The organism is Nocardioides sp. R-C-SC26, assembly GCF_021246465.1.
Taxonomy (GTDB): Bacteria; Actinomycetota; Actinomycetes; order Propionibacteriales; family Nocardioidaceae; genus Nocardioides.
The window spans coordinates 57,360-114,176 of sequence record NZ_JAHRHK010000001.1 but is presented as its reverse complement, the minus strand read 5'-3'; the positions used below and the strand labels follow the sequence as shown (position 1 = coordinate 114,176).

Below are 56,817 nucleotides of genomic sequence, written 5' to 3'. Positions count from 1 at the left end.
GGCCGGAGGATCTGCCCGACCTCGACGAGGTCGACCCCGACCAGATCCGACTCCTGCGCGAGCGGGCGACCGACCGGCTCTTCGACGCGAGCGCGGGTGCCCTCGGCGCCGTCGGTGCGGCGGCGCGCCTGGTGCCCAGCGGCATTTCGGCCACGATCGCGGAGCGCGCGTTCGGACCACTGCTGTGCGCGCGCGCCGCGGCCGCGGTCGATCCCGCGAAGGCGGTCGACATCGCGCGCCGACTCGAACCCGAGTTCCTCGCCGACACCGCGATCGAGCTCGACCCGCGGCGGGTCGCGGCGATCCTCGGCGCGGTTCCTGACTCTCTGGCCGTCCCCGTCGCACGCGTGCTCGGCAGACGCGGCGAACACGTCACGATGGGGCGCTTCCTAGCCTACGTCTCGGATGCGGCGATCGTCGGCGCCATGGGGGTGCTCGACGACGAGAGCATGCTCCGGACCGCGTTCGTCCTGGAGCACAAGGACCGTCTCGACCACGCCGTCGCCCTGCTGCCCGCCGACCGGGTGCCCGGCGTTCTGCGCACCGCCTCCGACCTCGGGCTGTGGGCGGAGGCCCTCGATCTGCTCGACCACCTCTCCGAGGACCGACGCGGGCCGATCGCCGACACCCTCGCCTCCCTGGACCACGAGGTGATCGGGCAGCTCGTCGACACCGTGTGCGTCCACGAGCTGTGGGAGAGCCTGTTGCCCATCGTGCGACTCATGGCACCGCCCGCCCGTGCGCGGCTGGCCGCAGCCCCGGCGTTCCACCGGCCTCCGGTGCTGAGCGCGATCGTGGCGGCCGCCGCGGCCAGTGACCTCTGGCGGGATCTGGTGCCCCTGCTCGCGGCTCTGCCGGACGACCTCGTCGCCCACGTGCGTGAGGACGCCGACCGGCGCGGGCTCATCGGTGAGCTCGACGCTGCGCTGGCAGCCACTCCATCCTGACGTCGGGGCACTTCTCTTCGTTGTCACGACCGTCGGTCACCTCGGTCTCGACCAGGCCGTGACGGGCGTAGAACGCACGAGCGGGTTCGTTCTGCTCGAAGACCCACAGCCCGAATCCCGCAGGCAGATGCGCCTTCGCCACCTCGAGCAGTGCGCATCCGACGCCCTGCCGCGCCCGGCCGGGCAGCACGTACAGGTCGTCGAGCCAGGTGTCGGTGAAGCGCACGTAGCCGACGACCAGGCCGGCGACCTCTGCCACCCAGACATGGTCTGCCTCGATCCGTGCTGCGAGCCAGCTCCGCACGTCGGCCGCAGGGTGGATGCTCGGTGGCATCGGCGCTGCGGCTCGCGACGTCAGATGCACCTCGGCGACCGCGTCCACGTCCTCGCGCATCGCGGGTCGGAGAGCGAGGGAGGCGGAGTCAGTCCCCGTCACGAATGACCTCGAGCGCGGCTGCGAGATCGTCGGGGTAGGGCGACTCGAACTGCACGTAGGCGCCGGTGTCGGGGTGCTCGAAGCCGAGCCGCACAGCGTGCAGCCACTGGCGGGTCACGCCGACGCGGCGGGCGAGCGTGGGGTCCGCGCCATAGGTCAGATCGCCGACGCACGGGTGCTTGAGGGCCGACATGTGCACGCGGATCTGGTGGGTGCGGCCGGTCTCCAGGTGCACCTCCAACAGGCTGGCGAAGCGGTGGGCCTCGAGCGTCTCGTAGTGCGTGATGCTCGGGCGCCCGCCCTCACGGACCGCGAACCGGTGGTCTGCGCCGGGGTGTCGGGCGATCGGCGCGTCGATCGTCCCGGTGAGCGGGTCGGGGTGCCCCTGCACCAGAGCGTGGTAGGTCTTGTCGACCGTGCGGTGCCGGAAGGCGTTCTTGAGCACGGAGTAGGCGTACTCGGACTTGCAGATCACCATCACGCCGGACGTGCCGACGTCCAGGCGCTGCACGATGCCCTGACGTTCGGACGCACCACTCGTGGCGATCCGGAAGCCCGCACCGGCCAGGTGCGCGACGACGGTCGGCCCGCTCCAGCCAGGTGAGGGATGCACGGCGACACCGACCGGCTTGTCGATCACGACGATGGACTCGTCGTCGTAGATGATCCCGATGCCCTCGACGATCTCGGGCACGACGGCCAACGGGTCGGCCTCGGCGGGGATGGTCACCTCGAGACGGGCACCGGGCATCACACGCTCGCTCTTCGTGGTGACGTCGACGCCGTCGAGCTGGACGAGCCCCTCGGCGATCAGCTCGGCGCCGCGCGTGCGCGAGAGCCCGAACATCTGGGCGATCGCCGCATCGACGCGCTCGCCACCCAGACTGTCGGGGACCGGGAGGACCCGGTACTCCGAGGACGCGCTGCTCATCGAGCACCGTCCTCGGGGCCGACCACATCGTCAGCGCCCTCCGCACCACGCAGGTCCACCGCGGATCGGAGCTCGGGGCCGTCAGCGGCGGCGTCGCGCTCGTCGTCCTTCTCCCGTGATCCGTCGAGCCTGATGCCGCGGAAGGACTGGATGATGATGAGGCCCGCTGCGATGTTGATGCAGATGTCGGCGATGTTGAAGATCGGCCAGTTCGGCAGCATCAGGAAGTCGATGACGTGACCGTGGAAAGGCTCGGGGTCGCGCAGCAGCCGGTCGGTGAGATTGCCGGTGATCCCGGCCAGGAGGAATCCGAAGCCGAAGCCCCATCCCGTGCTGCCGAGACGGCGCGCGTACCAGAGCACAGCGAGGGTGGCGGCGATCGCGAACGCCGTGATGTAGGGCGTCAGTCCGGTGCCCGCGCTGAAGGCCGCCCCGGGGTTCCGGGTGAGGTGGAGCTGCAGGACCTCGCCGATCACCTGGACGTCGGGACGACCGTCGAGGTGCTCCAGCGCGAGCGCCTTGGTGACCTGATCGGTCGCGTAGGCAACGACGGCGACGATGACGAAGATCAACTTCGGCGCCAGACCCGCAGACCTCCGGCTCTCGGGGGAACCAGGACTCTCGGGGTCTACCGACGTTCCTCGCGCTGCTTGCATGTCATGCACAGTGTGGCACGCGGGAATGCCATCAACCGCATCTTGCCGATCGGGTTGCCGCACGACTCGCAGACGCCGTAGGTGCCGTCGGAGATCCGCTCCAATGCGTGGTCGATCTGGGCGAGCTTGTCCCGCTCGTTCGCCACGACGGTCAGCTCGTAGTCACGCTCGAAGCTGGAGGCGCCGAGGTCGGCCTGGTCCTGGCCGGCCCCGTCTCCGGAGTCACGCAGGAGGTCGGCGAGCTCGACCTCCTTCTGCTCCACGATCGTCGCACTGTGGGCGCGCTGCTCGTTGAGCTCGGCCAACACCTCCGCGAGCTCGGAGGACGTCCAGGCCCCCTCGCCTTCCAGGACGACGAGAACAGGCGGAGTAGCCGTCGACGACGCCTTCTTCGCCGGGGCCGCCTTCTTCACCGGGGCCGCCTTCTTCACCGGAGCGGCCGCCTTGGCCGGAGCGGCCTTCTTCGCCGGGGCCGCCTTCTTCACCGGGGCCGCCTTCTTCACCGGAGCGGCCGCCTTCGCTGGAGCGGCCTTCTTCGCCGGAGCGGCCGCCTTCGCTGGAGCGGCCTTCTTCGCCGGAGCGGCCTTCTTCGACGCAGCGGCCTTCTTCGGCGCAGCGGCCGCCTTGGCCGGAGTGGCCTTCTTGGCCGGGGCCGCCTTCTTCGGCGGGGCCGCCTTCTTCACCGGGGCCGCCTTCTTCACCGGAGCGGCCGCCTTCGCTGGAGCGGCCTTCTTCGCCGGAGCCACCTTCTTCGCCGGAGCGGCCGCCTTGGCCGGGGCCGCCTTCTTCGGCGGGGCCGCCTTCTTCACCGGAGCGGCCGCCTTGGCCGCGGAAGCCTTCTTCACCGGAGCGGCCTTCTTCGCGGAGGCAGGTTCGGCGGCGGGCTTGCGGCGCGTCAGCGCGCTCCGTGCGGCCTGGGCGAGCTTGCGGGTGCTGCGAACCATCGAACGGCCTTCCGTCGGCCACGGCCACCTCGGGACCGCGAGCGGCACGAACGCTAGTGGGTGCACTCATCGGGCTCAACGAGGCGCGCCCGAGAACACCATCGGCCCCCGGAAGGTGTCCCCGGGGGCCGATGTGACGAACAGAAGGGTCTCAGCCCTCGTCCTCGCCCAGGATCGAACGCAGACGCTTGGGCGCCGGGGCCTCCTGCGACGGCGCGGGCGTCTCGGACGCGGAGCCGAGCGCCTCGAGCTGCTGGGTGAAGTAGCTGCGCAGGCGCGAGCGGTACTCGCGCTCGAACGAGCGCAGGTTCTCCACCTCGACGGTGAGCTTGTCGCGCTCCTTCTCCAGGTCGCCGAAGATCTGCGTGCGACGCTCGGCAGTCTCGGCGTCGAGCATCGTCGCGCGGGTGCGGGCGTCGTTCTCGACCTGATCGGCCTTGCTCTTGGACTCCGCGGCCAGGCGCTCGGACTTGGTGCGGGCCTCGCCGATGATCTTGTCGGCCTCGTTCTTGGCGTCCTCGACCAACTCGTCCGCGTTGCGGGTGGCGATCTCGAGCAGACGCGCGGCGGCGTTGGAGGCATCCGGGACGGTCTCGACCCTGATGGTCTCGATCTCCTGGCGGGCCGGGGCAGCCGGAGCAGCGACCACCGGCTCGGGTGTCGGAGCGACGACCGGAGCGGCCTCGACCGGGGCGGCCACCGGACTCGCCTGGGCGGCTCCGGACTGGGCAGCCTCGAGCTTGACGCGGAGGTCGTCGTTCTCCTTGTTGAGCCGGGCCAACTCCGCCTCGACCTCATCGAGGAACTGGTCGACCTCCCCCATGTCGTAGCCCTCGCGCAGACGCACCGGCGTAAAGCGCTTGTTGCTCACGTCCTCTGGGGTCAACGGCATGACTTCACCCAATTCCTTGAACTCGATGTCGGTGCGACGCGCTCGAGGCGACAGATCGCTGTCGGTTCGCGCCGCGACGTCCACCCACGTCGTGGAGACGCGGGTTCCCAGCACTGTAGCGCGTGGGGTGGTGCTGGTGTGACTCAGCGCATCGCCTGTGACGCGAGAATCGACGGCAGGTGACCGAGCCCACGTGCCGGAAAGCGGTTCACAGGCGTGGGACGTAGGTCAGCCCATCAGGTAGACCTGCGTGAGCCGCAGCAGCACGTAGGCCCCGATGAACACGATCAGGAAACTGAGATCGAGGGCGAAGTTGCCCAGACGCAGCGGCGGGATGACGCGACGGAGCGCCTTGATCGGCGGATCCGTGGTCGAGTACACACCCTCGAGCGCTACGAGCAGGGGGCCGCGGGGGCTCCACGCACGCGCGAAGACCTGCACCCAGTCCACGATGAAGCGGACCCACATGAAGGCGATGAACACCGTCAGCGCGACGTAGACGATGAGACCGACTGTATTCACCTAGAAGACCTCGAAAACCCTCAGGACTGGTTGAAGAAACCGCCCTCGGCGATCAACTGCTTGTCCTCGGCGGCGACCGAGATGTTGGGCGGCGAGAGCAGGAACACCTTGTTGGTGACGCGGTCGAGAGTGCCACGGGTAGCAAAGACCAGACCGGCGGCGAAGTCGACGAGTCGCTTCGCGTCGGCATCGTCGAGGTCGCTCAGGTTCATGATGACCGGCGTGCCCTCGCGGTAGTTCTCGCCCACGACCCGCGCCTCGTTGTAGGTCCGGGGCTCAAGGGTGACGATCCGCGACAGCTCCGCCTGGACCGGCGCGACCTGGACCGGGACGTGAGCGCGACGTCGCTCCGAGAGGTCGGCGACCGGTGCCGGTTCACCTTCGACACGACGGGGCCGCGCAGCCTGGACCGGGGCAGTCTCGGTCGTCTCGCCGTAGCCGTCGTACTCGTCGTACCGGCCGGTGTCCTCGAGCAGGCCGAGGTACTCACCGATCCTGCGCATCGCACCGCTCATGAGATGTCTGCCTCCGCTGCTCGCGCGCCCGGGCCCGGGCGCTTGCTGATCTCTTGGGACATTACTGGAGACCGGGCCTGGATCCGAGGACCGCGGACCCAATGCGTACGTGTGTCGCGCCGCGAGTGATCGCGTCCTCCAGGTCCGCGCTCATGCCCGCCGAGAGCCACCGCGCGTCGGGATGCTCGGCAAGGAACCCCTCGCGCACCCCGGCGAGCCGGTCGAAGGCGTCCGCCGGCCTTTCGTCCAAGGGCGCGACGGCCATCAGACCCCGCAGTCGCAGCCCGTCCACCGACGCGACCGCAGCGGCCAGGTCCGACAACTCCTCGGGCCGGACACCGGCGCGGTGGTCGCGATCGGGCGGGTCGAGGCTGACCTGGAGCGCGACGTCGAGAGCGCGGCCACGCTCCTGCGCGCCGCGTGCCAACGGCGCCACCAGCTTGAGCCGGTCGACCGACTGCACGACGTCCGCGTAGCGGGTCACCGCCGTCGCCTTGTTGCTCTGCAGTCCCCCCACGAAGTGCCATCTCAGATCGAGGTCCGCGCACGCTTCGGACTTCTCGACGGCCTCCTGGTGGCGATTCTCCGCGACATCGGTCACGCCGAGCGCTGCGAGCAGACGCACGTCGCTGGCCGGGAAGTACTTGGTGACCACCACCAGGGTGATCTCGTCGGTGTCGCGCCCGGCTGCCGAGGCCGCCCGGGCGATCCGCTGCCGGACGATCGCCAGGCTCGCTGCGACCTCGACCTCGCGCTCTGCGGTCATCACACCCTCCGGATCAGGCCGGCGAACCGCCCGGAGCGGGCGCCGTCGCGGCGATAGGAGTAGAGGTCGGGCGACTCGATCGTGCACGCCGAGCGGTCGTGGACGACGACCTCGCGCGCCTCGAGTTGGGCGCGCACGCCCCTGCCGAGGTCGAGCGAGGGGGTGCCCCACGACGTCGTCGCGGCGACACCGGGAACGACGGCGTCGACGTCGTCACGGAGGGCCGCCGGCACCTCGTAACAGGCCCCGCACACGTGCGGTCCGATCCAGGCCTCGATCCGGCCCGCACCGCGGGCTCGCATGGCGTCGATCGTCGCCGGGACGACGCCGAGCTCGACTCCCCGGCGTCCTGCATGGGCCGCTCCGATGATCCCGGCCCCGGCGTCGGCGAGGAGGACGGGGACGCAGTCGGCCACCCGCACCATCAGCACGACGTCGCCACTGGAGCTCACCACGCCGTCAGCACGGGGCGGCCCCGACGGTGTGGCGTCCGACGAGGCGATCTCCTCGGCCGCCACGACCCGGTCGCCGTGGACCTGGTCGAGATCCACGAGCCGCGCGCCGGGCGCGAAGTCCATCAGGAGCAGGTCGTGGTTGGAGCGCCGGTCATCCGGCGCGTCGTCGCCGACGAGCGCCAGGTTCAGCGAGTCGAACGGCGCGCGACTGACCCCGCCGAACCGGTCGGTGAAGGCCAGGTCGACGGGGCCGTGTCGCGTACGGAAGTGATACAGCGCGTCCTCGCTTCATCGCCTCGAGTCGCCGCGCGCCGGCGCGGTCACTTCAGGAAGTCAGGCACGTCCAGGTCGTCGTCGAAGTCCATCGAGGGCGCCGGTCGCGGCGAGACCGGCTGAGTCGAGGCCGGGGACGCCGGCGCGGCAGGAGTCGCGGCGGCGGAAGCCGGCGCACCGACCGCCGCCGGCTCCTCGCGGCGCACCGGCTCGGTGCGCTGCGTGGTGGCCGGGCGAGCCGCAGAGCCGCGCAGGGTGGCGCCCTCCTCGCGCTTCTTGGGCTGGCCGCCGTCGAATCCGGCCGCGATGACCGTGACCCGGACCTCGTCGCCCAGCGCGTCGTCGATGGTCGCACCGAAGATGATGTTGGCGTCCTGGTGCGCCGCGTCGGCGACGAGCGCCGCCGCCTCGTTGATCTCGAAGAGACCCAGGTCGGAACCGCCGGCGATCGAGAGCAGCACGCCGTAGGCGCCGTCGATCGACGCCTCGAGCAGCGGACTGGAGACCGCCATCTCGGCCGCGACCACCGCGCGGTCGTCGCCGCGGGCCGAGCCGATGCCCATGAGCGCCGAGCCGGCGTTGGCCATCACCGACTTGACGTCGGCGAAGTCGAGGTTGATCAGACCCGGCGTCGTGATCAGGTCGGTGATGCCGGAGACACCCTGCAGCAGGACCTGGTCGGCCTGCTTGAAGGCGTCGAGCACCGAGACGTTGCGGTCGCTGATCGAGAGCAGGCGATCGTTGGGGATGACGATGAGGGTGTCGACCTCCTCGCGCAGCGCCGCGATGCCCTCCTCGGCGGAGTTCGCGCGACGGCGACCCTCGAACGCGAACGGGCGGGTGACCACGCCGATGGTCAGGGCACCGAGCGAGCGGGCGATACGCGCGACGACGGGAGCACCTCCGGTGCCGGTGCCACCTCCCTCGCCGGCCGTCACGAAGACCATGTCGGCGCCCTTGAGCACCTCCTCGATCTCGTCGGCGTGGTCCTCGGCAGCCTGGCCGCCGACCATCGGGTTCGCGCCCGCGCCGAGGCCACGGGTGAGCTCGCGCCCGATGTCGAGCTTGACGTCGGCGTCACTCATCAGCAACGCCTGGGCGTCGGTGTTGATGGCGATGAACTCGACGCCCTTGAGGCCGACCTCGATCATCCGGTTGACGGCGTTCACGCCGCCGCCGCCGATGCCGACGACCTTGATGATGGCCAGGTAGTTCTGTGCAGCAGCCACGGCGGCTATCCCTTCTCCGAGGAGCCCGGTCGGGCCGGGAGGTTGGTGAGGTGAGGAAGTTCGGGACGTCCGGCTGTCTCAACTGTGACCCTCAACCTGAGGGTTATAGTTATGTCAACCTCGTCGTGATCACGACAGTAGGGACTGCGACGTGCCGTGCAGCGGCGACACGCCGCCGCGACGCCCGTCGACTCGGATACGTCGTCGCGAGACGCGAACTCTCAACCGGACGTCGTGGGCTGCGCCGGCACGCTGACGTCGAAGGTGCGGGCGTCGCCGACCTCGCTGGCGAGCAACGCCAGGAGGACGCGGCCCTTCTCCTCCGACTGCTCCGCGCTCCCCCACCGCACCAGTCGGCCGTCGCGCAGCTCGAGATCGATCTCGTCGACGCTGTGCACCTCGAGATGGTCCACGCCCGCCGCGACGTCGCTGGGCAGCGATGCCACCACGGCGGCGCCTTCGCGCAGCGCCTCCACCCCGGCATCGGGATCGGCCTCGATCCGGGGAAGGTCGCGGGGCGCGCGGCGGTAGCTGGAGAAGACGACCCCGGACGCATCGACGGCGCGGAAGGTCCCAGCACGCTCGACGACCGCCACCGGCACCCGCTCGGTGATGACGATCAGCACCGAGTGCGGCCACTTGCGCGACACCTCGACCCTCGCGACCGGCGCCAACGCGGCCACGCGGCGTTCCACCCCACGCAGGTCGACCGTCGCGAGCGGGCCACCGATCGGCACCCCTGCCGCCTCCAGCACGGCATCCTCGTCGAGGACCGAGATGCCGGTGACCTCGGCGCCCTCGACCGCCAGGGCCTCGGAGAAGTAGACGACGTAGACACCACCCGCGACCGCCGCTGTCACCATCACCATGGCCAGGACGTAGCGCAGCGTCAGCCATCGCCGGACCCACTGACGGCGGGCGAACCGGCGCCGGCTGCGAGCCTCGGCGTCGGGCGAACGTCGGGTGCGGAGACGGATCACGGCCGCGCGGCGCCCTCGGTCGGAGCGGCGGAGGCGACCCGAGGACTCCGGGCGGCCAGGAGGTCGAGCACCTGCGGGCCGACCTGGGTGACGGTGCCCGCGCCGAGCGTGAGCACGAGATCGCCCGGTCGGGCGCGCCCGACCAGCACCGCGGCGGCGTCCTCGAGCGAGGCGGTGCCGACCCGCTCCGGGGCGAGCCTGACGGCGTCGGTGATCAAGCGCGGGGTCACGGCAGGATCGGCCTCCTCGCGCGCGAGGTAGATGTCGAGCACCACCACCTCGTCGGCGGCGCTGAGGGCAGCGCCCATCTGCTCGCCGAAGATCCGGGTGCGGGAGACGAGGTGGGGTTGGAAGGCCACCACGACGCGACCCTCCCCCGCGAGCGCCCGCGCGGTCTGAAGGTCGCCGAGGATCTCGGTCGGGTGGTGGGCGTAGCTGTCGTAGACACGGACTCCGGCCGCCTCACCCTTGGGCTCCATCCGACGCCGCGTGCCGGTGTAGCCGGCCAGGCCGGCGCGCAGGGCGTCGCCGGGCAGTCCGACGGCCAGACCTGCGGCGTACGCGGCCAGGGCATCGGCGAGGTAGTGGTCACCGGGGGCCCACAAGGTCACGCCGGCGAGCGCCTCCGGAGTGACGTCGGCGCCCGATCCCGCATCGGTGGAGACGGTGATGACCCGTCGTCCGGCGGCGCGGCTCCTCTCCGCCAACGCCGCCCCGCCGGCGTCGTCGATGCAACAGACCAGGAACCCGGCGGGATCGATGCGGTCGGCGAAGGCGTCGAAGGCGGCCCGGTAGGCCTCCTCGGTGCCCCACTGGTCGAGATGGTCGGCGTCGACGTTGGTGACGATGGCCCCGAAGGGCTCATAGACCAGGAAGGCACCGTCGCTCTCGTCGGCCTCGACGACGAACAGCTCACCGCTGCCGGCCGCGGCGTTGACGCCCGTCGCGGTGAGATCGCCGCCGATCGCGTAGGTGGGATCGGCGCCGGCACTCTGCAACGCGACGGTCAGCAGGGACGTCGTCGTGGTCTTGCCGTGCGTGCCGGCCACGGCCAGCACGCGATACCCGCGCATCAGCGAGGCGAGTGCGGCCGAGCGCGGCAGCACGCGACGTCCCAGCTCCGCGGCGCGCAGGTAGTCGGGGTTGTCCTCGCGCGCGGCGGTACTGAACACCACCGTGTCGGCGGACTCGGCGTGCTCGCCGTCGTGACCGGTCCACACCTGTCGAACGCCGGCGTCGATCAGCGCGGCGTCCCGCTCGGACTGAGGTGAGCTGTCGCAGCCGTCGACGTCCACGCCTCGGGCCGCCATGATGCGGGCGATGCCGGACATGCCGGCGCCGCCGATACCGACGATGTGGACGCGGCCGAGTTCGGCGAGCTCGGGGATCCGCTCGGGGACGGGGACCTTCATCGGGAGCCACCGCCGGCGACGTCGACGACGATCGCGGCCAGCTTGTCGTCGGCATCGCGCGGGATCAGGCCCGACGCCGCCGCACCCATCGCCGCCAGACGCGCGCCATCGGTCGCCAGCGGGACGACGTGCTCGGCGACCCAGGACGGCGTGAGGTCGCCGTCGGCCACCATCAGGGCACCGCCGGCGTCGACGACGGGCCGGGCGTTGCGCGGCTGCTCTCCGTTGCCGATCGGCAACGGCACGAAGATCGCCGGCACGCCGGTGGCCGCGGCCTCGGTGACACTGCTGGCTCCGGCACGGCAGACCATCAGGTCGGCGGCCGCCAGGGCGAGATCCATCCGGTCGACGAAGTGCTCGACGACGTAGGGCATCGCGGTCGGACCCGGCTCGGCGTCGCCGTTCGGACCGACCACGTGCAGCACCTGGACGCCCGCGTCCGACAACGCGCGTGCGGCGCCGGAGACCGCCTGGTTGAGACGGCGCGCTCCCTGGGAGCCGCCCGTCACGACGAGCGTGGGCGCGTCGGGCGACAGGCCGAAGAACTCCCTGGCCTCGGCGCGCAGCGCCGAGCGGGCGGGCCCCGCGATCATCGTGCGGATCGGAAGGCCGATGTACTCGGCGCGCCGCAACGGGGTGTCGGGGAAGCTCACGGCGACCCGCGCGGCACGGCGGGCGCCGAGCTTGTTCGCCATCCCGGGGCGCGCGTTCTGCTCGTGGACCACGACCGGCACACCTCGTCGGCGCGCGACGAGGTAGGCGGGCACCGAGACGTACCCGCCGTAGCCGACCACCACGTCGGGTCGCACGCGGTCGAAGACCGCCTGGGTCGCCCGGATCGTGGCGCGCAGGCGCGCGGGGAACCGCAGCAGGTCGGCATCGGGTCGCCGCGGGAACGGGACGGGCGGGACGAGCTCGAGGGGATACCCGGCCGCGGGGACGACCCGGTTCTCCAGGCCGCGGGGGGTGCCCAAGCAGGTGATCTCGACGCTCGGGTCACGACGGCGCAGCGCGTCGGCGGTCGCCAACAGGGGGGACGTGTGTCCGGCGGTGCCACCACCGGCGAGCAGAACCTTCATCGATGACGACGGTAGAGGTTGCGTCACGTCAGCGACCGGACAGCCCGGCCGACCGGCCGCGACGTCGCTGTGCCAGCGCTCTGGCCGCCTCGGGCTCCCGGCGCGCGAAACCGACGAGCAGTCCCAGCGCCGCCAGGGTCGGCACCAGGCTGGATCCGCCGTAGGAGACCAGCGGCAACGGGATACCGATGACCGGCAGCAACGCGAGCACCATGCCGACATTGATGATCATCTGACCGAGCAGCCAGACCACGACACCGAAGCTGGCGTAGCGCACGAACGAGTCGGTGGTCTGACGCGCGATCCGGAGGGCGGCGTAGGCCAGGGTCAGGAACAGGCCGATGACGAGCAGGGTGCCGACGAGGCCGAGCTCCTCCCCGAGCACGGCGAAGATGAAGTCGGTGTGCGCCTCGGGCAAGGTGCCCCACTTCTGCTGGCTCGCACCGATCCCCTGGCCGAAGATCTCCCCGCTGGCCATCGCGTAGAGGCCGTGGGCCGACTGCCAACCCGCGCCCTCGAAGTCCTTGAACGGGTCGGAGAAGTGCGTGATGCGCTCGAGCCGCTCGGGGTCGGTGGCGGCCAACGCCAGGGCGAGCACGGCCAGCACCATGCTGACGAGGGCGAAGAGTCGGGCCGGGGCGCCTGCCACCCAGAGCATCCCGACCAGGATCGCGAACAGCACCAGCGCGGTTCCGAGGTCACGACCGACCACGACCAGGCCGATCGCGAGCGCCATGCCCGGTACGACGGGGACCAGCATCTCGCGCACGTCGCCGAGACGGCGCTCCTTGCGTGCGTAGATGTGAGCGGCCCAGATCACCAGCGAGAGCTTGGCGATCTCCGAGGGCTGCACCTGGAACGGCCCGACCGCCAGCCAGTTGGTATTGCCGTTGCGCTCGACCCCGAAGAGGACCGTGAGTCCGAGCAGCAGCAGCGAGAAGCCGAAGGCCGGGTAGGCGAGACGTCGCACCCACTGGTTGCTGACCCGGCTCGCGATGAACGCACAGGGCACGCCGAGGAGCACCCAGGTGAGTTGCCGTTGGACCACGGCGTAGGAGTCTCCGTAGAGACGGAAGCTGTAGACGCTGGACGCGCTCAGCACCATGATCAGGCCGATCGTCAGCAGCAGCCCTGCGGCGACGAGCAGCATGTAGTAGGTCGTCAGCGGGCGATCCAGCGCCTCGCGCAGCGACGTCGTCCAGCCGCGCGCTCGTGGTGGAGCGGGCCTGGTGCGCTCGGGACTCGCGGTCGTCACCGGACCTCCTGGTGCTGCGGGGTGCTACTGCCGGGGAAGAGGCCCCGCCGCCCCTGCGTCAGGGATCAGCCGAACCTGGCGCGGACCGCGGCGGCGAAGGCGTCGCCACGGGCCGCGTAGCCGCTGAACTGGTCCATGGATGCGCACCCCGGAGCGAGGAGCACGGTGTCGCCGGGCGCCGCCAGTCGTGCAGCGGCGTCGACGACGCCTCGCATCAGGGCCAGGCCGTCGACTACGCCACCATCCTCGCCGTGGTCGACGAGGATGACGGGCACATCCGGCGCGTGTCGCGCCACCGCGTCCGCGATCAGCTGACGGTCGCGGCCCACGAGCACGACGCCCGCCAGCCTGGAGGCGATCGAGCCGACCAACTCGTCGAAAGTGGCGCCCTTCGCGAGCCCGCCGGCCACCCAGACGACGCGATCGAAGGCCTGCAGGGAGGATTGCGCCGCGTGGGGGTTGGTCGCCTTGGAGTCATCGACCCAGGTGATGCCGCCGAACGTCCCGACCGAGGCGATCCGGTGACCGTCGAGGCGGAAGGCCCGCAGGCCGTCGCGCACCGCCTCCTGACTGACGCCGTGCGCTCGGGCCAGCGCGGCGGCGGCCAGGGCGTTGGCCACCACATGCGGCGCGGGTGCGCCTCCGTCCGGTGCGAGATCGGCGAGGCTGCACAACTCGGCGGCGCTGGTGGCGCGCTCCTCGATGAAGGCACGATCGACGAGGAGGTCCTCGACGAGACCGACCATGCCCACCCCCGGCATCCCGAGGGTGAAGCCGACCGCGCGAGCACCGTCGACGACCTCCGCCTCGCGCACCAGGTGCTCGGTGGCCGGGTCGGCGACGTTGTAGACGCAGGCGCGCTGGACGCGCTGGAAGATCCGCCCCTTGTCGTCGCCGTAGGCACGCATCCCGGCACGCTCGCCCCAGCTCGCGCCCTCGTACCAGTCGAGGTGGTCCGCCGCGAGGTTGAGCACAGCCGCCGACTCCGCGCTCATCGAGTCGGTGTAGTGCAGCTGGAAGCTCGAGAGCTCGACGGCGAGGACGTCGTAGGGCGCGGGATCCATGACCGCCTCGACGATCGGTAGACCGACGTTGCCGGCCGCGACGCTGCGCAGCCCGGCCGCCTGGAGGATCGAGTCGAGCATCTGGACCGTGGTGGTCTTGCCGTTCGTGCCCGTGACGCAGAGCCAGGGAGCCGGGACGCCGTCGGGTCCGGCGGCGCGCAGCCGCCAGGCCAGTTCGACCTCCCCCCAGATCGGGATGCCACGCGACCTGGCCGCCTGCAGGACCGGGGCGTCAGGACGGAAGCCCGGCGAGGTCACCACGACGTCGACGTCGTCGGGCAACGTCTGGGTGGCGCCGGCGTGGATGTCGACACGAGCGCCGAGGATCTCCAGCAGCTCAGCCTTCTCCAGCTGTGCGGGGGTGGCGGTCTCCGCGAGGGCCGTGACCTGTGCGCCGAGATGGGTCAGGTTGTCGGCCGCGGCGAAGCCGGACACCCCGAACCCCGCGACGACGGCGCGAACACCGCTCCAGTCGTCCTCGCGACGCAACTGCAAGGGATCGGGACGCGTCACAGCCGCGCGACCCACTCGGCGTAGAAGATGCCGAGGCCGGCGGCGACGAAGAGTCCGGTGATGATCCAGAAGCGGATCACGACGGTGACCTGCTCCCAGCCCAGCATCTCGAAGTGGTGGTGCAGAGGCGCGATGCGGAAGACCCGATGTCCGGCCTGGACTCGGAAGACCCTGCGGAACAGCGCGCTGGAACGGCTGGCCTTGAAGGTGCCGACCTGGATCATCACCGAGAGCGTGATGACGACGAAGAGGCCCCCGAGGATCAGCAGGAGCAGCTCGGTGCGGGTCAGGATGGCGAAGCCGGCGAGCGCACCGCCGAGCGCGAGCGAGCCGGTGTCGCCCATGAAGATCGCGGCCGGCGAGGCGTTCCACCAGAGGAAGCCGAAGCAGGCGCCGGTCAGCGCCGCGGCGATGATCGCCAGATCGAGCGGGTCGCGGACGTCGTAGCACTGCGGGCCCGGGCTGTTCTCGCACGACTGGCTGCTCTGCCAGATGTTCACCAGCGTGTAGGCGCCGAACACCATCATGCAGCAGCCGGTGGCGAGGCCGTCGAGTCCGTCGGTGAGGTTGACGGCATTGCTGGTGCCGGTCGTGATCAACCAGATCAGCAGGATCGCGAGGATCGTCGGCAGCACCAGCCAGTCGATCTCCCGCAGGAACGAGATCTTGTCGCTGGCGGGAGTACGGCCGTTGTCGTCCTCGAGCCAGGGCGAGAGCGCGAGCGCACCGAAGGAGACGCCGACGAAGGTCTGGCCGATCATCTTCGCTCGGCTGCGCAGACCCAGGTTGCGCTGGCGGGAGATCTTGATGAAGTCGTCGAGGAAGCCGACCAGCCCCATGCCGACGAACAGGTAGAGGAGCAGGAGGCCGGAGGCCGACGGCGGGCTGAGCGTGATCAGCTTCGCCGCGAAGTACCCCACGACGGTCGCGGTGATGATGGCGACACCGCCCATGGTGGGGGTGCCGCGCTTGGTGTGGTGGGTGGTCGGCCCGTCCTCGCGGATCTCCTGGCCGTAGCCCCAGCGGGTGAAGTAGCTGATCGCCACCCGGGTGCCGAGCAGGGAGATGAGGAGGGAGAGACCGCCTCCGAGCAGGATCGCTCTCATCGGCTGCGGGTGCCCCCTTCCGCGGGATCGGTCAGTACCTGCTCCGCGATCCATTCGAGTGCGGCCCCGCGGGAGGCCTTCACCAGAACGGTGTCGTCGGCACCGGCATTGTTCCGCACCCAGGCGAGTGCGTCGTCGCGCCCCGCCGTCACGACGGCGTGGGTCGCGCCACGTCCGGACTCCGCGACGCCGTCGGCGATCGGTCGCGCCGACTCGCCGACGACCACGACCACGTCGATGCCGCGTGCGGCCGCCGTCCGGCCGACCTCGCGGTGGCCCGCGTCGTGCGCATCCCCGAGCTCGCGCATCTCCCCCAGGACGGCGATCGTGCGACCGCTGCGGGACCGACCGAGCGCGGCGAGCGCCTCCACGGCCGCCGTCATCGACGCCGGATTCGCGTTGTAGGCGTCGTTGAGCACCAGCAACCCGTCCTCCCGCGAGTCCAGCTCCATCCGCCACCGCGACGTCGATCTCGCGGCGGTGAGCGCCGACGCGATGTCGTCGAGGCGGAGTCCGGACGCGAGGGCGAGTGCGGCGGCGGCGGCGGCGTTCGCGACCTGGTGCGCTCCGACGCCGCGCAGGCGCACCGCCGCCCAGGCGCCGTCGTGCCCGAGCTCGAAGGCCGGCCGGCCGAGCTCGTCGAGTGTGAGGTCGCGCCACGTCACCTCGGCCGTGCTCCCGAAGGTCAGGACCCGTGCGTCGGTGCGGCTCGCCATGGCGGCGACCCGGGCGTCGTCGGCGTTGAGCACCGCGACGCCGTCGGGAGGCAGGGCCTCGACGATCTCTCCCTTGGCGCGGGCGATCGCCTCGACACCGCCGAACTCCCCCACGTGGGCGGAGCCGACGTTGAGTACGGCGGCCACCCGGGGCGGTGCGATCCCGCACAGGTAGGCGATGTGCCCCACCCCACGGGCGCCCATCTCCAGCACCAGGTGCGTCGTCGACGGCGTCGCACGCAGCGCCGTCAGCGGAACGCCGAGCTCGTTGTTGAGGTTGGCGCTCGTCGCGACGGTCTCGGCGTCGGCGGCGAGCACCGCGGCGAGCAGGTCCTTGGTGCCGGTCTTGCCCTGGGAACCGGTGAGGGCGGTGACGGGCACGTCGAGGGCGTCGATCACGTGGCGGGCCAGCCGGCCGAGCGCGGCCACCGAGTCGGGAACGACGACCGTCGGCGCCGCGGTGGCACGGGTGCCCAGCACCGCGTGGGCGCCCGCTGCGAACTCGTGGCCGTCGACCCTGTCGCCCGCGACCGCCACGAACAGCCCGCCCGCCTCCGGAGAGCGGCTGTCCAGGTAGGCGGGGCCGTTGACGACGACCGCGGGATCGCCGTGCACCTGACCGCCCACCACGCCCGCGAGCTGGTCGAGGGTCATCTCGATCATCGCGCTCCCCCGGCGGAGGATCCGAGCGCGGTGAGCGCCTCGTGAGCGACGACACGGTCGTCGAAGGGATGCACCACGCCGTCGATCTCCTGGCCCGTCTCGTGTCCCTTGCCCGCAATGAGCACGACGTCGCCCGCACGGGCGATCCCGATCGCCGTGGCGATCGCCTCACGACGGTCGGACACCTCGAGCAGCTCGGCGATCCCGCCCGGGTCGGCTCCGCCAGCCGCTTCGCGCGCGCCCCCCAGGACGGCGGCCCGGATGGCGGCCGGCTCCTCGCTGCGAGGGTTGTCGTCGGTCACGATCACCACATCGGCGAGGCGAGCGGCGATCGCCCCCATGATCGGACGCTTCCCGCTGTCGCGGTCGCCGCCGGCGCCGATGACCACGATGACGCGACCGGGCGCGCCGCTCGGCGCCGCAGCGAGCGGGCGCAGCGCGGCGGTGGGCGCCTGCGCGGCGTCCGGCTTGTGTGCGTAGTCGACGACGGTGAGGAAGTCCCCGCCGGCGTCGACACGCTCCAGCCTCCCCGGCACGCCCGCCGAGGTCCCAAGCGCCGCGGCGACCGCGGCGACATCCAGGCCCGCCTCGCCGGCAGCGGCGATCGCCGCCAGCGCATTGGTCACGTTGAAGCGGCCGGGCAGGGGCACCGCGCAGGAGATCGGTGCCGCAAGCCGACCCGGCGGTGCGTGGAGTGTGAAGGTCGATCGCTCCCGACCGAGCTCGATGTCGTCCGCGCGCCAGTCGGCTGCCGGGTCGTCGAGCGCGAAGGTGACGACGGGGATGCGCACGCCGCCTGCCAGACGCCGCCCGTGCTCGTCGTCGGTGCAGACGAGCGCTCGGTCCGCGCGCTCGGCTGTGAAGAGCGCGGCCTTCGCGGCGAAGTACTCCTCCTCGTCGGCGTGGAAGTCGAGATGGTCGCGGCCGAGGTTCAAGAAGACGGCGACATCGAAACGGACGCCGTCGACGCGGCCCATGACGAGCGCGTGGCTGGAGACCTCCATCGCACACACCTCCACCCCCTCCTCGACCATCACGGCGAGGAGTCCGTGCAGGTCCGGGGCCTCGGGCGTGGTCAGCGACGAGACGACGTCGCGTCCGGCGATGCGGGTGCCGACCGTGCCGATCACGGCAGCAGAGAGCCCGGCCCCGGCCATGGCCCCCTCGAGAAGTCGGGTGGTGGTCGTCTTGCCCTGGGTGCCGGTGACACCGATGGTGCGGAGTCGACGCGCGGGGTTTCCGTAGATCGCGGCACTGACGGCGCCGAGCACGGTGCGTGGTCGCTCGACCACCACGACGGGCACCGACGTCGGGCACTCGGCGCTCGCCGCACCCTCCTCGTCGGTGAGGACCGCGACCGCCCCCGCAGCGACCGCGGCACCGGCGAAACGGATGCCGTGCGTGCGAGCTCCCGGAAGCGCCGCGTAGAGGTCGCCCGGCCGCACCCGCTGGGAACTCAGGCTCACGCCCGTGAGCGTGGCCTCGTGGGACGCAGCGGTGTCGCCGCCGACACGACGGGACGTCTCGCCGAGCCCGGCCAGCACGTCGGTCAGCGCGGCGAGCGGTGTCGGAGTGGGGCTGCTCGGCCGGGACGTCATCGCACCATCATCTCCGGCGTGCGTCCTCACCACTCGACAGGCAGTTGGGAGGGTCGGGCCCCGGTGGGCGGGATGCCGTAGCGACGCAGCGTGTAGCCCATCAGCGTGGAGAACGCGGGGCCCGCCACCGAGCCGCCGCCCTGACCGTTGCGCGGGTTCTGCACCACGATGTAGATCGTGAACTCGGGGTCGTCCGCCGGAGCGAAGCCGGCGAAGGAGACGGTGAAGGTGCCGTCGTAGCACCCGCAGCCCTCCCCCACACGCTGTGCGGTGCCGGTCTTGCCGGCGACGCGGTAGCCGGGCACGGCCGCGCGCGGTGCCACGCCGGCCTCGGGGTCGATGACGCGCTCCATCATGAGCGCGGTCTGGCGGGCCGCGTCCTCGCTGACGACGCGACGCTCGGTCGCGGTGTCCGTGCCGACCACACGCCCGTCGTCGGCGGTCGCCTCGCCTCGGATGATGCTCGGAGAGACTCGGACCCCGCCGTTCGCGATCGTGTTCACCGCGGCCGCCATCTGCAGCGCGTTGACCGAGAGCGACTGCCCGAACGCGATGCGGTCGGCGGTCTGGCTGGTCCACATGGCCCCCGACGGCAGGAGGCCGCGGGTCTCGCCGCCGAGGCCGACGTTGGTGCGCTCACCCAGGCCGAATCCGGTCAGGTAGCGGCGCAGCTGCCCGCGGTCGAACTTGTCGGCCGCCATCACGGTGCCGATGTTGGAGGACTTGGCCAGGATGCCGGCCAGCGTCAGCCGGATCGTGCCGTGCTCGAAGTAGTCGTGGATGGTGCGGTCCTGACGATGCAGCGCTCCTGGAACCTCGAACTTCGTGCGGCTGGTGACCTTGCCCGCGTCGATCAGGCCCGAGAGCGTGAGCACCTTCTCGACCGAGCCCGGCTCGTAGACGTCGGTCAGCGCGCGTGAGTTGTGGTTGGCGTCGGCCTCGCCCGCAGGCACCGAGGGGTCGTACGGCGAGGAGGCGTCGTAGGTCGGGTAGTCCGCCAGCGCCAGCACGTCTCCGGTGCTGCGCTCGAGCACCACCGCGTAGCCGGAGTCGGCACGCGCCCCGAGCACCGTCTGGCGCAGCACCTGCTGGGCCTTCCACTGCAGATCCTGGTCGATGGTGGTGATCAGGTCGTTGCCATCGCGGGCGGGGGTGATCGTGGTGTCCCCCAGCGGCAGCCGGCTGCCCTTGCTCACCTGGTAGGTGGCCTCGCCGTCGACTCCGGAGAGGTAGCGGTTGAATGCGGCCTCCAGGCCCGCCAGCGGCCGGGCCGACCCGTCCTCGTACGGCGTCCCGAGGAATCCCACCAGGTTCGCCGCGACGTCCTTGCCCGGGTAGAAGCGCACCGGGTCCTCGCGGGTGTCCAGCCCCTTCCAGCCGCGCGCCTCGGCCTCCTCGAGCACGTTGGTGGCTCGTGTCGCGGGCACCTTGCGCGCGATGTACTGGAACTGGTGACCCTCGGCACCCTCCGGGATCCGGAGTCGGCGCAGCGTCTCGAAGTAGTCGACGTCGAGGCGCTTGGAGAGCAGGGTCGCCAGGCCGGGGGCGTTGGGGCCGGTCACGCTCGGGTTGGCCACGACCATCAGACCGTCGACCGAGTCGGCGAGCGGAAGGCCGTTGCGGTCCAGGATGCGGCCGCGCTCGGCCGGGAGGACCGCCGTCACCGAGCCCTCGTCGGCGGCCATCTGGGCGTACTCACGCGGGTCGATGCCCTGCAGCTGGACGAGTCTGGCCGCGAAGACCGAGAGGACCATCGCGATCAGCAGGAAACCCACACGCAGTCGCAGCATCGAGGAGCCGCGGCCCGAACCACGCGGACGCCGTCCGCCGGGCGTGCTCCCGCCAGGTGTTCGGGGACCGGGCGATCGTCGAAGACGATCACGCGAGGCCCCGGGCTCACGAGCTCCGGCTGCGGGCACCGGCTCCTCCTCAGTGTGGTCGTGACGGTCGATCGGTCGGTTGCTGGTCGAGCCGGGGCCGACCAGGGGAGGCAGCGAGCCGTCGCATGGCGTGCGTCGGCGGCGTGGCGTGGCGTGGTCGCACCACTATCGACGTCCGCCCCCGCCACCGTCGGACGGCGCGCCGGAGCGGTTCCGGCGAGGATCGGTGCCGCGATCTCCTAGGCGCTCGCCCTGGTCCCGGCCCGTCGACGCGGCACCTCCCGACCGGCTCGGCGGCGGGATCGTCTCCACCCGCGGCGCCGGCGGCTGGGGCGCCGGAGCCGCGACGCCGCACGGCCCCGCGACGGCGGCGACGGGCTCCCCGCGCACCTGTCCGGTATCGAGGTCGAGGAACGCCGCGCTGGACGCCCCCACCATGCCGAGTCCGCATGCCTTGAGCGCCAGGTTCTGCGCGGAACTCATCTGGTCCAGCTCCATCGACAGGCCCTGCTGGCGTGCCGAGAGGGTCTGGGCCTGCTCCTCCAACCTCGATGCGGTGATGGCTGCTTGCTGCATCGAGGTGTTGAAGAGGAGGAGACCGATCACACCGCCGAGGAGGATCACGCTCACCAAGGTCACGAACGGGACGCGATGCGCCCGCGGACGCGTCCGCGGCACGACGCTGAGGCGGGCGCGCGCCATCGCCTCGTCTGCCAGGGGAACCACCCGCGAGAACGCGGTCCGGCGCTGCGGCGCACTGCTCATCAGGCGACTCCTCGACGTGGGACGGACCGGTGGACGCGTTCGACGGCGCGCAGACGCACCGAGGCGGCTCGGGGGTTGGCAGCGATCTCGACCTCGTCGGCCTGCTCCGCGCCGCGGGTGATCAGGCGAAGCGGGGGCTCGCTCCCCTCCGGCACGAACGGCAGGTCGTCGGGGACCCGGCTGCGGGTGACCTCGGTGAACGCGCGCTTGACGATGCGGTCCTCCAGGGAGTGGTAGGACTCCACGACCACGCGGCCGCCGACCGAGATCGCATCGATGGCCGCCGGCATCGCGCGGCGCAGCACGGCCATCTCGTCGTTGACCTCGATCCGCAGGGCCTGGAAGGTCCGCTTGGCCGGATGTCCGCCTGTGCGCCGCGCGGGTGCTGGGATCACCGCGTAGAGCAGCTCGACGAGATCGGCCGAGGTGCGGAAGGGCGTTTCGGCACGACGCCGGACGATGGCCGCGGCGATCTTCCCGGCGAACTTCTCCTCGCCGTACTCGCGCAGGACGCGCGCGAGCGCGGCGACGTCGTAGTCGTTGAGGACGTCGGCCGCCGTCGGTCCCGTGGACCCGTCCATCCGCATGTCCAGCGGCGCGTCGACGGCGTAGGCGAAGCCGCGCTCGGCGACGTCGAGCTGCATGGAGGAGACCCCGAGGTCGAAGAGGACCCCGTCGACCTCGGCGAGACCGAGATCGTCGAGCACCTCGGCGATCTCGTCGTAGACGGCGTGCACGCCGGTGAAGCGCTCCCCGAACGAAGCCAGCCGCTCACCGGCGAGCGCGAGGGCCGCAGGGTCGCGGTCGATGCCGATCACGCGCGCGGACGGGCATCGCCTCAGCACGGCCTCGGTGTGACCACCGAGGCCGAGCGTGCAGTCCACGAGCACCCGGTCGGTGCCGTCCTCACGCTCCAACGCGGGCCTCAACAGCGCCACGACACGGTCGAGGAGCACCGGGTCGTGGAGGGGGCGGTTGCTCACAGGTACCGGCCCCGCCGCTCAGCGTCCGCCGAGGTGGGCGAGCGCGACCAGGCCGATCGCCACCGCGCTGGACACCCCGAGCGAGAAGGCCATCAGGGCCGCCGCGTCGCGAGCCTGATGACGCACGCGCAGCTGCGCGCGCGGCGGGGCGGACGCGGTGGGCGGAGTGGCAGCGTGCGTCGCGACCGGTGTGGTGCTCATGTCGACCCCTGGGGAAGGAAGCGGACGACGTGCCGGCCCCGCAAGGGGGCTGGTCACTGCCGGGGAAGTTCTGGTGCTGGTCTGCTGAATCCGGACTCTCCGTAGAACCAGGTCCCTTGCCCGCTCCCGGGTACAGGTAGGGAAGTGCCGGGTCTGGAACCGGGGAAGGTGCCCCAGAACGCGGCGGGTAGGAGCGGGCCAGAGACCTCGTCCTACGGAGTGCCCATATGGATTTGTGATGCGGTGGTGCGGATCGATCAGGCCGGCGCCCGAGCGGGCTCGTCCTCGTCGAGGTCGGCGTAGTTCTCCAGTTCCGCCTCCTGGTAGGCCTCCCACGACTGGGGGTTCCAGATCTCCAGGCGGTTGCGGACGCCGATCACGACGACGTCCTTCTCCAGACGGGCGTACTCACGCAGGGACGCCGAGATCGAGATGCGGCCCTGCTTGTCGGGGATGACCTCGTCGCCGCCGGAGAAGAACATGCGCTGGTAGGCGCGGGCGGCCTTGCTGGACATCGACCGCTGCGCGGCCTTGTCGGCTTCGGCGTCGAAGACCGCGGGCGGCCAGACGAAGAGGCAGTTGTCGAGTCCTTGGGTCACGACCACTCCTTCCGCCAGGTGCTCTCGGAACTTCGCGGGCAGGAAGAGGCGGCCCTTCTCGTCGAGTCGAGGTCGGAACGTGCCGAGCAACCGCATCGGGCACCTCCCGCCTCACCCACGAAGCCCCACCTCTCCGGCCTCTTGCTCCACTTTCCACCACTCTACGCCACTTTCCCCCACCGTCAACCACCTCCGCTCCCTTTCCCCCACCAGCGCTCCACCCGGGTCGCCAGCGCGGCACGGCGCCGTGGTGCGCGATGGGCGGACCGCTGACCGACACCCACCACGTCTCGACCTCCCGGTTCCTCCACCAGCGCTCCACCGGCAACCGATCCGCTCCACGCGGCGTCCCATCCCCGACGCCGGCCTCGCCGTGCGTCCTCCACGTGGGTCACCCCGTAGGTTGGGAAGGGGTAGGAACCAATGGCGACAGGGCACGGCGGCAGCGGGAGTGGACACGTGGACGGAAACGGCTCGATCGGCGGATTCGACGCGACGGCGGCGCCGAGCGCCGATCTGGAGACGCTGACGCGCGTCGTCGGACGCATCCGCACCAACGTCGAGCGCGTCATCGAGGGCAAACCGGACGTCGTCACGGCAGCGTTGGTCGTCCTGCTCGCCGAGGGCCACCTCCTCATCGAGGACGTCCCGGGCGTGGGCAAGACCATGCTCAGCAAGTCGCTCGCGCGCAGCATCGACTGCTCGGTACGCCGCATCCAGTTCACGCCGGACCTGTTGCCCTCCGACGTCACCGGCGTGTCGGTGTTCAACCAGGTCACCCGCGAGTTCGAGTTCCGGCCGGGCGGCATCTTCGCCAACGTCGTCGTCGGCGACGAGATCAACCGCGCATCGCCCAAGACACAGTCGGCACTGCTCGAGTGCATGGAGGAGCGTCAGGTCACCGTCGACGCGACCACCTACCACCTGGACGCGCCGTTCATGGTGATCGCGACCCAGAATCCGGTGGAGATGGAGGGCACCTACTCCCTCCCCGAGGCGCAGCGCGATCGATTCATGGCCAGGGTCTCGATCGGCTACCCCGTGGAGGCAGCAGAGATCGCGATGCTCGCCTCACACACCGACGCCGAGCCGCTCGACGAACTCGAGGCGGTGACGGACGCGGCCGAGATCCGCAAGTTGATCGACATCGTCTCGACCGTGCACGTCTCCCCCGCCGTCCAGCAGTACGTCGTCGCCCTGGTCGGCGCCACCCGCCGCTCGCCCGAACTGATGCTGGGCGCCTCCCCTCGCGCGTCCCTGCACCTCCTGCGTGCGGCCAAGGCGAAGGCCGCGATCGACGGTCGCGATTTCGTGCTCCCCGACGACATTCAGCAACTGGTCCGTCCCGTGCTCGAGCACCGGCTCATCGTCGGGGTGGAGGCCACGGTCAGCGGGCGCGGTGCCGCCTCGGTGCTCGACTCGCTGGTGGCCACGATCCCGGTGCCCGACGTGGCGTCCCACCAGTCGGCGCCGGCCACCTCGCGCCACCGTGCCTGAGGGAGGCACGGCGCAGGCCGCGACACGGCGGCCGGCGCCGCGCGGGCTGGCGGCGGGCCTGACGACGCGCGGGCGGGCCTTCATCGCGGCCGGCATCACCGCCGCCACGTGCTCGATCGTGCTGGGTCACACCACGCTCACCCAGGTCGGTGTGCTGCTGACCGCGCTCCCGATCGTGACCGCGCTCGTCATCGGGCGCGGCCGCTACCGACTCGCCCTCGCGCGAACCGTCACGCCGCGCCTGGTCTCAGCCGGCCAGCCGGCGACGGTCACCCTCACCCTCACCAACGAGGGGCGACGACCGACCGGCGTACTCCTCCTGGAGGAACAGGTTCCGTTCGCGCTGGGAACCCGGCCGCGCTTCATCGTCGACGGCGTGCGCCGCGGGTGGCAGCGGCGGGTCACCTACACCGTGCGGTCCGACGTCCGCGGGCGCTTCGAGGTCGGCCCGATGCGGGTGCGTGTCAGCGACGCCTTCGGCCTCGTCGAGCTGATGCGGACCTTCTCCTCCGTCACGACCGTGACGGTGACGCCCCCGATCACCGACCTCCCGCCGATCGGCCTGGGAGGCGGTCGCTCCTCCGCCGGCGACCAGCGCCCGCGCGAGTTCACCTCCGGCTCCGCCGAAGACGTCACGGTGCGCGACTACCGCCAGGGCGACGACCTGCGACGCGTGCACTGGCGCAGCTCGGCGCGGTGGGGCGAATTGATGGTGCGCCGTGAGGAACAACCCTGGCAGGCACACGCCACGATCCTGCTCGACGACCGGCTCATCGCGCACCGCGGTCTCGGGCTGGGCAGCTCCTTCGAAGCCGCCGTCACCGCGACGGCGTCGATCGCGGCCCACCTCGGCCGACGCGGGTACCAGGTGCACCTGACCACGACGAGCGGGAGCATCGCCCTGCGACGCCACGCCTCGACGACGGACGAGTCGGCGCTCGCGACGTTGCTCGAGGCCCTCGCGGGTGCTCACACCTCGCCGGCGGGCCACATCGGCGTCCGTCTCGACGGCGGCGGGGAGCCCGGCGGCGTCACCGTCGCGGTGCTGGGGCACGTGGAGGATCGCGACCAGGCCGCACTGCGCCGCCTGCGGGCGGCGGCCGGCCTTCCCCTCGCCGTGGTCCTCGACGTCGACGCCTGGGACACCCAGGCCGAGCACGCCGTCCCGAGGCTGGGCCAGGCGAACCTCCAGCTCGTGCGTCGGGCCGGCTGGCGTGGCGCGGCGTTGACACCGCGCGGGCGTCTCGACGCCGTCTGGGAGCAGTTGGGGCACGCCGGTGCGACCGGCGGCTCCCCACCCCCCGCTGCCGTATCGTCAGCGACCGCCTTCCACGGGACGTCGTGATGCGCTTCCCGGCCGCCATCTCGTTCGCCGCCGCGCTGACCGCCTGGTGCGCGACGTTCGCCTGGACCCCGCTGACCCGGGAGTCCTGGCGCTACCTCTCCTCGGTCCTCGCTCTCGCCGTCGTCGTAGCGGTGGTCGGCGCCCTGCTCCGCTGGCGTCGCGCGCCGTGGATCGTCGCGGCGCTCGTCCAGCTGGTCGTGGGCGTCGGTGCCCTCGGAGTCGCCATCGCAGGGAGTCCGGTCCCGGGTCCGGCGCTGTGGGAGGAGATGCGCCGGGCGGGGAGCGATGCGGCGACCTATCTCGCCCCGGTGCCCTCCGGCGACGGGGTGGGCATCCACCCGATTCTCATCGTCTGCGGGTGGGGTGTCGTGGTGCTGACCGACCTCCTCGTCGGCAGCGGCCGGCGCGCACCCTGGGCCGGGCTGCCCATCCTGGCGGCTCTCAGCGCGCCCGTCGGCCTCACCGACGACGCCCCCGCGTGGTGGGTCTTCCTCGGAGTCGCAGCCGGCTACCTCCTCCTCCTGTTCCTCGCCGAACAGGAGCGGCTGGCCGGTTGGGGACGGACCTTCGCGGGACCGGAAGAGCCTGCGCGTCTCAGCGAGAGCGTCCGTGTGACGACGCTCGGCATCGCCAGCGGGGCGGTCGCACTCGCCGTCGTCGCACCCCTGGCGATCCCCACACTCGACCTGGAGGTCTTCGACGTCGGTCGAGGCACCGGTAGTGGCGAGGAGATCCGGCTGCGCAACCCGATGGTCGATCTGCGCCGCGACCTCTCCCGCGGCGAGGACGTGCCGTTGCTGCGGATCGTCACCGACGATCCGCAACCCCATCACCTGCGGATCTCCGCACTCACCCGGTTCAACGGCGAGGAGTGGAGCTCGGGCGATCGCAGCGTGCCGCGGAGCAATCTGCCCGACGGCGAGATGCCGCCCCTGGCGGGCGTCGACAGCTCGATCGCCCGCACGTCGTATCGCTACGACGTCGCCGTGACCGACGACTTCAGGTCGCGATGGCTTCCGACCCAGGCCCCGATCTCCGGCATCGAAGCTCCCGGCGACTGGCGCTTCGACGAGACGACCATGGACTTCATCGCCGGTGAGGACGACCTCGACACCGCGGGGATGCGGTACGTGATGACCGGCGTGCGGTTCGACGCCGAGGACGTCCGAGCACGACTGACCGACGGGAGCGAGGACAGCGATGCAGGCACACCGGCGCCGTCGGCGGAGCTGACCCAGCTGCCACCGTCCCTCGACCCCTACGTGCGCCAGCTCGCGCGTGAGGTCACCGGCTCGGCGAGCGACGACTTCGAACGCGCGGCCGTGCTCCAGCGCTGGTTCCGGAGCGACGGCGGGTTCACCTACAGCGACGAGGCCATCGACGCGAACCTCCAGATCGGCACCGATCAGCTCGTGGCCTTCCTCCGCGACGACAAGGAGGGGCGCATCGGGTACTGCGAGCAATTCGCCGCGGCGATGGCGGTGATGGCCCGCTCCCTCGACATCCCCGCGCGTGTTGCAGTCGGCTTCCTCGCCGCCACGCGGATCGGCGTCAACACGTGGGAGTACAGCGCTCACGACCTCCATGCCTGGGTCGAGCTCTACTTCCCCGGCGCGGGCTGGGTCCTGTTCGACCCCACCCCGGGAGGCAACCGGGGTCGGGTGCCTTCGCGACTCGTGCCGTCCTACACCCGGACCTCGACGCCCATCGGTAGCCCGTCGGACCCCGCGGCTCCGTCCGCGTCGCCGGCCCCCGCGCCGCAGCGTCCCACGCCCGCCCCGAGCGCGTCGCCGCGCCCCGTCCCATCGACCGCGGATTCCGCCGGTAGCGGCCAAGACCGCGACTCAGGTCCGGCACCGGCGCTGCTGGCTGCACTGCTCGGCTCGGCGTTGCTGGTCGTCGGAGCACTCACCCCGCGCGGGTTCCGCCGTCGCCGTCGCGCAGCGCGGCTGCACGCTGGCACGGACGCAGCGTGGGAGGAGTTGGCCGACACCTGCGTGGACCTGGGGCACCCCTGGCCTCGCGAACGCTCGCCGCGGGAGACGGCGCGGACGATCTCGACGTGGCTGCCGGACGGTTCGACGCCGGCGCGGGCAGCGCTCGGCACCCTGGTCGCCGAGGTGGAACGTGCCCGCTATGCGAATGCCCACCCCGCCGACGTCCGCGCCGTCGCCGACGCCGTCACCGTGATCAGCGACGAACTCAGCGACAGCGCCACGGCGGGGGCTCGGAGGCGCGCGATCTGGCTGCCCCGGTCACTGCTCGCCCGACGCCGCGCAGACGACTGAGGACCGGCCGACGTAGCGTCGGCTCAGGGAGATCGCCCGGACAGCGGCTGTCGTGGTGGGCATCGTGCCAGTGCGTGCCTGAGTGCCGCCGAGGAGGGAGCCGTGCCGGAGGCACGACGAGCCGGACGTGATGCTCAGCTGGGGTGCGGGGGCGGCGGCCAGCCGAGATCCGCCCTCGTCGCGGTCTCTCAGAAGCCGCCGGACTCGCGACGACGGCGCCAGCGCTCCTCCATGCGCTCCATGAAGGAGCCCGAGGAGCGCGGTCGGCTCTGCCGGCGGGTACGACCGCTTCGGCCGCCGTCGACCACCGTGAAACCCGAAGGGTGCTGCTGGCGAGCAGCGTCGGGCCCGGCAGTGCGCTGGGTGCGGAAGGCGCCGAGGCCGATGGTGGCGGCCAGCAACATCACGACGAATCCCGCGACGCCGACGTAGGGCATCTGCACGATCGCGCCGGTCATCAGGAGCGTCACCCCGGCCGCGAACGCCGTGCCGGCGAGGACGACCCGACGGCGCGCGCTCGTGTGCAGCGAGGTGCCGCGCAGGGTGGAGGCGAACTTCGGGTCCTCCTCGACGAGCGCGCGCTCCATCTGCTCGAGCAGTCGCAACTCCTCTTCAGAGAGTGGCACCGGTTTCCTCCCACCGATCAGGACGTGACGTCAGTCTAGGCAGCGTGCGCTCCCCACGGTAGGAGAGATCGCAAAATCCTCTCACCGGGCAGCCGGGATGGCCCACCCGAGGCACCCCGGGCCAGTGGTTCAGCGCACGAGGAGATGCACCTGGGTCGCGAGCGGCAGGTAGTCCGGCTGCGGGGCGAGCGCGCGTTCCAGTTCCACCAGCGCCGCGGTCGATCCGGGTTCGAGCTCGAGCAACGCCCCCGGGACCAGGTCCGCGACGACACGCACCCCGTGCGCCGAGACGATCACGAAGCCTGCGGCGCGAGCCAGCTCCACCACCTCGGCGTGGCTGAAACGCCGCCCGGTCCGACCTGCTGGCGCCTTGGGATCGAGGGCGGCCAGAGCCTGCGCGAAGTGCCCGGCCACGGCACGCGCGATCACCGCTGCCGGGCGTTGGGCGACCAACAACGACAGATGCCCGCCCGGCCGGACGACGTCACGCAGCACGCCGAGCGCCGCGCTGGGATCCTCGACCATCTCCAGGACCCCGTGGCAGAGCACCAGGTCCGCGCTGGCCCTGCCGACGAGCTCGCCGACACCGACCAGGTCCCCTTGGCGCCCCTCCACCTCCACCCCGTGCTCCTCGGCGCGGCGCGCGAGCGCCGCGAGCGCATCGGGGCTCGGGTCCACCACCGTCACACGGTGGCCGGCGGCCGCGAGCCGCACGGCCGACACTCCGGTGCCGCCACCGATGTCCACGACGTCGAGTGGTGGCGCGGCGGTCTCGCCGTCGCCCACGAGCGGGGCCAGGGCGTCCCACACGACGGCGGTGCGCGGCGTCGTACGTCGCACGGCCTGGCTCATCGACTCAGATCTCGACATCGGCCCGCGTGCCCCGACGCGCGAAGAACGCGTTGGTGCTCGGCGCGTAGAGACACACCAGCAACGCGATCTCCAACGCCATGGTGACCAGGGCGAGCACCACGAACAACGTCGGTGGCCCGGTGCGCACGACCGAGACCGTCGCGATCACCACGAGCACGACGCCCGCGCCGAGGGAGTGCCGCGCCCAGTCGTGTCCGTCGCGGAAGAGGGCCATCAGCACGAGCATCAGGGCAGCGACCACGACGAAGAGCACGATCGCGACCGGCGCGAAGGTCGGCGGCACCCGGGTGTCGTCGGCCGAGACACCGTGATCGCCCCAGGTCGCGACGAGATCGTGGTCGAACACCACCGAGACGATGGTGATCACCGCGGCCGCGACCACCAGGACCCAGACCAGTTGGACGGCCCGGACGACCGTCATCGGTGGCTGCATGGGCCCTCCAGTCATGGTGCGATCGAGGTGGGGAACGATCCGGTTCGGCGCGGCCCGGCCGGTACGCCGGGCCCGACGGCAGCCACTGTAGTGCGGATAGTTTGGGCCTATGAGCACCCCGACCTCCGAGCACGCCGGTGTCGCCCACTTCCGTGCGGAGCACGCGCGTCTGGGCGGCACGGGTCGCATCGCGGTGCTCCCCGACGCGGTGCACACCGCAGCGCTCGCAGCCCAAGCGCTGGGATGCGAGGTGGGCGCGATCGCCAACAGCCTGGTGTTCGCTGCCCCCGGTGCCGACGGGAGCCCTCAGCCGGTGCTGGTGCTGACCTCGGGGGCGCATCGCGTCGACACGGCCAAGGTCGCCGCGAGCATCGGCGTCCCCTCGCTCGATCGGGCTCCCGCTGCGTTCGTGCGCGAGCACACTGGCCAGGTGATCGGCGGGGTCTCCCCCATCGCTCACCCTCGCCCCCTGCGCACCTACCTGGACCGCTGGCTCGCGCGACACGACGTCGTATGGGCCGCAGCCGGGCATCCGGCGGCCGTGTACTCCACGACCGCCGACGAGCTGGCCCAGATGACGGGCGCGACCCTCATCGACGTCGAGTAGCACCTCGCCGACGAGCAGACACCGGACGAACGGACCACCGATGACCACCGACGCAACCGAAGCCTGGGAGATCTGGCACAACCCGTCGTGCTCGAAGAGCCGGGCGGCACTCTCGGCCCTGCGCGCCGCGGGCCACGACGTCGTCGTGCGTGCCTACCTCGACCACCCGCCGACAGCGGAGGAACTGACCGAGATGCTCCGACGACTCGGCCTCGAGCCGTGGGAGGTCGCCCGCTCCCGGGAGGCCCACGAGGCGGGCATCGACCTGCCGCGCGAGGTCGGTGCCCGAGCCGCGTGGATCGAGGCTCTCGCGGCGCACCCTCGCGCCATCCAACGCCCGATCGTGACGACACCCGACGGTGGTGCCCTCGTCGTGCGTGACACCGAGACCCTGGACCGCATCACCGGCTGAGACCGCCCGCGATCGCGCCGTGAGAGGTCGCACGGACAGGGGCTGTCGTGGTGGGCGTCGTCCCGGTGCGTGCATGAGTGCCGCCGAGGAGGGAGCCTTGCCAGAGGCACGGCGACGCCCGAGTTGGTGCTCAGGTGCGTGCGCGGGCGGCGCCAGGCCGGCATCTGCCCTCTCCGTGCGACCTCTTAGGCTGCTCCGCCATGGCGGACGTAGCGGTCATCGGCGGCGGCCTGGGCGGCATCGCGGCCAGTCTGCGGCTGGCCAAGCTCGGGCACCGGGTCACCCTCCTGGAAGCGGGGCCGACCCTGGGCGGCGCACTGCGCCCCGTCGAGCGCGAGGGCTATGTCTGGGACGGCGGTCCGGCCACGACCACGCTTCCTGCTGTGGTGCGCGACCTGTTCCGCAAGACGGGCCGGCCGCTCGAGGACGAGCTCGCGCGAGCACGGGCGGATTACCCGGACTCCGTCGGCCAGGTTCCGACGGACCAGGGGCTGCGCCCGCTGCCGATGTTGCGCGAACACCGGTTCGCCGATCGCTCCGTGCTCCGGCTCCCCACAGGGAGGTCGGACCAGACCGCCGCCTTCGACGAGCTCGGCAAGGGCCTCGGCCGGCGGTGGGAGAGCTACGTCGACTCCTACGCCGACGAGTGGGACGTGCTGCGTCGCCACCGCTTCGAGCAGGCGACGCCGCACGATGAGCTCCCGTCCGAGGCCGCACGGCTGCTCCAGAGTCGCGACACGCTCCACCAACGCCTCCGCCGCGCCTTCCGCGACGACCGCCCGCTCATGGCGGCCGCCCACCCCGTCGTGGCCCAGGGCCACGACCTGCGCAACGTCCCGGCCTGGGCCGGCCTCCCGGTCTACTGGGAGCAGTCCTTCGGCATCTGGGAACTGCCGGGCGGCATGCGGACTCTGCTGGACCTCCTGCAGGCGCGACTGGTCGAACGCGGAGTGACGGTGATCGTGTCGACACCCGTCGTGGACATCGTGGTGCGCGAGTCGCGCGTCGTGGCGGTCCGCACCGAGATGGGCGAGGTCGCCGCGGACGTCGTCGTCTGCGCCGTCGATCCACGCACGCTGCCGACCCTGGCACCGCACGTCGAGCAGACGATGCCGGCGCTCCCCCCGGTGGTGGCTCATGTCGGGCTGACCGGCGACGTGCCGCCGATCGACTGCGAGACCGTCGTGCACGGCAACCCGGAGGTGACGATCCGGCCGGCGCCGCAGCGGCCGGAGATCTCTGCTGAGGGCGGCGTCGGCTGGACCCTGCACGGGCGCGGCACGCTGAGCGAGGACATGCTCAACGTCTTGGCTCGGGCCAAGATCGACGTGCGCCATCAGGTGGTGACCCGGGTCGACCTCTCGCCCCTCGACCTCGTGCGGGAGTGGCACGGTTCTCCCTGCGGGCTCCTCTGGCAGGGTCGCCGCACGCTTCGCCGTCAGCTCGGGCCGCGGACGCCCATCACCGGCGTCTACGCGGCCGGCGCGCACGCCGCGCCGGGCGCAGGCATCGCGTCGGTCGGCATGTCGGCCGCCCTGGTTGCCGAGGCCGTGGGAGCGGCCTGACCGGCTGCGCCAACGCCCGCACGGTGGTCGAGGCGCCCGGGCGCCGGCGACGGCAGCGAAGCCCTGCACGACCAGTGATCGAGCCTGTCGAGGACCTCACCCGGTTTCGAGACGGCCCGGTGCGTCGGCCTCCTCAGCCACCGGCGGTGATCCGCAGGCGCTCGAAGATCTCCAGCGTCGCGCGGGACCGGTTCAAGGTGTAGAAGTGCAGGCCCGGCGCACCCGAGGCGAGCAGTTCCTCGCAGAGCTCTGAGGAGATCGCGATGCCCTCGGCCCGCATCGCGGCCGGGTCCGCATGCGCGGTGATCCGCGCGACGACGTCGTCGGGCACTCCGGCACCGATCAGCTCGCCCTGGCGCTGGATCGCCTTCACGTTCAGGATCGGCATGATGCCCGGCAGGATCGGGATGTCGACGCCCCGGTCGCGCACGCGCTGCACCAGGTCGACGTAGTCGCTCGCCCGGAAGAACATCTGCGTCACGGCGAACTCGGCGCCGGCGCGGGCCTTGGCGACGAGGACGTCGGCGTCGGCGTCGAGCGAGGCGGCACTCGGGTGACCCTCGGGGAAGGCCGCGACCCCGATACGGAAGTCGCCGCGCGAGCGCGCCAGGTCGACCAGCTCGACGGCGAAGTCGAGACCACCGGTCGTCGGCGTCCACGGGGCGTTCGGCCCCTCCTGCGGGTCGCCGCGTAGCGCCATCAGGTGGTGCACGCCGGCGGCGACGTAGGAGTCGAGGATCTCCTCGAGCTCCTCGCGGGTGTGACCCACGCAGGTCAGGTGCGCGACGGGCGTCATCGAGGTCTCCTGGGCGATGCGCCCGGTGATCGCGATGGTGGTGTCCCGGCTGCCACCGCCGGCGCCGTAGGTGACGGAGACGAACGTGGGCCGGTACGGCTCGAGGTCGCTGATGGCTCGCCAGAGCTGGTCGATGCCGGCCTCGTCCTTCGGCGGGAAGAACTCGAAGGAGATGGAGCGCTCGCCGACGCTCAGGAGCTCGGCGATGCTGCGCCCACGACCCGTTGCCATGGCCCGAAGAGTAGGGGCCTACGCTGCCGTGGTGGGCATCGGCGACGCTCCTCGGACCGTGAGTGGATGGGATGCCGCAACGTTCCGTCGCGACCTCGACGAGACCTTGACCGGCTTCCTCGATGCCCAGGCCGGTGTGCTCTCGCCGCTCGGCGATGACGCCGCCCGCCTCGTCACCGAGGCGCGGGTGGCGGTGGCGGGAGGCAAGAAGTTTCGCGCGGCGTTCTGCTACTGGGGATACCGGGCCGTCGAGCCCGCGCCGATCGATCCGGCGGCTCTGCTGCGCGCGTGCGCCTCGCTCGAGCTCCTGCACGCCTCTGCCCTCGCCCACGACGATCTGATGGATGCCTCGGACACCCGTCGTGGCCGCCCGGCCACCCACCGCGCGTTCGAGGCAGAGCATCGCGACCTGTCCTGGCGCGGCGATCCGACCCAGTACGGCGCCGCCGCCGCGATCCTGGTCGGCGATCTGCTCCAGGGCTGGGCCGACGAGCTGCTCCGTCGATGCGGGCTCGGCTGGGACCGTGTCGGGCCTGCTCTGGAGGTCTTCGACCTGTGCCGGACCGAGGTGATCGCAGGACAGTTCCTCGACGTCTCGGTGCAGGCCCGCGGTCGCGCCGATGTCGACACCGCGATGACCGTGCTGCGCTACAAGTCCGCCAAGTACTCCATCGAGCGCCCGCTGCACGTCGGGGCGGCACTTGCGGGTGCGGACGCGGTCATGCTGGCCGCGCTCTCCGACGTCGGGCTACCGCTGGGCGAGGCCTTCCAGCTGCGCGACGATCTCCTCGGTGTCTTCGGCGACCCGGAGGTCACCGGCAAGCCGGCGGGAGACGACCTGGTCGAAGGCAAGCGCACGGTGCTCGTCGCGCACGCTCTCGCGACGGCGCCCGCAGCGGACGCCGAGCTGCTCGATGCCTCGCTGGGGCGCGAGCTCGCGCCGGCGGAGATCGATCGGCTGAGGGACGTCATCGACGCCTCGGGTGCACGGGCTGCGGTCGAGGCCACGATCGCCGAGCTGGCCGAACATGCGGTCGACGCACTGGGCCGATCCGGCGCTGACCCGCACGCTCAGGCGGTGCTGCGCGACCTCGCGGCGGCAGCGACGCAGAGGTCGCTCTGAACCCTGCCTCCGCGGCATGGGGGCCTCAGAAACCGAGCGACTGCGCGCGGCGCTTGACCTCCGAGCCCCGGTTCTCCCTGAGGGCGTCGATGGCCCGCCCGGGCAGGTCTTGGTCGAGGTGGATCCAGGCGATGCACTCGCGATCGTCGTAGCCCGCGTCGTGCAGGACCGTCAAGAGACCGGGCAGACCCTTGACCGGCTCGCCGTCCACGATGAAGGCCGCCGGCACCTGCTGGCCGGCGCCGGGGCGCGGAACAGCTGCCGCCAGGTGATGCTCGCGGATCATCGTGCGCACCTTCGAGACGCTCACGCCGCCCAGACGGCGTCCTGCCTCGGCCCAGTCGATCCACTCGTCCACGAGCGCGTCGAGGTCGGCGTCGGCGAGGCTCGGCTCGTTGTTCATGCGCTGATCGTCCCAACTCCCCCGGCCCGTCGCCACATCGGCGGGCACCCTCGTGCCGCGCCCATCGCGGCCGCGTCGCGCGATCCCCGCACCGCGCGGGTGCTCGCCGACGCGCCGGAACCTGGAGGACCCGCCCACGAGAGCGCTATTTCGTAGAATGACGGCGCCGGAGCCTTCCCCCTCCGGTCAGGAGGGTCGACGTGGAGCAAGACGCGCACGTCCGCTCCGGCGGCTCTTCTGGGCCTGCCGCGAGCGGTGACGCCCTGCTCGGGCGCGTGCTCGACCGTCGCTACCGCGTCGACAGCCGGATCGCCCGCGGCGGCATGGCCAGCGTGTACGAGGCCCACGACCTTCGCCTGGACCGCACCGTCGCGGTGAAGGTGATGCACGCCGGGCTCGGCGACGGTGCCGCCGACCGCGACTTCGCCGAGAGGTTCGTCCGCGAGGCCCGGGCCGCCGCACGGCTCTCCCACCCGAACGTGGTGGCGGTCTACGACCAGGGCGACGACGACGGAGTCGTCTACCTGGTGATGGAGCTGATCACCGGCCACACCCTGCGCGACACGATCGGCAAGGAGAGCCCGATGACACCGGCGCGGGCGCTCGCCGTCCTCGAACCGGTGGTGTCGGCGCTGGCCACCGCACACCGTGCGGGGCTGATCCATCGCGACGTCAAGCCCGAGAACGTGCTGATCGCCGACGACGGCCGGATCAAGGTGGCCGACTTCGGACTGGCGAAGGCCGTCAGCGCCGATACCCAGCACACCGCCACCCAAGGCGTCCTGATCGGCACCGTCTCCTACCTCGCGCCCGAGCTCGTGACCGACGGGCGTGCCGACGCCCGCGCCGATGTCTACGCGGTGGGCGTGGTGCTCTACGAGCTCCTGACGGGCGTCAAGCCGCACGCCGGCGAGAGCCCGATCCAGGTCGCCTACCGCCACGTCCACCACGACGTCCCCCCTCCCTCGGAGCGGGTGCGCGAGCTCCCGCCGTACGTCGACGCGCTCGTCGCGCGCGCCACCGCCCGCGATCCCAGCCGCCGGCCCGCCGACGCAGCCGTGCTCCTGCACCAACTGCACCGCGTCTCCCACGCGCTGGCCGACGGCGTCCGAGACGACCCCGAGCTCACCCAGGACCTGGCACCGATCCTGGCCTCGCTCGCCACCGACATCGACGCCGAGGCCGAGGCCGAGGCGGAGGTCGGCACCGGGACAGCGCCGATCGTCGGCGAGGAGCCGTCGAGGGTATGGAGCGACGCCTCCTCCGGCCACGCGACCCGCACGATCGGACCGATGACGCGCGCGATCCCCGAACGAGCGGGCGAGCCCGTCTCGCCGTCCTCGCCGGAGCCCGCACCGACAGCGGGACGCGGGCGCGAACCGCGCCGGCCGCGACGGCGGCGCCGGGGACTGCTGATCCTCCTGCTCGCGCTGCTGCTCGCCGTCGGGGTCGGCGGCGGTGCGTACTGGTACGGCTACGCGCGCTACATCACCGCGCCGAAGGTCACGGGCCTGGAGCAGGCCGCGGCCGAGTCCGCGTTGGGTGACGCCGACCTCGTGGTCGCATTCGCCGACCCGGTCTATGACCAGTCGGTGCCGCAGGGCACCGTGGTGGAGTCCGACCCGAAGGGCGGCAGCCGGGTGCTGCCCGGCGACACCGTCACGCTCACCCTCTCCCTGGGCAAGCTGCTGGTGCCCAAGACCAAGGGCCTCAGCGAGGACGACGCACAGCAGCGTCTGGTCGAGCGCCAGCTCGAGTTCGGCGAGAGCAGCCAGCGGTTCTCCGAGGGAGTTCCCGAGGGCCAGGTCATCGCCAGTACGCCCAAGGCGGGCACGGAGCTGAAGCCCGGCGACGTCGTCGACCTGGTCGTCAGCAAGGGACGCCGTCCGATCCCCGTCGGGGAGTGGATCGGCAAGCAGGTCGACCGGATGCGCACGGTGCTCGAACGTCGCAAGCTGGTGCTCGTCGTCGACGGAGAGGACTTCCACGACACCCTCCCCGCCGGCGCGGTGATCAGCCAGCAGCCGAGCCAGGGCACCCTGTTCCGCGGCCAGGAGGTGCACGTCCGGGTCTCGAAGGGGCCCGAGCTCGTGGAGGTTCCCAGCGTCTTCGGGATGTCGGCCGGGGACGCGGAGGCGACGCTGCGGAGCGCCGGCTTCGACGTGCGGGTGGAGCAGGCCGACTTCTACTTCGGCTTCAACCGGGTCTCGAGCACCAACCCGAGCTCGGGCAACGCGGTGCCCAAGGGCAGCACCATCACGATCTACGTGGCTTGAGCCTGGTTCCACCGGTTGTCGGCGTGGCGAGCGGCACCAGGCGGGTGTGGTGGCAAGGCGCCCGCGCGACGGCGGTCTGGTGGCACCATCGAGCGTGGGCAACGCCGCAAACGCGCCCGGATGATGTCGCGCAGCAGGCACGAATCGATGGATCCAGGCTGAGCCCGGATCCAGGCTGCGCGATCGGCCACGGCGGTGCGGCGATAGCGTCGGCGCACTGTGGACGCCGCATCGAACCTCATCGCCCGCAACCCGCTCGGGACCCACGTGCTGATGGGCGGTGGGCTGGTCAAGGGCGCGCTGGCCTCGGCGGAGGCGCTGGGGTGCGAGGCGTTCCAGATCTTCGTCGGCAATCCTCGCGGCTGGGCGCTGAGTGCCGGCGATCCACGTGAGGACGCGCGGTTCCGCGACGCCGTCGGCGAACGCGGCCTCCGGGTCTTCATCCACACGCCCTACCTGGTCAACCTCGGCTCGCCGACCCCGACGACGTTCGCCAACTCAGCCGCTCTGGTCGCGCACAACCTGCGGCGCGCCGTCGAGATCGGCGCCGAGGGCGTCGTGGTGCACACCGGTTCCTACGTCGCGTCCGCCTCCGACGAGGAGGAGGCAGCCCGTCGGCACGGCGCAGCGCTCGCGCAGGTGCGCGAAGCACTGCTCCCCGTGCTCGAGACCCTGGACGGCGACGACGCACCGTGGCTGCTCCTCGAGCCGACCGCCGGGCAGGGGCGCTCGCTGTGCGCGGGCATCGAGGACCTGCAGCCGTATCTCGCGGCCGTCGACTTCCACCCCCGCGCGGGAATCTGCCTCGACACCTGCCATGTGTTCGCAGCGGGCGAGCCGCTGGACGAACCCGGCGGGGCGACCGCGGCGATCGACCGCATCGTCGAGATCGACGGCGCAACGGCCCCCGAGGGAGGACGTCTCCGGCTGATCCACGCCAACGACTCGATGGACGTGCGGGGTGCGCTCCGCGACCGCCACCAGAAGATCGGCCAGGGTCACATCGGCGCCGGAGCATTCGGAGAGCTGTTCGCACACCCCGCGACCGCCGGAGTCCCGTTCATCCTGGAGACGCCCGGGTCGCGCGACGCCGGCGACCCGGACCTCGCGCTCCTGCGCACCCTCCGCGAGCAGGCGTGATGTCGTCTCACCTCGCGTACCCGCGATCCGCTCGCCTGGACGTGGCGGCTAGAGTCGTCCACGTGACGCGCACCTATCTGTTTGGACACCCCGCCGGGATCACCCGTGCGGGGCACGTCTCATGAGGTTCTAGAGCGCGCCCGCACCCAACGCCCCGGCAGATCCCGGGGCGTTTCGCATGCCTGGGGTCTTCGGAGCACCGCTCGTCCAATCCCAGTCATCGCACCCGTCACAGAACCGAGGAACCCCATGGTCGTCGTCATGTCCCCCGATGCCACCGACGAGGACGTCGCGCACGTCGTCGAACGCGTCGAGTCGGTCGGCGGTGAGGCCTTCGTGAGCAAGGGCCTGAGCCGCACCATCATCGGCCTGGTGGGCGACATCGAGTCCTTCCACCACCTCAACCTGCGCACGCTGCAGGGCGTCGCCGACGTGCACCGCATCTCCTCGCCCTACAAGCTCGTCAGCCGCCAGCACCACGCCGAGCGGTCGACCGTGTGGGTCGGCCAGGCTGGCAACCGGGTGCCGATCGGCCCCGACACGTTCACCTTCATGGCCGGGCCCTGCGCGGTCGAGACTCCCGAGCAGACACTGGAGTCGGCGCTGATGGCGAAATCGGCCGGCGCGACCATCCTGCGCGGCGGTGCGTACAAGCCCCGCACCTCGCCCTACGCGTTCCAGGGCCTGGGGGTCGCGGGTCTGGAGATCCTCGCCAGCGTGCGCGAGGCGACGGGCCTGCCCGTGGTCACCGAGGTCGTCGACGCCCGAGACGTCCCGGTGGTGGCCGAGCACGCCGACATGCTGCAGATCGGGACGCGCAACATGGCCAACTTCGGCCTGCTGCAGGCTGCGGGGGACGCCGGCAAGCCGGTGCTGCTCAAACGTGGCATGACGGCCACCATCGAGGAGTGGCTGATGGCGGCCGAGTACATCGCCCAGCGCGGCAATCTCGACGTCGTGCTGTGCGAGCGCGGGATCCGGACCTTCGAACCTGCCACCCGCAACACGCTCGACATCTCGGCCGTGCCGGTCGTGCAGGCTGCCTCGCACCTGCCGATCATCGTGGACCCCTCGCACGCGGCGGGTCGCAAGGACCTCGTGGTGCCGCTCTCGCGCGCGGCGATCGCCGTCGGTGCCGACGGCATCATCGTCGACGTCCACCCGGAACCGGAGAAGGCCCTCTGCGACGGTCCCCAGGCCCTGCTCGGCCAGGAACTGCGTGAGCTCGCCCAAGCCGTGCGCACCCTGCCGGCAGCCGTCGGCCGTGGCCAGGCCAGCGTCGACCTGCGCCGGGGCTGACCCCCGCTCGGCTCTCGTCGGGGCACGCTGTCGGATCCGACGCTCTACAGTGTGCCCCGACGGGCCTGCCTGACGAACCCACCGGAGGACGACGTGGAGCAGCACTGCGCGCGCTGCGGTCGCGTCCTCGGCGTCGGCAGGTTCTGCACCAATTGCGGACATCCCGTCGGGCAGCCGGTGCCGGCGGACGACGACTGGGTGGCGACCAGCACGCGGTTGCCCGTCATCACCGACCGACCCCCTGCTACCTACGAGACGCCCGTCCCGCCGCGCTACCCGCTCTACGCCGAGGGTGAGAGGCCGTCGACGGACGTGTGGACCCCGGCTGGGCGCACCCGTGGCGTCCTGCCGTGGATGGTGGGGCTCCTCGGAGTCCTGCTCGTCATCGCCTTGGTCGTGTTGATCGTCCGTGACGATGATGGCGATCGCGATCCCCGCGCGTCCGAGACGCCGAACAGCGGCGCGACCTCGGACGAGTCGTCCGCCCCGATCTTCGGCGACGGCGACGTCATCGACGTCACCGCCGATGCGAGCGCCGTCGTGCCGGCCACCGCTCCACCGAGCCGCGATGTCGACGGCGCCCAGACCACCTACGTCGCCGAGAACCTCCTCGACGGCGACCGCGACACCGCCTGGCGCATGCCCGGCGACGGCACGGACTCCGAGATCGTCATCGTGCTCGCCGAGCGCACCGTGGTCTCCGGCGTGGGTCTGATCAACGGGTACGCCAAGAAGGAGCAGGGCTACAACGGCTACAAGGCCAACCGTCGGGTCCGCCTGGTCGAGTGGGTCTTCGACGACGGCACCGTGGTCGAGCAACGCCTGCGCAAGACCCGCAAGCTGCAGGCCGTCTCGGTCGACGACGTCCTGACCGGCACGATCACCCTGCGCCTGGTGTCCGTCAGCAAGCCGGGGCCGCCGCCATCGGGCCGCGACTTCACCGCCATCAGCGACCTGGCCATCGGCGGCACGCCCGCCTGACGAGTGGACGCGCGACGTCCTCGACGCCGGGTCGGTCCCGCCTATCGATCGGGGCCTGTCGTCAGCGCGACCGACGTAGCATCTCCGCGACGAGGAACGCCAGCTCCAGCGACTGCACCCGGTTCAGGCGCGGGTCGCACACGGACTCGTAGCGGTTGCCGAGGTCGACCTCGGCGAGCTCCTCGCCACCACCGACGCACTCGGTGACGTCGTCGCCGGTGAGCTCGACGTGCACGCCGCCCGGCCAGGTGCCCGCCTGGTGGTGGACGTCGAAGAAGCCCTGCACCTCCTCGATGACGTCGTCGAAGCGGCGGGTCTTGTAACCGCTGCTGGCCTCGAAGGTGTTGCCGTGCATGGGGTCGCACACCCAGGCGACCTGGAGACCGGCGGCGCTGACCTTCTCCACCAGCGGCGGCAGGCCCTCGCGGATCCTGCCGGCACCGAAGCGGGTGATGAAGGTGAGCCGGCCCGGCACGTTGTCGGGGTTCAGTGCCGCGGCGAGCGCCAGCGCGTCGTCGGCGGACGTCGTCGGGCCGAGCTTGACGCCGATCGGATTGCGCACCCGGCTCAACAGCTCGACGTGGGCCTTGTCCAGCTGACGGGTGCGCTCACCGATCCACAGGAAGTGGCCCGAGAGGTCGTAGTGGCCCTGGCTGCGCGCATCGATCCGCGTCATCGCGTGCTCGTACTCGAGCACGAGAGCCTCGTGGGAGATGTGGAAGTCGACCGAGTGGAACTCGTCGGGGTCCGCGCCGATGGCCGTCATGAACGCCATCGCACGGTCGATCTCGTGAGCCAGCGCCTCGTAGCGCTGCCCGGCGGGCGAGGAGGCGACGAAGTCGGTGTTCCAGGTGTGCACCTGACGCAGATCGGCGTAGCCGCCGTTGATGAAGGCTCGGATCATGCTCAGCGTGGCCGCCGAGGTGCGATGCACCTCCAGCAGACGAGCGGGGTCTGGAACTCGGGAGGCCTCGGTGAAGTCAAAGCCGTTGACGGCGTCACCGCGGTAGGCCGGCAGCGTCACGCCGTCGCGGGTCTCGTTGTCGGAGGAGCGCGGCTTGGCGTACTGCCCGGCGAGGCGCCCGAGCTTCACCACCGGTACCGATGCCGCGTAGGTCAGCACGACGGCCATCTGCAGCAGCACCCGGAGCTTGTTGCGGGTGTTGTCGGCGGTCACGCCGGCGAACGTCTCGGCGCAGTCGCCACCCTGGAGCAGGAACGACTCCCCACGCGCGACCGCGGCCAGCTTGTCGGTGAGCTCGTCGCACTCCGCCGGGAACACCAGCGGGCGTGCCGTCGTCAGCTCGGCGACGACCGCGTCGACAGCACCCTGGTCGGGATAGGTCGGCTGCTGGGCGGCACCGAGGGCATGCAGGCTGGCGAGGTCGGGGAAGCTCACCCGCCAAATCTAGTCGCGCCCGGCGCTCGACGCCGACCCGGCACTGCGAGAACGCGTCGGGCAGGTCGGATGCCGGAAGGCCCCCTCCCCGGTCCGACCGCTACTCCCCCAGTGACGCGACGTCCTCGAAATCGCTGTCGCCCTGGCCGGTCGCCCTGTTGATCGCGTAGGTGAGGACCCACAGGCCCACCCCGATGAGCATCAACACGCCCGCGATCCGGTACACCTCGCCGTCGCGGTCGACCCAGGGACCCGCGAGGAAGACGCAGAGCAGTGCCGCCACCACCGGGAGCTGCCCCGGTGAGGTGAAGAACGTTTTGCCGGTCTCGTGGCGACGACCGCGCAGCACGATGCAGGCGACGTTGACGATGGCGAACACGCAGAGCAGCAGGAACGCGGTCACGTTCGAGAGACTCGCGACCACGTTGCTCTCGGTGTCGGCGGTGACCCACCAGATCAGGCCGAGCGCGAGCAGCGTGGTGAAGGCGATGCCCGCCCACGGGGTCCGCCGTCCGGGCAGCACACGCCCCAGACTCGCCGGGAGCACGTTCTGCCGTGCCATCCCGTAGATCAGTCGGCTCGCCATGAGCATGTTGATCAACGCGGTGTTGGCGACCGCGAAGACGGCAAGGAACGGGAACACCTTGTCGATCGGGAAGTCCGGAGCTCCCTTGGAGACGACCTCGAGCAGCGCGCGGCCCTCGGCGTCGGAGATCTCCTTCAGCTCCGGCGCGGTCAGCACGCTGACCACCGACACGGCCACGAGCATGTACAGCAGCACGGCGATGCCCAGACCGGTCAGCATGGTGCGGGGGAAGATCCGCTCGGGCTCCTTGGTCTCCTCGACCATGTTCACGGCGTCCTCGAAGCCGACCATGGCGAAGAAGGCGATCGACGTCGCCACCGTCACCGCGAGGAACAGACCGCGGTCCTCGTAGTCGTGGAAGGTGACGAGTTCGCCGAGATCGCCGGTGCCGCGCGACATCGCGTAGAACCCCACGCCGATCACGATGCACAGAGCCAGCACCTCGATGAGGGTCAGCACGACGTTGAACTTGACGCTCTCACCCACTCCGCGCAGGTTGATCAGCGCCAGCAGGATCATGAAGCCCATCGCGATCGCGGTGATCGTGCCGGAGCCGGCGCCGTCGATCCACCCGTTGACCTCCAGGCCCCCGGTGAGGTTGTCGGCGAGCGTCTTGGCCGAGGTGGACGCGCTCGTGACGCCGGAGCACACCACGGCGAAGGCCACGAGGAACGTCAGGAAGTGCACGCCGAACGCCTTGTGCGTGTACAGCGCCGCCCCCGCGGCCTGCGGGTACTTCGTCACCAGCTCCAGGTAGGAGAGTGCGGTGAGCGTCGCCACGACGAACGCGCACAGGAACGGCAGCCACACCAGGCCGCCGACCTCGCCGCCCATCTGACCGGTAACGGCGTACACGCCGGCGCCGAGGATGTCACCGACGATGAAGAGGAGCAGCAGTTTGGGCCCCAGGACCCGCTTCAGCTCCGGCTCGCCCGACCCTGCCTCGCCCGAGTGGTGCTCCGCCGTCGTGGTGGACATGGGGCCTCCTCCGTCTTCGGGACGCCGAGCGCGTCCAACCGGACAGGATCCTCTGGCGCCGCCGGGATCGGAAGTACCCCCGCGGGTGGAGTCCGACCGCGACCCGTCAGCCGAAGAAGACCTGCGCCTCGGCGTACTCCTCGGCGCTCACCAGCTTGAGCTCGCCGGTGCCCTCGATGAGCGGGACGCGCACGATGTCGGTGCCCCGCAGCGCGACCATCACGCCGAAGTCGCCCTCGGCGACGGCGTCGATGGCGTGCAGACCGAACCGGGTGGCCAGCCAGCGGTCGAACGCCGTCGGCGTGCCGCCGCGCTGGACATGGCCGAGCACGACCGCGCGTGCCTCCTTGCCGGTGCGGTGCTCGATCTCGCTGGCGAGACGGTCCCCGATACCGCCGAGTCGGACGTGCCCGAACGCATCGACCTCGCCCGACTGCAACGTCATGCCCTGCTCACCTGGCCCGGCGTCGACCGGCACAGCGCCCTCGGAGACGACGATGATCGGCGCGTACTCGGTCTCGAAGCGGGATTCCACGAACGCGCAGACACGCTCGATGTCGAAGGGCTGCTCGGGGATCAGCACGGCGCTCGCGCCCCCGGCGATGCCCGCGTGCAGCGCGATCCACCCGGCGTGACGGCCCATCACCTCCACGACCAGCACCCGGTGGTGGGATTCCGCGGTGGTGTGCAGTCGGTCGATCGCCTCGGTCGCGATGTTGACCGCGGTGTCGAAGCCGAAGGTGAAGTCGGTGCCGGAGAGGTCGTTGTCGATGGTCTTGGGTACGCCGACGACGCGGACTCCCAGGTCGGCGAGCTTGGTCGCGACGCCGAGGGTGTCCTCCCCGCCGATCGCGACGAGCGCGTCGACGCCGGCCGCCGCCAGGTTGTCGGTGATCTGCTCGACACCACGCTCGACCTTGAACGGGTTTGTCCGCGACGAGCCCAAGATGGTGCCGCCGCGAGGCAGGATGCCCCGGCACTGCTCGACGCCGAGCGGCATCGTCAGGCCCTCCAGCGGGCCGCGCCAGCCATCGCGGAAGCCGACGAACTCGAAGCCGTGCTCCTGCACCCCCTTGCGCACCACAGCTCGGATCACGGCGTTCAGCCCCGGACAGTCACCACCCCCGGTGAGAACTCCCACGCGCACAGCCAGCCTCCTTGGATCGTTCATATCGCCGTCGCGTCTAGCAAAGCACGTGCGACGGCATCCGTCACCGGCTCCGGTTCCGACGCTCTGCGCCCCAGGGTCGCGGGCGCGACGTAGCCGGATGGCTCACGTCGTCAGGGTGCGTGCATCGCACGGCGGCTTCGCGCAGGGCTGCCGGGTGCACCTCACCTCTGCCAACGCGGAAAGTGGGTGCCATCGCGGCGCCGACCGTCCAGGAGCTTCGTGCTCACGACACTAAGGTCGGCACATGACCTTCTCGATCGTGGCGCGCTCCGACGACGGCGAGTCCTGGGGCGTCGCGGTCGCCTCGAAGTTCCTGGCGGTCGGGTCGGTGGTCCCCGCCGCAGTCGCCCAGGTCGGCGCGCTCGCGACCCAGGCGCTGGCCAACGTCGCCTACAAGGGTCTCGCGCTCTCGCATCTCGATGAGGGCGCCACCGCCGAGATCGCGCTGCAACGCCTTCTGGAGGAGGACGACGGTCGCGACCACCGCCAGGTCGGCCTCGTCGACGTCGATGGCGGCTCGGCATCGCACACCGGAGCCGCGTGTGTGCACTGGGCCGGCGGCACCCTCGGCCCCGGCTACGCGATCCAGGGGAACTGCCTGGTCGGCAGCGCCGTCGTCGAGGCGATGGAGACGGCATGGCTGGCCGGTGAGCACCTGCGGTTCGCCGACCGTCTGCTGGCCGCACTCGCCGCCGGTGGCGCCGCCGGCGGCGACCTGCGCGGGCGTCAGTCGGCGGCACTGATGGTGGTGCAGGATGGTGCGGGCTACGACGGCGGCGACGACGTCGCCGTCGATCTGCGCGTCGACGACCATGCGACCCCGATCGACGAGCTCGGCCGTCTGCTCGACCTGCACGCGCTCTACTTGGTGGCCTCCACCGACGCCGAGAAGGTCGCCGTCGACGACGCGCTCGCCTCCGAGCTCGAGCGGTTCGCGCGCGAGCAGGGCCACCCCGACTTCCGCACCTGGGTCGGCATGGAGAACTACGAGATGCGTGTCGCCGACGACCTGGAATGGATCGACGAGCGGGTGCTGGCGATCGTGCGCGACGACCACCCGGCCTGACGTCCGACGGCCTCGACCTCCACCGCACCCCACGACGAGGAGACTCCCACCGTGTCGACCCCCACCGTCCTGGCCATCGACGCCGGCACGACCGGCGTGACCGCCGTCGTGGTCTCCGCCGACGGCGACATCGTCGCCAAGGGCTACCAGGAGTTCGCCCAGCACTTCCCCCACCCCGGTTGGGTCGAGCACGCGCCGGAGGAGATCTGGCAGGCCACGCTGGAGGCGACGCGAGCCGCGCTGCGCGAGGTCGACCGCAGCACGCTCACCGGGGTCGGCATCACCAACCAGCGCGAGACGGTGGTGCTCTGGGATCGTGACACCCTCGGCGCGCCACGTCGTGCGATCGTGTGGCAGGACCGGCGCTCGGCGCAGATCTGCACCGAGCTGCGCGGTGCCGGTCACGAGGACCGCGTCGCCGAGCTCACCGGCCTCCGACTGGACCCCTACTTCTCGGGCACGAAACTGCGCTGGATCGCCGAGCACGAGCCGCACACCTGGGCCCTCGTGGAGTCGGGGCGCTACGCCGTCGGCACCGTCGACTCCTACCTGATCGCGCGGATGACGCGCGGCGTGCACCACGTCACCGACGTCTCCAACGCCTCCCGGACGCTGCTGTTCGACCTCGCCGCGGGCGCATGGAGCGCCGAGCTCTGCGACCTGCTCGGCGTGCCGATGGACGCGCTCCCGGAGGTGGTGCCGAGCTGGGGTGAGATCGCGGTGACCGATCCACGTTCCTTCCTGGACCTGGAGCTTCCGATCGCCGGCATCGCCGGGGATCAGCAGTCGGCGTTGTTCGGACAGACCTGCTTCGAACCCGGCGAGGCCAAGTGCACCTACGGCACCGGCTCCTTCATCCTGACCAACACGGGCACCGTGGTCGAGCGCTCCGACGCCGGCCTGCTGTCGACGGCCGCCTGGCGCTCGCCGTCCGGTGAGACGACGTACGCGTTGGAAGGCTCGATCTTCGTCACGGGAGCGGCGGTGCAGTGGCTGCGCGACGGGCTGCAGATCGTCGGCTCGGCCGCCGAGACCCAGGCGATCGCAGCGACCGTGGACACCACCGACGGCGTCGTGTTCGTGCCCGCGCTGACCGGCCTCGGCGCGCCCGACTGGGATCCGCACGCGCGCGGCCTGATCATCGGCATCACGCGCGGCACGACCCGCGCCCACATCGTGCGCGCCACCCTCGAGGCGATCACGTTCGAGGTGCGCGACGTCATCGACACCATGGGCTCACCGGAGTCGCGCGCGACGCTGCGCGTCGACGGCGGCGCGGCGGCCAACGACCTGCTGTGCCAGCTCCAGGCAGACCAGCTCGGCGTCGACGTGCAGCGTCCCCGGCTGGTCGAGACGACGGCCTTGGGCGCGGCGTTCCTCGCCGGTCTCGGCACCGGCGTGTGGGACTCCACCGACGCGCTGCGCGCCACCTGGCAGCTCGAGCGCACCTTCGAACCGACGGCGGGATCGCGCGAGGCCGCCGACGCCGCCCACGTCCGGTGGCGCGACGCCGTCGAGCGCAGCAAAGGCTGGGCCGGCTGACCCACCGGGCGACACATCGACCACCCGTCGAGGCGCTCTGACGGCGTGGGGGTCACGCGATCGTCACGTCCGACGCCCGCGTCAGAGGCGCGTCACGGCGGCCTGCGCGGCGTCGGCGACCTCACGCGCTTCCGCCAGCACCTCCTCGGCCTCGGCGAGTGCGGCCTCGGCGTCGCCGAGATCGTCGTCGACGTCGTCGTAGACCGACTCCAGGTCCGCGATGCGACGACGCAGCTCGTCGATCTCCGACTCCACCTGGAGCTGACGGGCCTTGAGGTCCTCGACGGTGACCCGGACCTGGTCACGCTCGGACTCCGCGTCGGTCAGTGCCCGCCGGGCCTCGACCAGGTCCTCCTCCGCCGCGGCGCGGGCCTTCGCGTCGGCGTCGGGGTCGGGCACCAGATGCAGCTCGGGGCGCGGTGGCGGCTCGTGGCCGACAGGGTCCCGCGGCGTGGCCGCATGCCCGAGCGCCTCGGCGAGCGCCACGTGAGCCCGGACATCGACCTCGTCCAGACCCGTCGTGGCGAACGTGGAGACGAGCAGTCCGCTGCGAACTGCCTCGGCGCAGCCGCGGGAGAGCATCGCGGCGGTCAGCGTGCCCTCGACCTGGTCCGCCACGGCCTCGGTCGTCCGCACGCCCTCCTCACGCGCCAACGACCTGGCCTGCTGGGTGATCGCCGCGGTCAGCTGACGCCTCTGGCGGGTCAGGGCCCGCAGCTCCTCAGCGGACATGGCCGACTGAGCGGCCCGCAGCGCCTCGCCGACGGCGAGCAGCTCGCGCACGCCGTCGGGGTCGCGGCGCGTGAGCAGGTTGATCACCCATGCCGCCGTCGACGGCTTGCGCAGTGACTTCACCGCCGCGGCGAGCTCGTTGTCCGTGGCCTTGGCCGCCCTCGCACGAGCGTCGCGGTCGGCGGTGAACTCGGTGATCGGGACCGCGTAGAGCTCATCGGCGATGTCGAGGAGCGCGCTCACCCGCCCGAGTCTGGCACTGCCCGGACGCACCGAGACGTCTCGGGCACATAACGTGCGGCAGACGGCGTCGTTCATCGGGTGTGACGCTGCTCCCCCGCCTCGTTCCCGCGGCCCTGGCCGCGCTCTCCCTCGGCCTCGTGACGAGTCTGCTCGCGCAGCCGCCACTGGCCGGGCCCGCCTCGGCGGAGTCGGGTGCACCCTCGGCCGCGAACGAGGCGCTCTTCGACGCCGGCCGCCTCGACGTCGCGGTGGCCCCGAGCGGCGCCTTGAACGTGACCGACGCCGGCCGACCGGTGCTTCGCGACGGGCGCGTCCGGATCACCACGGCCCTCGGCGGCGCACTGGTCACCGGCGTCCGCGACGTCCGGCGTACCGGCGGATCGCTCGTCGCGACGTTGACGACGTCCGACCCCCTCGCGACGGTGCGGCTCACGCTGGCACGTGGGGCCCAGGAGTCGCTCACGCTGAGGACCCAGGTCGTCGGGTCGCTCCGTCCGGTGCTCTCGATCGGACTCGACTGGCCCATGGCGCCCGGCGAGCGCTTCTACGGCACCGGCGAACGCAACGACCACGTGGAGCGGCGCGGCACGCGCGTGCGCAACTACGTCGAGGACGGGCCGTACCGGACCGAGCAGCTGGTGGTGGCGCCCACCGTGCCGCTGTGGGGATTCGGCACCCGACGCGACTCCACCTACTTCCCGATCCCGTGGGTCCTCTCCAGCCGTGGCTACGGGGTGCTCGTGCGCAACGACCACACCAGCACCTTCGACTTCAACGCCTCGGGCGGGAGCCGCTGGCGCACGGTGGTGGAGTCCGACGACGCCCGGTGGCAGGTCTTCGGCGGTCCTCGACCTGCTGACGCTCTGCGTCGCTTCAGCGCGGCCGTCGGCCGTCAACCCGACGTCGGCGCCCCCTGGATGTTCGGGCCGTGGGTGCAGACCGGGCAGGCCGACTACGTCGAGCCGCGCGAGGAGCGCGGCGCGATCCTCGCCATGCAGCGGGGTCGTGCCCCCGTCTCGGTCGCGGAAACCCACATGCGCTACCTGCCCTGCGGTGCCGACCGCGGCCTGGGCGCGAAGGAGACGGCCCGCTCCGCCTGGATGCATCGGCGCGGCCTGGCGATCCTGACCTACATCAATCCGCTGCTGTGCACCGAGTACCGCGAGGTGTTCGAGCCAGCGCTCGCCGACGGTGCTGTGCAGAAGACGGTCGGCGGCGTCCCGTTCGTCTACCCGGCCTATGTCGGCGGAGCCCAGTTCACCGTGCGGCCGCTGACCCAGTTCGACTTCACCTCCCCGAAGATCGACCAGCACTACGGGCGGATCGTCGACCGGATGGTGGCGCACGGTCACGACGGGTGGATGGAGGACTTCGGCGAGTACACCCCGCCGGTCGCCGTCGACGAGCGCGGTCGCACCGGCAGCGAGCTGCACAACGCCTACGCGCGGGACTACCACTGCCAGACCCAGCGCATGGTCGCCGACGTCGACCGTCCGATCGTCCGGTTCGTGCGGTCCGGTTGGACGGGGTCCGTGCGGTGCTCACCGGTCGTGTGGGGCGGCGATCCCACCAGCATCTGGGGCTTCGACGGCCTGCGCTCGGTCGTGACGGCCGGGCTGAGCTCGGGTCTCAGCGGTATCGGTGTCTGGGGTTCCGACATCGGTGGGTTCTTCGCCCTCGGCACGGTCTCTCTCGGTGACGAGCTGCTCGACCGCTGGATCCAGCTCGGAGCCTTCAGCGGCGTGATGCGGGCGAAGAACGACGGCGTCGAGGTGCCCGACAAGGACCGCCCGCTGGTCTGGGAGGAGCCACACCTCACCACCTGGCGGAGATACGGCGCCCTGCGTACCCAGCTCGCGCCCTACCTGCTGGAGGCGCACCGCACCTACCTGCGAACCGGGTTGCCGATCATGCGCCACCTCGTGCTCACCCACCCGACGTCCGCCGCCAGCGATCAGGACGACGTCTTCATGTTCGGGCCCGACATGCTCGTCGCTCCGGTCCTGAGCCCCGGTGCCACCCGACGCGAGCTCGCCCTGCCCGGTGGCACGTGGGTCGATCTCGGCAGTTCCACGCGCTACCGCGACGCCACCCGCGACCTCGACCTCGGCGCCGCACGGCTGCTGCGGGGCAGCGACGCGCGTCTCCGGCGGGTCACCGTGCCCGCTCCCCGCGACCAGCTGCCGTTGCTCGTGCGCGCCGGCGCCGTGCTCGCGATGCTCGACCCCGACGTCGACACCCTCACCGACTTCGGTCGCGCCGGCGACGTCGTGAGCGCGCGCGAGCGAGCCGACCGCATGCAGCTGCTCGCCTTCCCTCGCGGCCGCAGCGTCACCCGATTCGGCAGGGGGGAACGCCTCACCTCGGTGGAGGACGGTGCCGGCTGGAGACTGGAGATCGCCGGACGGCGGGCGCGCACCTACACCGCGCAGGTCTCGCTCGCGACGCTGCGCCGCCCGATCGACGTCTGCGGCGTCCGGGTGGACGGCAAACCCCTGCCTCCCTCGGCATGGCGGATCGAGAACGGCGGCCAGGTGCTCGACTTCCGGGTGCGACTGACGCGGGGCGTGGTGCGCGTCGTCTCCTGCTGATCCCCGATCGCAGGGTCCGGGTCGGGAGCGCCGGCGTCAGGCGCGGGCGGCCACCATGCCACCCGCGAGCATGCCGACGGCGATCGCCACCAAGCGCTCTCGCTCGACGTGAGCCGGACGCTGCAGGGCGATCCGCAGGCACGTCGAGACGAGCACGCCCATCGTCATGAACACGACCGCGTCGAGGCCGTCCTCGTCGAGGTCCGGCAGGTGCCGACGTGGGAGCAGGGAGGCGAGTTGACGCAGTTGCGCCTCGACCTCGGGGAGGATGTTGGCGTTGTTGCCGGCCGGCATCTGGTTGATGATCGCGAGGATCACCGCGCGGTGGGCCTCGAACCCGTCGATCAGAGTCTCCACGACGCGTTCGAGTGCGGGTTCGACGTCGAGGTCGAGAGCTGCGACGACACCCACCATCAGATCGTCGGAGATCGCCGCGACGGCCTCGTCGCGCAGCACCTCCATGATCTCGGCCTTGTCGTTGAAGTAGCGGTAGAACGTTCCGCTGCTGACGTGGGCACGTCGGCTGATCGCGGTCGTGGTGAGTCGGTCGTAGCCCTCGGCCTCCAGGATCGCGACGGCCGCGTCGAGAAGTGAGCGTCGCATCTGTACGGCTCGGTCCTGCACCGGACGGACCCGTGTCCGATAGGCCATGTCCGTACTCCCGAAAAAGTGAATAGAAGATGAGGATTCCTCATCTTAGTCTGACGTCATGGTCGCTGAGGTCTTCGAGGCGCGGGACGACTCCCGCCAGGTGCCGACGTCGCTACGACGCCGTGACGAGGCGCGCCGTCGTTTCGGCGCGGCGGCCGACACCTACTTCGACGCGATGTGGGACGGCGATCCGCTGGCCGACGCCTTCGTGGCCGACTTCGCCGACCTCGGCCACGGGCGGGCGATGCGGATGCTGCGCACGGCGTGCCGCCAAGGCATCGAGGCCGTCCCCGATGCACCGCTCTCATTGCGCGCACTGTTCGAGCACCTCGACGCTCGACCGGCATGGGTCGACACCGCTCGGATCGACCACGGCAGCCGCCACGTGCCGCGGTACACCCGGCAGGCCGGCATCGTGCTGGGTGCGGCGTCCCTGCTCAGCGGCTATGCCAACTCCGCCGCCTCGCGTCCTCTGGAGATGACCGGTCGCTATGTCGAGAACGCAGGAGCACGCACCGTGGAGGTCGGCTCCTGGCTGGTCGCGGTCAACGCCCCGGGCGGTCTCGAGCGCTTCAGCGAGGGCTTCGAGCTCACGGTTCGAGTACGCGTCATCCATGCCCTCGTCCGCGCCGATCTGCTGCGCCGACCAGCGTGGGACGTCACGGCGTGGGGCGTACCGATCTGCCAGTCCTACCTGGCCTACACCCTCATCGAGTTCGCGCTCATCCCGATGCGCAGCATGGCCATGATCGGCGCCCCGCATCTGCCCCACGAACGTGCCGCGAGCTACGCGCGCTGGCGTTACCTCGGCCATCTTCTCGGCATCGACGACCGCCTCCTGCCGCGCGACGCGGCGGATCAGGAACGGCTCGAGGCTCTGTACCTGATGACCCGTCCCGTGGTCGACGACTACTGCCGCTCGCTGGTCGCCAGCATCAACCGTGAGTTCCTGGTTCCCGAGGTGGACCTGCTGCTGCCCGGGCCGGCGCAGCGCCTCTCCCTTCCGGCGGTGCACGCGATGGAGCGCCTCTTTCTCGGCGACGAGATCGCCGACGACCTGCAGATCCCGCGCACACGGCTCACCACGGTGATCCGCGGCCTCGGAGCAGTTCTCGGCGCCGTCAACGCCCTCCTCGACCGGCTCCCCCCGATGCTCGCCCTCCGCACCCGCCTGGGGCAGCGCTTCCAGGCCAAGCAGATGGAGAGGCTGCGGCGCGACTGGGGGGTGCAACACGACCTGGTGGACGCCTCGCCCTCCGGTGGCGTGCCACACCCGGCACGCGGCGACCAGCGCTGACCCGTCGGCTCTTACCGAGGGTCAGCCGACCTGCTTCTGCTCGCCCGCCGACTCGACCTTCGCGGCCGCCTCGGCCTTCTTCGTTTCGGCCTTGGCGGCGGGGGCGTACTTGTCGACGTACTCCTGGCCCGAGAGCCGCATGATCTCGTACATGATCTCGTCGGTGACCGACCGCAGGATGTAGCGGTCGTTCTCCATCCCCTCGTAGCGGGAGAAGTCCAGCGGCGTCCCGAACCGGACGACGGGGCGGGTCAGGCGACCGAAGGTCTTGCCGGGCGGCGCGACGACGTCGGTGCCGACCACCGCCGTCGGGATCACCGGGACCCCGGTCTCGAGAGCGAGTCGTGCGACGCCGGTCTTGCCGCGGTAGAGGCGGCCGTCGTGGGACCGGGTGCCTTCGGGATAGATCCCGAACAGGCCACCCTCGCCGAGCACCCGCTTCGCCGAGAGCAACGCACCGGCAGCGGCGTCCGCACCCGAGCGGTCGATCGGCACCTGGCCGGAACCGGAGAAGAACTGCTTCTGGAACCAGCCCTTGATGCCCGGCGTCGTGAAGTACTCGGCCTTGGCGACGAAGGTGACCCGACGCGAGAGCGTCAACGGCATGAACAGCCAGTCGGCGTAGGAGAGGTGGTTGCTGGCCAGGATCGCCGGCCCCTCACCCGGCACGTTCTCCAGGCCTTCGCTCACCGGGCGGAAGATGACCCGCAGCAGCGGGCCGAGCGCGATCCACTTGAGGAACCAGTAGAACACTTCCAGAACCCCTTCCCTGGGCCATCTGCCACATCCGCGGGCGACGCCGTCGAGGCCCGACGACACAGGGTAGTGGTCGACGCGACCGTCGATGAGGTGCGGCACAATCACGAGCGTGACGAGCCAGCCCTGCCTCGACCCGATGCTGATTCCCGCACGACCCGAGCTCACCGGCGGTCGCCGGATCGGCGTACTGCTCAGCCACGGGTTCACCGGGTCGCCGGCCTCGACGCGCCCGTGGGGCGAGTACCTCGGGGAACGCGGCTACGGCGTCGCGGTGCCCCGTCTGCCCGGCCACGGGACCACCTGGAAGGACCTCAACACCCGGCGGTGGGACGACTGGTACGGCGAGGTCTCGCGCGCCTTCGACCAACTCTGCCTCGACCACGACGCCGTCGTGGTCGGCGGCCTGTCGATGGGCGGCGCGCTGACCCTGCGACTGGCCGAGGACCACCCCGATCGAGTGTCCGGCCTGATGGTCGTGGACCCGGCCCTGGCCAGCGGCCGTCTCGACATCAAACTGCTGCCCGTCCTCAAGCACTTGGTGCCCTCGTTCCCCGGCATCGCCGACGACATCGCGCTGCCCGGGGCGAGCGAGGGCGGCTACTCCCGAACCCCGCTCAAGGCGATCCACTCGTTCATCTCCACCTGGCCGATGCTCGTGGCCGATCTGCCGCGGGTGACCGCCCCACTGCTCTACTTCCGCTCACCTCAGGACCATGTCGTCGACGAGCGCACCGAGCCGATCGTGCTCGGTGGCGTGTCCTCCGACGACGTGACGAGGATCGAGCTGCCGCGCAGCTACCACGTCGCCACTCTCGACCACGACGCGCCGACGATCTTCGAGGCCTCGGCGGACTTCGTCGGACGCGTGGGCGCATCGGCGTGATCGTCCAGCGGTGAACGGTCTCCGCGTGGTCGAACCTCGTAGGCTGTCGGGGTGACCGAGCGCAGCCATCCCGGCGATCCGGGAGCGTCGGAGGACCGAGCCTGGCGCGACATCGTCGAGAACTTCGGCGACCGAGCCGAGCTGGAACCCGACCGCGACGACGAGGCGGGCGCCGCCGACGCGCGTGACACGCCCGCCACCGAGCGCGACCCGGGCGCCGGCAGCGCGCTCGTCGCCGAGCCCGAGCCCACGTCGGGTTCGGCTGGTCCGTCGTGGGACGACGCCTTCCCCGACGACGACTGGTCCAGCGACCGCTTCGTTCCGCCACCTCCGCCGCCGGTGCCCGCCACGACACCGGACCGGCTGGCCGCCTGGGCCGGCATCTTCGGGTCTCCTGCGATCCTGCTGATCTGCCTGGTGCTGTCGATCGAGATCCCGACCCTGCTCGCCTACGCCCTCGTCGCGGGCTTCGTCGGCGGGTTCCTGTACCTGATCTCCCAGATGCCGCGTGAGCCGCGGGACCCGTTCGACGACGGAGCGCGGATCTAGCGGGTTCGTCAACGCGAGGGCGACGTGCTCCGATCGGCCAGGACCGCCGCGCCGATGAGGCCCGCCGAAGGACCCAACGCGGCCGGAACGACGGGTGGTGGTGTGCGGTGCCGGCCGCCCACGAGCCGCTCCGCCAGCGTCGCCCGCGCGGGGGCGAGGAGGCGGTCGCCGGCCGCCGACACTCCGCCACCGACCACGACGAGGGCAGGATCGGATGCTGCGACCAGCCCCGCGATGCCGATCCCGGGCCACTCGCCGATCGCGCCGAACGCCTGCCGAGCCACCAGATCGCCCTCCTCCGCGGCCATCGTGACCATCGGCCCGGTCAGCTGGTCGGGCTGACCTCCGCACAACTCCGTGAGGCGCGTCGGCTCCACCCCCACCCGCTTGCGGGCGAACCGCACCAGGGCACTGCCCGAGCAGTACTGCTCCCAGCATCCGCTCTGCCCGCACTCGCAGGCACGACCGTCGGGCACCACCTGCTGATGGCCGAACTCCCCCGCCATGCCACCCGCGCCGCGCCAGACCCGTCCGTCGAGCACCAGGCCCCCGCCGATCCCCGTGCCGAGGGTGATGACCACCGCCGATGTCACGCCTCGTGCGGCACCGAGCTCGGCTTCGGCGACGGCAGCGCACGTGGCGTCGTTGTCCAGCGCGACCGGGACCTTCCAGCGATCGGCGAGACGCGCACGGACCGGATCACCGGTCCACGGCAGGTGTGGCGCGAAGACGACGTGCTCGGCGGCCGCATCGACGAACCCCGCCGCAGCGAGACCCACCGCACGCACCCGACGTCCGCCTGCCACCTCCTCGACCGCCGCCGTCAGCGCGTCCTCGACCAGACTCACCGCGACGCGGCGTCCGGGGGTGTGGTGCGTCGCCGTCCGGACGACGCGGCCCTCGACGACCTCGCCCGCGAGCACCTTGGTGCCGCCGATGTCGACGCCGACGAGCACGCCGCCGTCGTCGAATCCACCTGGGACAGCGGTGCCCATGCCGGCCTCAGCGCCTCGCGAGGTCGGCCGCGCCGATCACGCCGGCCCGATTCCCCAGGACGGCCGTCCGCACAGCGGCGGTCGGTCGGTGCCCGCGGCC

The 56,817-nt window shown here is 71.5% G+C and carries 54 protein-coding genes (2 of these 54 running past the window's edge); 18 read left to right on the top strand and 36 right to left on the bottom strand.

Annotated features, from left to right (window positions below; genetic code table 11):
- Nucleotides 1–947, top strand: the 3' portion of a protein-coding gene (locus KSO97_RS00545) for a hypothetical protein (RefSeq protein WP_232675831.1). The gene continues 61 nt to the left of window position 1, outside the view; 947 of the gene's 1,008 nt are visible here — the last part of the coding sequence; the start codon falls outside the window, past its left edge; the stop codon is at nucleotides 945–947.
- Here KSO97_RS00545 and KSO97_RS00540 read toward each other — a convergent pair.
- From KSO97_RS00540 to mraZ, 23 genes are all read right to left on the bottom strand, one after another.
- A complete protein-coding gene (locus KSO97_RS00540; RefSeq protein ID WP_232675829.1) occupies nucleotides 904–1,341 on the bottom strand; it encodes a GNAT family N-acetyltransferase in 438 nt (145 codons plus the stop codon). The two genes, KSO97_RS00545 and KSO97_RS00540, sit on opposite strands and share 44 nt — an antisense overlap.
- Before the next feature lie 28 nt (nucleotides 1,342–1,369).
- On the bottom strand, nucleotides 1,370–2,314 hold the full coding sequence (locus tag KSO97_RS00535; protein ID WP_232675828.1) for an RluA family pseudouridine synthase: 945 nt from the start codon (nucleotides 2,312–2,314) through the stop codon (nucleotides 1,370–1,372).
- Nucleotides 2,311–2,886, bottom strand: a complete 576-nt coding sequence (gene lspA, locus KSO97_RS00530) for a signal peptidase II (RefSeq protein ID WP_232675827.1) — start codon at nucleotides 2,884–2,886, stop codon at nucleotides 2,311–2,313. The genes KSO97_RS00535 and lspA overlap by 4 nt, the downstream gene beginning before the upstream one ends.
- Nucleotides 2,887–2,942: 56 nt before the next feature.
- Nucleotides 2,943–3,914: a TraR/DksA family transcriptional regulator gene (locus KSO97_RS00525; protein WP_232675826.1), complete on the bottom strand. Its 972-nt coding sequence runs from the start codon at nucleotides 3,912–3,914 to the stop codon at nucleotides 2,943–2,945.
- 151 nt (nucleotides 3,915–4,065) lie between these two features.
- Nucleotides 4,066–4,806, bottom strand: coding sequence for a DivIVA domain-containing protein (locus KSO97_RS00520; protein ID WP_232675825.1), 741 nt, complete (start codon nucleotides 4,804–4,806; stop codon nucleotides 4,066–4,068).
- Nucleotides 4,807–5,034: 228 nt separating this feature from the next.
- On the bottom strand, nucleotides 5,035–5,328 hold the full coding sequence (locus KSO97_RS00515) for a YggT family protein (RefSeq protein WP_232675824.1): 294 nt from the start codon (nucleotides 5,326–5,328) through the stop codon (nucleotides 5,035–5,037).
- Nucleotides 5,329–5,348: 20 nt separating this feature from the next.
- Nucleotides 5,349–5,843: a cell division protein SepF gene (locus tag KSO97_RS00510; RefSeq protein ID WP_232675823.1), complete on the bottom strand. Its 495-nt coding sequence runs from the start codon at nucleotides 5,841–5,843 to the stop codon at nucleotides 5,349–5,351.
- 61 nt (nucleotides 5,844–5,904) lie between these two features.
- A complete protein-coding gene (locus KSO97_RS00505; protein ID WP_232675822.1) occupies nucleotides 5,905–6,609 on the bottom strand; it encodes a YggS family pyridoxal phosphate-dependent enzyme in 705 nt (234 codons plus the stop codon).
- Nucleotides 6,609–7,304: a peptidoglycan editing factor PgeF gene (pgeF, locus tag KSO97_RS00500; protein WP_232676102.1), complete on the bottom strand. Its 696-nt coding sequence runs from the start codon at nucleotides 7,302–7,304 to the stop codon at nucleotides 6,609–6,611. Before pgeF ends, KSO97_RS00505 begins: the two co-directional genes overlap by 1 nt.
- Nucleotides 7,305–7,384: 80 nt before the next feature.
- Nucleotides 7,385–8,566, bottom strand: a complete 1,182-nt coding sequence (gene ftsZ, locus KSO97_RS00495; RefSeq protein WP_232675820.1) for a cell division protein FtsZ — start codon at nucleotides 8,564–8,566, stop codon at nucleotides 7,385–7,387.
- Between the two features lie 221 nt (nucleotides 8,567–8,787).
- A complete protein-coding gene (locus KSO97_RS00490; RefSeq protein WP_232675819.1) occupies nucleotides 8,788–9,546 on the bottom strand; it encodes an FtsQ-type POTRA domain-containing protein in 759 nt (252 codons plus the stop codon).
- A complete protein-coding gene (gene murC, locus KSO97_RS00485) occupies nucleotides 9,543–10,958 on the bottom strand; it encodes a UDP-N-acetylmuramate--L-alanine ligase (RefSeq protein WP_232675818.1) in 1,416 nt (471 codons plus the stop codon). Before murC ends, KSO97_RS00490 begins: the two co-directional genes overlap by 4 nt.
- Entirely contained in the window at nucleotides 10,955–12,037 is a 1,083-nt protein-coding gene (gene murG / locus KSO97_RS00480) for an undecaprenyldiphospho-muramoylpentapeptide beta-N-acetylglucosaminyltransferase (RefSeq protein WP_232675817.1), read from the bottom strand. Before murG ends, murC begins: the two co-directional genes overlap by 4 nt.
- Before the next feature lie 28 nt (nucleotides 12,038–12,065).
- Nucleotides 12,066–13,292, bottom strand: coding sequence for a putative lipid II flippase FtsW (gene ftsW / locus KSO97_RS00475; RefSeq protein WP_232675816.1), 1,227 nt, complete (start codon nucleotides 13,290–13,292; stop codon nucleotides 12,066–12,068).
- A gap of 65 nt (nucleotides 13,293–13,357) precedes the next feature.
- Nucleotides 13,358–14,869 carry a UDP-N-acetylmuramoyl-L-alanine--D-glutamate ligase gene (murD, locus tag KSO97_RS00470; RefSeq protein WP_232675815.1) on the bottom strand — a complete coding sequence of 504 codons (1,512 nt, stop codon included), beginning with the start codon at nucleotides 14,867–14,869 and terminating at the stop codon, nucleotides 13,358–13,360.
- Nucleotides 14,866–15,975, bottom strand: a complete 1,110-nt coding sequence (gene mraY / locus KSO97_RS00465) for a phospho-N-acetylmuramoyl-pentapeptide-transferase (protein WP_232675814.1) — start codon at nucleotides 15,973–15,975, stop codon at nucleotides 14,866–14,868. The genes murD and mraY overlap by 4 nt, the downstream gene beginning before the upstream one ends.
- On the bottom strand, nucleotides 15,972–17,354 hold the full coding sequence (gene murF, locus KSO97_RS00460) for a UDP-N-acetylmuramoyl-tripeptide--D-alanyl-D-alanine ligase (RefSeq protein ID WP_232675813.1): 1,383 nt from the start codon (nucleotides 17,352–17,354) through the stop codon (nucleotides 15,972–15,974). The genes mraY and murF overlap by 4 nt, the downstream gene beginning before the upstream one ends.
- On the bottom strand, nucleotides 17,351–18,952 hold the full coding sequence (locus KSO97_RS00455; protein WP_232675811.1) for a UDP-N-acetylmuramoyl-L-alanyl-D-glutamate--2,6-diaminopimelate ligase: 1,602 nt from the start codon (nucleotides 18,950–18,952) through the stop codon (nucleotides 17,351–17,353). Before KSO97_RS00455 ends, murF begins: the two co-directional genes overlap by 4 nt.
- Nucleotides 18,953–18,978: 26 nt before the next feature.
- Nucleotides 18,979–20,742 (bottom strand): penicillin-binding protein 2, encoded by a 1,764-nt coding sequence (locus KSO97_RS00450; protein ID WP_232675810.1) that lies wholly within the window; start codon nucleotides 20,740–20,742, stop codon nucleotides 18,979–18,981.
- A 255-nt stretch (nucleotides 20,743–20,997) separates the two neighbouring features.
- On the bottom strand, nucleotides 20,998–21,597 hold the full coding sequence (locus KSO97_RS00445; RefSeq protein WP_232675809.1) for a hypothetical protein: 600 nt from the start codon (nucleotides 21,595–21,597) through the stop codon (nucleotides 20,998–21,000).
- Entirely contained in the window at nucleotides 21,597–22,580 is a 984-nt protein-coding gene (rsmH, locus tag KSO97_RS00440; RefSeq protein WP_232675808.1) for a 16S rRNA (cytosine(1402)-N(4))-methyltransferase RsmH, read from the bottom strand. Before rsmH ends, KSO97_RS00445 begins: the two co-directional genes overlap by 1 nt.
- Nucleotides 22,581–22,598: 18 nt before the next feature.
- The gene (locus tag KSO97_RS00435) at nucleotides 22,599–22,781 is read right to left on the bottom strand and encodes a hypothetical protein (RefSeq protein ID WP_232675807.1); all 183 of its coding nucleotides are present in this window, start codon (nucleotides 22,779–22,781) and stop codon (nucleotides 22,599–22,601) included.
- A 257-nt stretch (nucleotides 22,782–23,038) separates the two neighbouring features.
- A complete protein-coding gene (mraZ, locus tag KSO97_RS00430; RefSeq protein ID WP_232675806.1) occupies nucleotides 23,039–23,476 on the bottom strand; it encodes a division/cell wall cluster transcriptional repressor MraZ in 438 nt (145 codons plus the stop codon).
- A 363-nt stretch (nucleotides 23,477–23,839) separates the two neighbouring features.
- Between mraZ and KSO97_RS00425 the strand changes: the two genes are divergently transcribed.
- Genes KSO97_RS00425 through KSO97_RS00415 form a run of 3 tightly spaced genes read left to right on the top strand, consistent with a single transcriptional unit; the run spans nucleotide 23,840 to nucleotide 28,510 of the window.
- On the top strand, nucleotides 23,840–24,877 hold the full coding sequence (locus KSO97_RS00425; RefSeq protein WP_308188240.1) for a MoxR family ATPase: 1,038 nt from the start codon (nucleotides 23,840–23,842) through the stop codon (nucleotides 24,875–24,877).
- Nucleotides 24,870–26,222 (top strand): DUF58 domain-containing protein, encoded by a 1,353-nt coding sequence (locus KSO97_RS00420; RefSeq protein WP_232675805.1) that lies wholly within the window; start codon nucleotides 24,870–24,872, stop codon nucleotides 26,220–26,222. Before KSO97_RS00425 ends, KSO97_RS00420 begins: the two co-directional genes overlap by 8 nt.
- Nucleotides 26,222–28,510, top strand: coding sequence for a DUF3488 and transglutaminase-like domain-containing protein (locus tag KSO97_RS00415; RefSeq protein ID WP_232676098.1), 2,289 nt, complete (start codon nucleotides 26,222–26,224; stop codon nucleotides 28,508–28,510). Before KSO97_RS00420 ends, KSO97_RS00415 begins: the two co-directional genes overlap by 1 nt.
- 188 nt (nucleotides 28,511–28,698) lie before the next feature.
- Here KSO97_RS00415 and KSO97_RS00410 read toward each other — a convergent pair whose 3' ends face one another.
- The 3 genes from KSO97_RS00410 to KSO97_RS00400 form a co-directional block, all read right to left on the bottom strand.
- Nucleotides 28,699–29,136, bottom strand: a complete 438-nt coding sequence (locus KSO97_RS00410; RefSeq protein WP_232675804.1) for a DUF3040 domain-containing protein — start codon at nucleotides 29,134–29,136, stop codon at nucleotides 28,699–28,701.
- A 129-nt stretch (nucleotides 29,137–29,265) separates the two neighbouring features.
- Nucleotides 29,266–29,988, bottom strand: a complete 723-nt coding sequence (locus KSO97_RS00405) for a methyltransferase (protein ID WP_232675803.1) — start codon at nucleotides 29,986–29,988, stop codon at nucleotides 29,266–29,268.
- Between the two features lie 4 nt (nucleotides 29,989–29,992).
- The gene (locus KSO97_RS00400; RefSeq protein ID WP_232675802.1) at nucleotides 29,993–30,457 is read right to left on the bottom strand and encodes a hypothetical protein; all 465 of its coding nucleotides are present in this window, start codon (nucleotides 30,455–30,457) and stop codon (nucleotides 29,993–29,995) included.
- A 94-nt stretch (nucleotides 30,458–30,551) separates the two neighbouring features.
- Between KSO97_RS00400 and KSO97_RS00395 the strand changes: the two genes are divergently transcribed.
- From KSO97_RS00395 to KSO97_RS00385, 3 genes are all read left to right on the top strand, one after another.
- A complete protein-coding gene (locus KSO97_RS00395; RefSeq protein WP_232675801.1) occupies nucleotides 30,552–31,049 on the top strand; it encodes a YbaK/EbsC family protein in 498 nt (165 codons plus the stop codon).
- A gap of 40 nt (nucleotides 31,050–31,089) precedes the next feature.
- On the top strand, nucleotides 31,090–31,461 hold the full coding sequence (locus KSO97_RS00390) for an ArsC/Spx/MgsR family protein (protein WP_232675800.1): 372 nt from the start codon (nucleotides 31,090–31,092) through the stop codon (nucleotides 31,459–31,461).
- A 200-nt stretch (nucleotides 31,462–31,661) separates the two neighbouring features.
- Nucleotides 31,662–33,026, top strand: a complete 1,365-nt coding sequence (locus tag KSO97_RS00385; RefSeq protein ID WP_232675799.1) for an NAD(P)/FAD-dependent oxidoreductase — start codon at nucleotides 31,662–31,664, stop codon at nucleotides 33,024–33,026.
- 133 nt (nucleotides 33,027–33,159) lie between these two features.
- Here KSO97_RS00385 and metF read toward each other — a convergent pair whose 3' ends face one another.
- Nucleotides 33,160–34,053, bottom strand: a complete 894-nt coding sequence (gene metF, locus KSO97_RS00380) for a methylenetetrahydrofolate reductase [NAD(P)H] (RefSeq protein WP_232675798.1) — start codon at nucleotides 34,051–34,053, stop codon at nucleotides 33,160–33,162.
- Between the two features lie 31 nt (nucleotides 34,054–34,084).
- Between metF and KSO97_RS00375 the strand changes: the two genes are divergently transcribed.
- Nucleotides 34,085–35,176, top strand: coding sequence for a polyprenyl synthetase family protein (locus tag KSO97_RS00375; RefSeq protein ID WP_232675797.1), 1,092 nt, complete (start codon nucleotides 34,085–34,087; stop codon nucleotides 35,174–35,176).
- 25 nt (nucleotides 35,177–35,201) lie between these two features.
- Here the strand turns inward: KSO97_RS00375 and KSO97_RS00370 are convergent, their stop codons facing one another.
- Nucleotides 35,202–35,579, bottom strand: coding sequence for an Rv2175c family DNA-binding protein (locus tag KSO97_RS00370; protein WP_232675796.1), 378 nt, complete (start codon nucleotides 35,577–35,579; stop codon nucleotides 35,202–35,204).
- A gap of 200 nt (nucleotides 35,580–35,779) precedes the next feature.
- Between KSO97_RS00370 and pknB the strand changes: the two genes are divergently transcribed.
- The 4 genes from pknB (at nucleotide 35,780) to KSO97_RS00350 (ending at nucleotide 41,275) form a co-directional block, all read left to right on the top strand.
- Nucleotides 35,780–37,855: a Stk1 family PASTA domain-containing Ser/Thr kinase gene (pknB, locus tag KSO97_RS00365; protein WP_232675795.1), complete on the top strand. Its 2,076-nt coding sequence runs from the start codon at nucleotides 35,780–35,782 to the stop codon at nucleotides 37,853–37,855.
- A gap of 219 nt (nucleotides 37,856–38,074) precedes the next feature.
- Nucleotides 38,075–38,995, top strand: coding sequence for a deoxyribonuclease IV (locus KSO97_RS00360; protein WP_232675794.1), 921 nt, complete (start codon nucleotides 38,075–38,077; stop codon nucleotides 38,993–38,995).
- Nucleotides 38,996–39,256: 261 nt separating this feature from the next.
- Nucleotides 39,257–40,294: a 3-deoxy-7-phosphoheptulonate synthase gene (aroF, locus tag KSO97_RS00355; protein WP_232675793.1), complete on the top strand. Its 1,038-nt coding sequence runs from the start codon at nucleotides 39,257–39,259 to the stop codon at nucleotides 40,292–40,294.
- Between the two features lie 51 nt (nucleotides 40,295–40,345).
- The gene (locus KSO97_RS00350; RefSeq protein WP_232675792.1) at nucleotides 40,346–41,275 is read left to right on the top strand and encodes a discoidin domain-containing protein; all 930 of its coding nucleotides are present in this window, start codon (nucleotides 40,346–40,348) and stop codon (nucleotides 41,273–41,275) included.
- 61 nt (nucleotides 41,276–41,336) lie between these two features.
- Here KSO97_RS00350 and KSO97_RS00345 read toward each other — a convergent pair whose 3' ends face one another.
- From KSO97_RS00345 to KSO97_RS00335, 3 genes are all read right to left on the bottom strand, one after another.
- Nucleotides 41,337–42,674: a class II 3-deoxy-7-phosphoheptulonate synthase gene (locus KSO97_RS00345; protein ID WP_232675791.1), complete on the bottom strand. Its 1,338-nt coding sequence runs from the start codon at nucleotides 42,672–42,674 to the stop codon at nucleotides 41,337–41,339.
- A 100-nt stretch (nucleotides 42,675–42,774) separates the two neighbouring features.
- Nucleotides 42,775–44,238: an APC family permease gene (locus KSO97_RS00340; protein ID WP_232675790.1), complete on the bottom strand. Its 1,464-nt coding sequence runs from the start codon at nucleotides 44,236–44,238 to the stop codon at nucleotides 42,775–42,777.
- Between the two features lie 106 nt (nucleotides 44,239–44,344).
- Entirely contained in the window at nucleotides 44,345–45,409 is a 1,065-nt protein-coding gene (locus KSO97_RS00335) for a 6-phosphofructokinase (RefSeq protein ID WP_269781773.1), read from the bottom strand.
- A gap of 244 nt (nucleotides 45,410–45,653) precedes the next feature.
- On the opposite strand from KSO97_RS00335, the gene KSO97_RS00330 reads away from it, so the two are divergent.
- Both KSO97_RS00330 and glpK read left to right on the top strand, forming a co-directional pair.
- Complete coding sequence (locus tag KSO97_RS00330) at nucleotides 45,654–46,475, top strand: DUF1028 domain-containing protein (RefSeq protein ID WP_232675788.1); 822 nt, start codon at nucleotides 45,654–45,656, stop codon at nucleotides 46,473–46,475.
- A 51-nt stretch (nucleotides 46,476–46,526) separates the two neighbouring features.
- Entirely contained in the window at nucleotides 46,527–48,017 is a 1,491-nt protein-coding gene (gene glpK, locus KSO97_RS00325; RefSeq protein WP_232675787.1) for a glycerol kinase GlpK, read from the top strand.
- A gap of 81 nt (nucleotides 48,018–48,098) precedes the next feature.
- Here the strand turns inward: glpK and KSO97_RS00320 are convergent, their stop codons facing one another.
- Nucleotides 48,099–48,992: a hypothetical protein gene (locus KSO97_RS00320; protein ID WP_232675786.1), complete on the bottom strand. Its 894-nt coding sequence runs from the start codon at nucleotides 48,990–48,992 to the stop codon at nucleotides 48,099–48,101.
- Nucleotides 48,993–49,072: 80 nt separating this feature from the next.
- Between KSO97_RS00320 and KSO97_RS00315 the strand changes: the two genes are divergently transcribed.
- A complete protein-coding gene (locus KSO97_RS00315; protein ID WP_232675785.1) occupies nucleotides 49,073–51,583 on the top strand; it encodes a TIM-barrel domain-containing protein in 2,511 nt (836 codons plus the stop codon).
- Nucleotides 51,584–51,619: 36 nt separating this feature from the next.
- Here the strand turns inward: KSO97_RS00315 and KSO97_RS00310 are convergent, their stop codons facing one another.
- Nucleotides 51,620–52,186 carry a TetR/AcrR family transcriptional regulator gene (locus KSO97_RS00310; RefSeq protein ID WP_232675784.1) on the bottom strand — a complete coding sequence of 189 codons (567 nt, stop codon included), beginning with the start codon at nucleotides 52,184–52,186 and terminating at the stop codon, nucleotides 51,620–51,622.
- A gap of 106 nt (nucleotides 52,187–52,292) precedes the next feature.
- Between KSO97_RS00310 and KSO97_RS00305 the strand changes: the two genes are divergently transcribed.
- Nucleotides 52,293–53,531, top strand: coding sequence for an oxygenase MpaB family protein (locus KSO97_RS00305; protein WP_232675783.1), 1,239 nt, complete (start codon nucleotides 52,293–52,295; stop codon nucleotides 53,529–53,531).
- Nucleotides 53,532–53,552: 21 nt separating this feature from the next.
- On the opposite strand, the gene KSO97_RS00300 is transcribed toward KSO97_RS00305, so the two are convergent.
- Nucleotides 53,553–54,284, bottom strand: coding sequence for a 1-acyl-sn-glycerol-3-phosphate acyltransferase (locus KSO97_RS00300; RefSeq protein WP_232675782.1), 732 nt, complete (start codon nucleotides 54,282–54,284; stop codon nucleotides 53,553–53,555).
- Nucleotides 54,285–54,399: 115 nt separating this feature from the next.
- Here KSO97_RS00300 and KSO97_RS00295 point away from each other — a divergent pair, with 115 nt between their 5' ends.
- Nucleotides 54,400–55,173 carry a carboxylesterase gene (locus KSO97_RS00295; RefSeq protein WP_232675781.1) on the top strand — a complete coding sequence of 258 codons (774 nt, stop codon included), beginning with the start codon at nucleotides 54,400–54,402 and terminating at the stop codon, nucleotides 55,171–55,173.
- Between the two features lie 51 nt (nucleotides 55,174–55,224).
- Nucleotides 55,225–55,722 carry a hypothetical protein gene (locus KSO97_RS00290; RefSeq protein ID WP_232675780.1) on the top strand — a complete coding sequence of 166 codons (498 nt, stop codon included), beginning with the start codon at nucleotides 55,225–55,227 and terminating at the stop codon, nucleotides 55,720–55,722.
- 8 nt (nucleotides 55,723–55,730) lie between these two features.
- Here KSO97_RS00290 and KSO97_RS00285 read toward each other — a convergent pair whose 3' ends face one another.
- Nucleotides 55,731–56,717: an ROK family protein gene (locus KSO97_RS00285; RefSeq protein WP_232675779.1), complete on the bottom strand. Its 987-nt coding sequence runs from the start codon at nucleotides 56,715–56,717 to the stop codon at nucleotides 55,731–55,733.
- Nucleotides 56,718–56,724: 7 nt separating this feature from the next.
- Nucleotides 56,725–56,817: the 3' end of an ROK family glucokinase gene (locus KSO97_RS00280; RefSeq protein WP_232675778.1), read on the bottom strand. Its footprint extends 843 nt past the window's final position; 93 of the gene's 936 nt are visible here — the last part of the coding sequence; its start codon lies off the right edge, out of view; it ends in the stop codon at nucleotides 56,725–56,727.

Bases quoted from the DNA above. Each gene is read 5' to 3' on its own strand.
- KSO97_RS00330 (WP_232675788.1), top strand. From the start codon at position 45,654: ATGACCTTCTCGATCGTGGCGCGCTCCGACGACGGCGAGTCCTGGGGC.
- KSO97_RS00540 (WP_232675829.1), bottom strand. From the start codon at position 1,341: ATGCGCGAGGACGTGGACGCGGTCGCCGAGGTGCATCTGACGTCGCGA.
- KSO97_RS00305 (WP_232675783.1), top strand. From the start codon at position 52,293: ATGGTCGCTGAGGTCTTCGAGGCGCGGGACGACTCCCGCCAGGTGCCG.
- KSO97_RS00370 (WP_232675796.1), bottom strand. From the start codon at position 35,579: ATGAACAACGAGCCGAGCCTCGCCGACGCCGACCTCGACGCGCTCGTG.
- KSO97_RS00510 (WP_232675823.1), bottom strand. From the start codon at position 5,843: ATGAGCGGTGCGATGCGCAGGATCGGTGAGTACCTCGGCCTGCTCGAG.
- KSO97_RS00340 (WP_232675790.1), bottom strand. From the start codon at position 44,238: ATGTCCACCACGACGGCGGAGCACCACTCGGGCGAGGCAGGGTCGGGC.
- mraZ (WP_232675806.1), bottom strand. From the start codon at position 23,476: ATGCGGTTGCTCGGCACGTTCCGACCTCGACTCGACGAGAAGGGCCGC.
- KSO97_RS00535 (WP_232675828.1), bottom strand. From the start codon at position 2,314: ATGAGCAGCGCGTCCTCGGAGTACCGGGTCCTCCCGGTCCCCGACAGT.
- KSO97_RS00405 (WP_232675803.1), bottom strand. From the start codon at position 29,988: ATGAGCCAGGCCGTGCGACGTACGACGCCGCGCACCGCCGTCGTGTGG.
- KSO97_RS00390 (WP_232675800.1), top strand. From the start codon at position 31,090: ATGACCACCGACGCAACCGAAGCCTGGGAGATCTGGCACAACCCGTCG.
- KSO97_RS00395 (WP_232675801.1), top strand. From the start codon at position 30,552: ATGAGCACCCCGACCTCCGAGCACGCCGGTGTCGCCCACTTCCGTGCG.
- KSO97_RS00520 (WP_232675825.1), bottom strand. From the start codon at position 4,806: ATGCCGTTGACCCCAGAGGACGTGAGCAACAAGCGCTTTACGCCGGTG.
- metF (WP_232675798.1), bottom strand. From the start codon at position 34,053: ATGGCAACGGGTCGTGGGCGCAGCATCGCCGAGCTCCTGAGCGTCGGC.
- KSO97_RS00450 (WP_232675810.1), bottom strand. From the start codon at position 20,742: ATGCTGCGACTGCGTGTGGGTTTCCTGCTGATCGCGATGGTCCTCTCG.
- KSO97_RS00445 (WP_232675809.1), bottom strand. From the start codon at position 21,597: ATGAGCAGTGCGCCGCAGCGCCGGACCGCGTTCTCGCGGGTGGTTCCC.
- KSO97_RS00525 (WP_232675826.1), bottom strand. From the start codon at position 3,914: ATGGTTCGCAGCACCCGCAAGCTCGCCCAGGCCGCACGGAGCGCGCTG.
- KSO97_RS00415 (WP_232676098.1), top strand. From the start codon at position 26,222: ATGCGCTTCCCGGCCGCCATCTCGTTCGCCGCCGCGCTGACCGCCTGG.
- KSO97_RS00400 (WP_232675802.1), bottom strand. From the start codon at position 30,457: ATGACTGGAGGGCCCATGCAGCCACCGATGACGGTCGTCCGGGCCGTC.
- KSO97_RS00385 (WP_232675799.1), top strand. From the start codon at position 31,662: ATGGCGGACGTAGCGGTCATCGGCGGCGGCCTGGGCGGCATCGCGGCC.
- KSO97_RS00505 (WP_232675822.1), bottom strand. From the start codon at position 6,609: ATGACCGCAGAGCGCGAGGTCGAGGTCGCAGCGAGCCTGGCGATCGTC.
- KSO97_RS00435 (WP_232675807.1), bottom strand. From the start codon at position 22,781: ATGAGCACCACACCGGTCGCGACGCACGCTGCCACTCCGCCCACCGCG.
- KSO97_RS00455 (WP_232675811.1), bottom strand. From the start codon at position 18,952: ATGACGTCCCGGCCGAGCAGCCCCACTCCGACACCGCTCGCCGCGCTG.
- KSO97_RS00310 (WP_232675784.1), bottom strand. From the start codon at position 52,186: ATGCGACGCTCACTTCTCGACGCGGCCGTCGCGATCCTGGAGGCCGAG.
- murG (WP_232675817.1), bottom strand. From the start codon at position 12,037: ATGAAGGTTCTGCTCGCCGGTGGTGGCACCGCCGGACACACGTCCCCC.
- murF (WP_232675813.1), bottom strand. From the start codon at position 17,354: ATGATCGAGATGACCCTCGACCAGCTCGCGGGCGTGGTGGGCGGTCAG.
- mraY (WP_232675814.1), bottom strand. From the start codon at position 15,975: ATGAGAGCGATCCTGCTCGGAGGCGGTCTCTCCCTCCTCATCTCCCTG.
- aroF (WP_232675793.1), top strand. From the start codon at position 39,257: ATGTCCCCCGATGCCACCGACGAGGACGTCGCGCACGTCGTCGAACGC.
- murC (WP_232675818.1), bottom strand. From the start codon at position 10,958: ATGAAGGTCCCCGTCCCCGAGCGGATCCCCGAGCTCGCCGAACTCGGC.
- KSO97_RS00285 (WP_232675779.1), bottom strand. From the start codon at position 56,717: ATGGGCACCGCTGTCCCAGGTGGATTCGACGACGGCGGCGTGCTCGTC.
- KSO97_RS00335 (WP_269781773.1), bottom strand. From the start codon at position 45,409: ATGAACGATCCAAGGAGGCTGGCTGTGCGCGTGGGAGTTCTCACCGGG.